General features: G+C 64.5%; 43 protein-coding genes and 1 tRNA gene (1 of these 44 only partly in view). 32 read left to right on the top strand and 12 right to left on the bottom strand.

Annotation, left to right across the window (positions count from 1 at the left end):
* The first annotated feature begins 222 nt into the window (after positions 1-222).
* Complete coding sequence (gene surE / locus Q0718_RS11090; RefSeq protein WP_298917738.1) at positions 223-993, top strand: 5'/3'-nucleotidase SurE; 771 nt, start codon at positions 223-225, stop codon at positions 991-993.
* A complete protein-coding gene (locus Q0718_RS11085; RefSeq protein WP_298917735.1) occupies positions 990-1,616 on the top strand; it encodes a protein-L-isoaspartate(D-aspartate) O-methyltransferase in 627 nt (208 codons plus the stop codon). Before surE ends, Q0718_RS11085 begins: the two co-directional genes overlap by 4 nt.
* A gap of 11 nt (positions 1,617-1,627) precedes the next feature.
* On the opposite strand, the gene Q0718_RS11080 is transcribed toward Q0718_RS11085, so the two are convergent.
* The 4 genes from Q0718_RS11080 to tsaD are packed head-to-tail and all read right to left on the bottom strand — an operon-like array spanning position 1,628 to position 4,570.
* Positions 1,628-1,882, bottom strand: coding sequence for a hypothetical protein (locus Q0718_RS11080; RefSeq protein WP_298917733.1), 255 nt, complete (start codon positions 1,880-1,882; stop codon positions 1,628-1,630).
* A 2-nt stretch (positions 1,883-1,884) separates the two neighbouring features.
* The gene (locus Q0718_RS11075) at positions 1,885-2,883 is read right to left on the bottom strand and encodes an NAD(P)H-dependent glycerol-3-phosphate dehydrogenase (protein WP_298917731.1); all 999 of its coding nucleotides are present in this window, start codon (positions 2,881-2,883) and stop codon (positions 1,885-1,887) included.
* Entirely contained in the window at positions 2,880-3,458 is a 579-nt protein-coding gene (locus Q0718_RS11070) for a glutathione S-transferase N-terminal domain-containing protein (RefSeq protein WP_298917728.1), read from the bottom strand. The genes Q0718_RS11075 and Q0718_RS11070 overlap by 4 nt, the downstream gene beginning before the upstream one ends.
* Positions 3,455-4,570, bottom strand: a complete 1,116-nt coding sequence (gene tsaD / locus Q0718_RS11065) for a tRNA (adenosine(37)-N6)-threonylcarbamoyltransferase complex transferase subunit TsaD (RefSeq protein ID WP_298917725.1) — start codon at positions 4,568-4,570, stop codon at positions 3,455-3,457. Before tsaD ends, Q0718_RS11070 begins: the two co-directional genes overlap by 4 nt.
* Before the next feature lie 30 nt (positions 4,571-4,600).
* Here tsaD and hemC point away from each other — a divergent pair, with 30 nt between their 5' ends.
* From hemC to Q0718_RS11040, 5 genes are all read left to right on the top strand, one after another.
* The gene (gene hemC / locus Q0718_RS11060) at positions 4,601-5,539 is read left to right on the top strand and encodes a hydroxymethylbilane synthase (RefSeq protein ID WP_298917724.1); all 939 of its coding nucleotides are present in this window, start codon (positions 4,601-4,603) and stop codon (positions 5,537-5,539) included.
* Positions 5,514-6,185 carry a uroporphyrinogen-III synthase gene (locus Q0718_RS11055; RefSeq protein ID WP_298917722.1) on the top strand — a complete coding sequence of 224 codons (672 nt, stop codon included), beginning with the start codon at positions 5,514-5,516 and terminating at the stop codon, positions 6,183-6,185. Before hemC ends, Q0718_RS11055 begins: the two co-directional genes overlap by 26 nt.
* A 9-nt stretch (positions 6,186-6,194) precedes the next feature.
* Positions 6,195-6,989: a hypothetical protein gene (locus tag Q0718_RS11050; RefSeq protein ID WP_298917720.1), complete on the top strand. Its 795-nt coding sequence runs from the start codon at positions 6,195-6,197 to the stop codon at positions 6,987-6,989.
* Entirely contained in the window at positions 6,986-8,458 is a 1,473-nt protein-coding gene (locus Q0718_RS11045; RefSeq protein WP_298917718.1) for a heme biosynthesis HemY N-terminal domain-containing protein, read from the top strand. The genes Q0718_RS11050 and Q0718_RS11045 overlap by 4 nt, the downstream gene beginning before the upstream one ends.
* A 61-nt stretch (positions 8,459-8,519) precedes the next feature.
* Positions 8,520-8,595: transfer RNA gene (locus tag Q0718_RS11040), tRNA-Thr, on the top strand.
* A 182-nt stretch (positions 8,596-8,777) separates the two neighbouring features.
* Here the strand turns inward: Q0718_RS11040 and Q0718_RS11035 are convergent.
* Positions 8,778-9,080: a YggT family protein gene (locus Q0718_RS11035; protein WP_298917716.1), complete on the bottom strand. Its 303-nt coding sequence runs from the start codon at positions 9,078-9,080 to the stop codon at positions 8,778-8,780.
* Positions 9,081-9,120: 40 nt separating this feature from the next.
* Entirely contained in the window at positions 9,121-10,521 is a 1,401-nt protein-coding gene (gene rimK, locus Q0718_RS11030) for a 30S ribosomal protein S6--L-glutamate ligase (RefSeq protein ID WP_298917714.1), read from the bottom strand.
* A 108-nt stretch (positions 10,522-10,629) separates the two neighbouring features.
* On the opposite strand from rimK, the gene Q0718_RS11025 reads away from it, so the two are divergent.
* The 4 genes from Q0718_RS11025 to Q0718_RS11010 are packed head-to-tail and all read left to right on the top strand — an operon-like array spanning position 10,630 to position 15,969.
* Positions 10,630-12,312, top strand: coding sequence for an electron transfer flavoprotein-ubiquinone oxidoreductase (locus Q0718_RS11025; RefSeq protein ID WP_298917712.1), 1,683 nt, complete (start codon positions 10,630-10,632; stop codon positions 12,310-12,312).
* A 28-nt stretch (positions 12,313-12,340) separates the two neighbouring features.
* The gene (locus Q0718_RS11020) at positions 12,341-14,095 is read left to right on the top strand and encodes a tetratricopeptide repeat protein (protein ID WP_298917710.1); all 1,755 of its coding nucleotides are present in this window, start codon (positions 12,341-12,343) and stop codon (positions 14,093-14,095) included.
* Positions 14,096-14,104: 9 nt separating this feature from the next.
* A complete protein-coding gene (locus Q0718_RS11015; RefSeq protein WP_298917708.1) occupies positions 14,105-14,923 on the top strand; it encodes a 4-(cytidine 5'-diphospho)-2-C-methyl-D-erythritol kinase in 819 nt (272 codons plus the stop codon).
* Complete coding sequence (locus tag Q0718_RS11010; protein WP_298917706.1) at positions 14,914-15,969, top strand: hypothetical protein; 1,056 nt, start codon at positions 14,914-14,916, stop codon at positions 15,967-15,969. Before Q0718_RS11015 ends, Q0718_RS11010 begins: the two co-directional genes overlap by 10 nt.
* Here Q0718_RS11010 and Q0718_RS11005 read toward each other — a convergent pair.
* On the bottom strand, positions 15,966-16,979 hold the full coding sequence (locus Q0718_RS11005; protein ID WP_298917704.1) for a polyprenyl synthetase family protein: 1,014 nt from the start codon (positions 16,977-16,979) through the stop codon (positions 15,966-15,968). The genes Q0718_RS11010 and Q0718_RS11005 overlap by 4 nt on opposite strands.
* A gap of 117 nt (positions 16,980-17,096) precedes the next feature.
* On the opposite strand from Q0718_RS11005, the gene Q0718_RS11000 reads away from it, so the two are divergent.
* The 8 genes from Q0718_RS11000 to Q0718_RS10965 all read left to right on the top strand — a co-directional run bounded on the left by Q0718_RS11000 (position 17,097) and on the right by Q0718_RS10965 (position 27,467).
* Positions 17,097-17,315: a DUF2007 domain-containing protein gene (locus Q0718_RS11000; RefSeq protein ID WP_298917702.1), complete on the top strand. Its 219-nt coding sequence runs from the start codon at positions 17,097-17,099 to the stop codon at positions 17,313-17,315.
* A 70-nt stretch (positions 17,316-17,385) separates the two neighbouring features.
* Entirely contained in the window at positions 17,386-18,285 is a 900-nt protein-coding gene (locus Q0718_RS10995; RefSeq protein WP_298917701.1) for a glycine--tRNA ligase subunit alpha, read from the top strand.
* The gene (locus tag Q0718_RS10990) at positions 18,282-18,716 is read left to right on the top strand and encodes a hypothetical protein (RefSeq protein ID WP_298917699.1); all 435 of its coding nucleotides are present in this window, start codon (positions 18,282-18,284) and stop codon (positions 18,714-18,716) included. Before Q0718_RS10995 ends, Q0718_RS10990 begins: the two co-directional genes overlap by 4 nt.
* A complete protein-coding gene (gene glyS / locus Q0718_RS10985; RefSeq protein WP_298917697.1) occupies positions 18,716-21,148 on the top strand; it encodes a glycine--tRNA ligase subunit beta in 2,433 nt (810 codons plus the stop codon). Before Q0718_RS10990 ends, glyS begins: the two co-directional genes overlap by 1 nt.
* Before the next feature lie 126 nt (positions 21,149-21,274).
* The gene (gene ppdK, locus Q0718_RS10980; protein ID WP_298917695.1) at positions 21,275-23,929 is read left to right on the top strand and encodes a pyruvate, phosphate dikinase; all 2,655 of its coding nucleotides are present in this window, start codon (positions 21,275-21,277) and stop codon (positions 23,927-23,929) included.
* 278 nt (positions 23,930-24,207) lie between these two features.
* Complete coding sequence (locus tag Q0718_RS10975; protein WP_298917693.1) at positions 24,208-24,969, top strand: cell wall hydrolase; 762 nt, start codon at positions 24,208-24,210, stop codon at positions 24,967-24,969.
* 168 nt (positions 24,970-25,137) lie between these two features.
* The gene (locus Q0718_RS10970; RefSeq protein ID WP_298917691.1) at positions 25,138-26,595 is read left to right on the top strand and encodes an NAD(P)/FAD-dependent oxidoreductase; all 1,458 of its coding nucleotides are present in this window, start codon (positions 25,138-25,140) and stop codon (positions 26,593-26,595) included.
* Entirely contained in the window at positions 26,595-27,467 is an 873-nt protein-coding gene (locus tag Q0718_RS10965) for an alpha/beta hydrolase (RefSeq protein ID WP_298917688.1), read from the top strand. The genes Q0718_RS10970 and Q0718_RS10965 overlap by 1 nt, the downstream gene beginning before the upstream one ends.
* 508 nt (positions 27,468-27,975) lie before the next feature.
* On the opposite strand, the gene Q0718_RS10960 is transcribed toward Q0718_RS10965, so the two are convergent.
* A complete protein-coding gene (locus Q0718_RS10960; RefSeq protein WP_298917686.1) occupies positions 27,976-30,330 on the bottom strand; it encodes a 3-hydroxyacyl-CoA dehydrogenase NAD-binding domain-containing protein in 2,355 nt (784 codons plus the stop codon).
* A gap of 19 nt (positions 30,331-30,349) precedes the next feature.
* Positions 30,350-31,558, bottom strand: coding sequence for an acetyl-CoA C-acetyltransferase (locus Q0718_RS10955; RefSeq protein ID WP_298917684.1), 1,209 nt, complete (start codon positions 31,556-31,558; stop codon positions 30,350-30,352).
* Between the two features lie 315 nt (positions 31,559-31,873).
* Here Q0718_RS10955 and Q0718_RS10950 point away from each other — a divergent pair, with 315 nt between their 5' ends.
* From Q0718_RS10950 to Q0718_RS10940, 3 genes are all read left to right on the top strand, one after another.
* Positions 31,874-34,525, top strand: a complete 2,652-nt coding sequence (locus Q0718_RS10950) for a TonB-dependent receptor (RefSeq protein ID WP_298917682.1) — start codon at positions 31,874-31,876, stop codon at positions 34,523-34,525.
* 327 nt (positions 34,526-34,852) lie between these two features.
* A complete protein-coding gene (locus tag Q0718_RS10945) occupies positions 34,853-35,995 on the top strand; it encodes an acyl-CoA dehydrogenase family protein (RefSeq protein WP_366523879.1) in 1,143 nt (380 codons plus the stop codon).
* Entirely contained in the window at positions 35,995-37,560 is a 1,566-nt protein-coding gene (locus Q0718_RS10940; protein ID WP_298917678.1) for a long-chain fatty acid--CoA ligase, read from the top strand. Before Q0718_RS10945 ends, Q0718_RS10940 begins: the two co-directional genes overlap by 1 nt.
* Before the next feature lies 1 nt (position 37,561).
* Here the strand turns inward: Q0718_RS10940 and Q0718_RS10935 are convergent, their stop codons facing one another.
* The gene (locus Q0718_RS10935) at positions 37,562-37,900 is read right to left on the bottom strand and encodes a hypothetical protein (protein ID WP_298917676.1); all 339 of its coding nucleotides are present in this window, start codon (positions 37,898-37,900) and stop codon (positions 37,562-37,564) included.
* Between the two features lie 277 nt (positions 37,901-38,177).
* Here Q0718_RS10935 and tolQ point away from each other — a divergent pair, with 277 nt between their 5' ends.
* The 8 genes from tolQ (at position 38,178) to ftsH (ending at position 46,339) form a co-directional block, all read left to right on the top strand.
* Complete coding sequence (tolQ, locus tag Q0718_RS10930; RefSeq protein ID WP_298917674.1) at positions 38,178-38,906, top strand: protein TolQ; 729 nt, start codon at positions 38,178-38,180, stop codon at positions 38,904-38,906.
* Positions 38,907-38,909: 3 nt separating this feature from the next.
* Positions 38,910-39,356 (top strand): biopolymer transporter ExbD, encoded by a 447-nt coding sequence (locus Q0718_RS10925; protein WP_298917671.1) that lies wholly within the window; start codon positions 38,910-38,912, stop codon positions 39,354-39,356.
* Positions 39,357-39,379: 23 nt separating this feature from the next.
* Positions 39,380-40,183 (top strand): hypothetical protein, encoded by an 804-nt coding sequence (locus Q0718_RS10920; protein ID WP_298917669.1) that lies wholly within the window; start codon positions 39,380-39,382, stop codon positions 40,181-40,183.
* Positions 40,184-40,195: 12 nt separating this feature from the next.
* A complete protein-coding gene (tolB, locus tag Q0718_RS10915) occupies positions 40,196-41,506 on the top strand; it encodes a Tol-Pal system beta propeller repeat protein TolB (RefSeq protein WP_298917667.1) in 1,311 nt (436 codons plus the stop codon).
* A gap of 145 nt (positions 41,507-41,651) precedes the next feature.
* Positions 41,652-42,224, top strand: coding sequence for a peptidoglycan-associated lipoprotein Pal (gene pal, locus Q0718_RS10910; RefSeq protein ID WP_298917665.1), 573 nt, complete (start codon positions 41,652-41,654; stop codon positions 42,222-42,224).
* Positions 42,225-42,251: 27 nt separating this feature from the next.
* Positions 42,252-43,097, top strand: coding sequence for a tol-pal system protein YbgF (ybgF, locus tag Q0718_RS10905; protein ID WP_298917662.1), 846 nt, complete (start codon positions 42,252-42,254; stop codon positions 43,095-43,097).
* A complete protein-coding gene (gene tilS, locus Q0718_RS10900) occupies positions 43,094-44,245 on the top strand; it encodes a tRNA lysidine(34) synthetase TilS (RefSeq protein ID WP_298917660.1) in 1,152 nt (383 codons plus the stop codon). The genes ybgF and tilS overlap by 4 nt, the downstream gene beginning before the upstream one ends.
* A gap of 117 nt (positions 44,246-44,362) precedes the next feature.
* Entirely contained in the window at positions 44,363-46,339 is a 1,977-nt protein-coding gene (gene ftsH / locus Q0718_RS10895; RefSeq protein ID WP_298917658.1) for an ATP-dependent zinc metalloprotease FtsH, read from the top strand.
* 16 nt (positions 46,340-46,355) lie between these two features.
* On the opposite strand, the gene Q0718_RS10890 is transcribed toward ftsH, so the two are convergent.
* Positions 46,356-47,258 (bottom strand): hypothetical protein, encoded by a 903-nt coding sequence (locus Q0718_RS10890; protein WP_298917656.1) that lies wholly within the window; start codon positions 47,256-47,258, stop codon positions 46,356-46,358.
* Positions 47,259-47,354: 96 nt separating this feature from the next.
* Here Q0718_RS10890 and folP point away from each other — a divergent pair, with 96 nt between their 5' ends.
* Together folP and thiD are read left to right on the top strand one after the other, a co-directional pair.
* A complete protein-coding gene (gene folP / locus Q0718_RS10885) occupies positions 47,355-48,167 on the top strand; it encodes a dihydropteroate synthase (RefSeq protein ID WP_298917654.1) in 813 nt (270 codons plus the stop codon).
* Complete coding sequence (gene thiD / locus Q0718_RS10880; RefSeq protein ID WP_298917652.1) at positions 48,160-49,035, top strand: bifunctional hydroxymethylpyrimidine kinase/phosphomethylpyrimidine kinase; 876 nt, start codon at positions 48,160-48,162, stop codon at positions 49,033-49,035. The genes folP and thiD overlap by 8 nt, the downstream gene beginning before the upstream one ends.
* Here thiD and Q0718_RS10875 read toward each other — a convergent pair.
* Positions 48,932-49,190, bottom strand: partial view of an EamA family transporter gene (locus tag Q0718_RS10875; RefSeq protein ID WP_298917646.1) — the 3' portion only. Its footprint extends 710 nt past the window's final position; the window shows 259 of its 969 coding nt (coding positions 711-969); its start codon lies beyond the right edge, outside the window — the gene reads right to left on this strand; the stop codon is at positions 48,932-48,934. The two genes, thiD and Q0718_RS10875, sit on opposite strands and share 104 nt — an antisense overlap.

Raw genomic sequence — 49,190 nt, 5'->3', positions numbered from 1 at the left:
CGCGCGGGCCCTGCCTTCGTGAAAATGGTTCTTGTTTTCCCTTCCCCGTCACGGGGCAGGGCCCGCGCCTCGTGTCACCCGACACGAACCAGGACGCGACACACACCCCGCCGGGGCCCCGATGCCCGGTCGCACCTATCCACATGCCATATTCCCACCCAAAACCGCGATCATCCGTCCGGCGGCATTCCAAAACCCGCCCAACCGCCTTAGAGCCGACCCATGCGAATACTTCTGACCAATGATGACGGCGTGCGCGCCACGGGGTTGCAGGTGCTGCGCCGGATCGCGGCGCAGCTCTCGGACGATGTCTGGGTCTGCGCGCCGGATACGGAGCAATCGGCGGCCTCGCGCGGCGTGTCGCTGCACAATCCGGTCCGGCTGAGGCATCTGGACGACCGGATCTATTCGGTCACGGGCACGCCCACGGACAGCGTCATCGTCGCCATGCGCGACCTGCTGGAGGACCATCCGCCGGACCTGGTCCTGTCGGGCGTCAATCGCGGGCAGAACCTGGCCGAGGACGTGACGTTCTCGGGCACGGTCGCGGGCGCCTTGCAGGGCATGCAGATGGGCGTGCCGTCCATCGCGATGAGCCTGGCGCGCGGCTTCCAGGGTGCGACCTCGCTGCCGTGGGAGACGGCGGAAGCGCACGGGGCCTCGGTCGTGCGCCGCTTGCTGGATAACGGTTGGCCAACCGACGTCGTGCTGAACGTCAATTTTCCGGACGCGGCGCCCGAAGACGTCCGCGGGGTGCAGTTCACGCGCCAGGGCCGGCGCGACTTCCAGATGAGCCATATCGACAAACGCGACCATCCGCGCGGCGGCGACTATTACTGGCTGACCTACGGGGCGAAGAAGTCGGACCCGGATGCGGGCACGGACCTGCGCGCCATCTATGACGGCTTCATCTCGGTCACGCCGCTGCATACGGACCTGACCCACGCGGACACGTTGGCGTCGCTGGGGGCGGCGGAGCTGTCGAAACCGTGAGTTTCGATCCGCGCCTGATCGACATGGTCATGCGGCTGCGGTCGCGCGGAATCAGCGACGCGAACGTGCTGCGCGCCATGGAGGAAGTGCCGCGCAAACGTTTCGTCGCGCTGGCGCTGCATGAGCGCGCCTATGAGGAGATCACCTTGCCCATCGCCTGTGGGCAGACGGTCAGCCCCCCCCTCACTGCGGCGCTGCTGGTCCAGATGTTGGCGCTGACGGACCGCTCCAAGGTGCTGGAGGTCGGCGGCGGGTCGGGCTGGATGTCGGGCGTCATGGCGCGGCGGGCGCGGCGCGTCTATGCCGTCGAACGCTATGCCGGGCTGGTCGAAGCGGCGGAGGCGACGCTGGCGGAACTGGGCCTGCGCAATGTCGAGATCCGCCACGGCGACGGGCGTTACGGCTGGCCGGGCCAGGCGCCGTTCGACCGGATCGTGCTGGGCTGCGCCGTGCGGGCCGTGCCGGGCAAGGTGATGGATCAGCTGGCGCCGAACGGGCGGCTGGTCGCGGTCGTGGACGGCAGGCTGACGCTGATCGAAAAAGCGCGCAAGCACACGACCGAGACGGAGTTCATGCCGCTCGACCTGCCCATGATCGAGGCGGGAAAGTCCAAGACGCTCTAGCGAAAGCCGCGCTAGCGCGCGAGCAGGCCGACGAGGTTGACGAGGACGGTCAGCGCGACCGAGCCGATCAGCATCGCTTTCCACGGGAAGAACAGCTTGACGCGCGGCGTGTTCGGGTCGGTCCGGTCGGCATGCTGCGATTGCACGGCTTCCATGAGCTTGCGCTCGGCGCGGGCGGCGGCGTCGGGAAACAGGGCGGGGAGGAGATTGAGCGCGACGGTCAGCCCGATAGACCCGACAAGCGACCAGATCAGGAACTGGCCCATACCTATTCCCCTTCGGCCCTGTGCTCGCGCGACATGAGCTGCACCATCGCGTCGTCCACGGACAGCTCGCCTGCGAGAATGTCGGCCATTGCGAAGCTGATCGGCATTTCCACGCCGTGCTGCTGCGCCAGGGTCTTGAGGGCAGGCGCTGTGGCGACGCCTTCGGTGACGGCGAGACGGCCCTGCAGGATGTCTTCGAGCCGTTCGCCGCGCCCCAAGGCGAGGCCGCAACTCATATTGCGGCTCATTTCGCTGCTGCAGGTCAGGACCAGATCGCCGAGCCCGCACAGTCCGGTGAGCGTTTCGGGCCGGGCGCCGAGCGCCTTGCCCAGGCGGGTCATCTCCGCGAAACCGCGGGCCATGACCGCGGCGTGGGCCGAGCGGCCCAGGCCCTTGCCGAGCACGATGCCGCACACGATGGCCAGCACGTTCTTCACCGCGCCACCGATTTCCGCCCCGATCACGTCGTCGGTGAGATAGGGCCGGAAAGTCGGCGCGGCCGTGGCTTCGACCAGGGCGGCGCCGATATCCGCATCGGCACAGGCCAGCGTGACCGCCGTCGGCAGGCCGCGCGCCACGTCGGCGGCGAAGGACGGGCCCGACAGCACGGCCGGAACGGTGTTGGGCAGCACGTCGCGCAGCACGTCGGCCATGAAGGACCGCGTGCTGATCTCGATCCCCTTGGAGCAGAGCAGCACCGGCGTGCCGTCCGCGATATGCGGGACGAAGGCTTGCAAGGTCGTGCGCGTATGCTGCGCCGGGGCGACGGACAGGACCGCGTCCGACCCGGCCAGATCGGCGGGATCCGAGGTGGCGCGCAGGCGCGGGTCGAGCAGCACGCCGTCCAGATAGCAGTCGTTGACGTGGTCGCGGTTGATGGCGTCGGCGCAGTCGGGCTCGAAGCTCCAGAGCGTCACGTCACGCCCGGAGGTCGCCAGGGTCTGTGCCAGCGCCGTGCCCCAGGCGCCCGCACCGATCACGCCGATGGTCTGGTAGGTCATGCGGGCGGCTCCGTTTCGGCGACGCTGAGGCGTTGCGCGCGTGCGGCGAACCAGTCGGCCATCGCCGCATGTCCGCTGCGCCAGTCCAGATCGTCATGCCGAAGGTCGAGATAGCCCAGCGCGCAGACCAGCGCGATGGCGCCGGGCGTGAAATCCACGGGCAGGCGCCGTTCGAGTTCCGGCAAGGTGTTGCGAATGGCGTTGATGCGGCGGAATTGCCAGTCCTCCGACTGGCGGCTTTCCGGGCGGCGTTGTTCGAGTGCGACGGCGACGGCGCGGTCCATCAACCCGTCCGCCATGGCGGCCAGCGTCCGGTCTTCCCACGCCGCGCCGTCGGCCAGGGCATCGTTGCGTCCCTGGGCGGCGAGATAGTCGCAGATGACGCGGCTATCGAGGATGAGCTCACCCTCGTCCGTCTCCAGCGACGGGACGAGGTTGAGCGGATTGGGATGATCGCCCGCATCGTCCATCACCACGGTCAGGACGAAGTCGAGCCGGTCGGCGAGGCCGGCTTCCATGGCCGTGATCCGGCATTTGCGCACGAAGGGCGAGGTGAGGGAGCCGTAGAGCATCATGATTTCGGTCCTTTACGTCCGGAGCCCGAAGCGGGCGCGGCATGTGCCGCTTCGGTGTCGAGCGGCCAGCGCGGGCGGGCGGGCGCGCTCAGCGGATCGCTCGACCCGGCCTGGAGGCGTTCCAGCCCGGCGCGGGCGATCATGGCGGCGTTGTCGCCGCAAAATTGAAGGGGTGGAAAGATCGGCGTGAACCCCATTCTTTCCGCCGTCCGGACGAGGCGTTCGCGCAAGGTCCGGTTGGCCGCCACGCCGCCGGCCACGACGAAGCGGTGCGGACCGTCATGGTCCGCCTTGAAGCGGGCCATGGCCCGTTCCGTCCGGTCCGCCAGGCAATCCGCGACGGCGCGCTGGAAAGAGGCGGCCAGATCGGCCTTCGCGATATCGGATCGGTCCGACGCCGCGAAGGCGCGGGTGACGGCCGTCTTGAGCCCGGCGAAGGAGAAGTCGCAGCTATCGCGGTCGAGCAGGGGGCGAGGCAGGGGTATAGCCTGCGGGTCGCCTAGCTCGGCCCAGCGTTCCACATTCGGCCCGCCGGGAAAGCCGAGCCCCATCACCTTGGCCGTCTTGTCGAAGGCTTCGCCGGCGGCGTCGTCGATGGTCGAGCCGAGCCGTTCGTAATCGCCCAGCCCGGTGACGGACAAAAGCTGCGAATGGCCGCCGGAGACGAGCAGCAGAAGATAGGGGAAGGGACAGTCCTCGGTCAGGCGCGGCGACAGGGCATGGCCTTCCAGATGATTGACCGCGACCAGCGGGACGCCGAGGCTCGATGAGAGGCCCTTGGCCGCCATCAACCCGGTGATGACGCCGCCGATCAGGCCGGGGCCGGATGTGGCGGCGACGGCGGACAGGTCGTCATAGGCGATCCCGGCGTCGGTCACGGCGCGGTCGATGACGGTATCGATCCTGGACATGTGGGCGCGGGCGGCGATCTCCGGCACCACGCCGCCATAGGGGCGGTGGGCCTCGTCCTGCGACGCGACGATGTTCGAGAGCAATCCCCGGTCCGCGCACAGCACGGCGGCGGCGGTCTCGTCGCAGCTGCTTTCGATGCCCAGGACCAGCGCGGGCGCGACATTCGATTGCCTCGGTTGATCTGTCGCGGCTAAAGGCATCCCGGACCACGTAAGGAAGGCCCGCGACAGTTGCAACAGACCCGACATTCCGGCCCGCGCCATATCGGCACGCGCGGCAGCCCGCTGGCGCTCTACCAGGCCAACTGGGTGCGGGACCTGCTGGCCGAGCACGACCCGGAGACGGACTGGCGGATCCGGATCCTCAAGACCTCCGGCGACCGCATCCAGGGCGAGCTGAAGGATTTCGGCGGCAAGGGACTGTTCACGCGCGAACTGGAAGAGGCGCTGCTGGACGGCCGGATCGACGTGGCGGTCCATTCCATGAAGGACGTGCCGACCGTCGGCCACGACCGGTTGGTCATCCCGGCGCTTCTGCCGCGCGAGGATCCGCGCGATGCGTTCATCTCGGTCAAGCACGACTCCATCGACGCCTTGCCGGACGGCGCGCTGGTCGGCTCCGCCTCCCTGCGCCGCCGCGCGCAGCTTGCCGCGTTGCGGCCCGACATACGCTTCTGCCTGCTGCGAGGAAACGTCCATACGCGTTTGAAAAAGCTGGAATCCGAAGTCTGCGATGCGACCTTTCTGGCCGTGGCGGGGCTGAACCGGTTGGGCGAAGGCGCGCGCATCACTCAAGCCGTGCCGACGGACCTCATGTTGCCCGCTCCGGCCCAGGGCGTGGTCGGAATCGAGACGCGCCGCGACGAAGACGGTCTGCGCGAGACGATGAAACGGCTGAACGATCCCGTGTCGGAAATGGCGATCACATGCGAACGGGCCTTCCTGCGCGCGCTGGACGGTTCCTGCCGCACGCCTATCGCCGCGCTGGCGGACCCGGTCGGGACGCAATTGGGTTTCCGGGGCGAAGTTCTGGCCAAGGATGGCAGTCTGCGTTTCTCCAGCGTGGAAACGGGGGATGTCGAAACGGTCGGCGAGGCCTATGATTTCGGGTACACGCTGGGCGAAGCGCTGCGCGTGGAAATCGATGGGCGGATCACGTTTGACGATTAGGGTCTGGATCACGCGGACGCAGCCCGCCGCCGCGCGCAGCGCGCGCGTCTGGGCCGAGGCGGGTTTCAAACCGGTCGTTGCGCCGCTGCTGCGGGTCGAGCCATTGGGCGCCGTGTCGGACCTGCCGAACCGGGCGCCGCTGATTTTCACCTCGGCTCACGGTGTCCGGCATTCGGGTCTAGTCGGCGACGAACGGCGCGTCTACGCAATCGGCCGGGCGACGGCCGACGAAGCGGCGGCGCAAGGGTTCTCGGATATCGTGTCCGCGAACGGGAACTGGACGTCCCTTGTCCATAGGGTCGAGAAGACCAGGGAACAGATCTTTCATATTTCCGGAGAAACCGTCCGTGGCCGGATCGTGGAAACGCTGCGCGACCGTGGACTGTCCGCCGAACGACGCGTCGTCTATCGCACGCGGCCGGTCTGCAACGCGCCGATCGATGTCGCCTCCGTGCAGGCTGTCGCACTCTATTCGCCGCTGGCCTCTGAGACGCTCATGGCCCTGCCGGAGACGGATCTTTCGCACCTGACCGCCCATTGCCTGTCCGCCAACGTCGCGGCGCCCTTGTCCGGCATGACCGTCCGGATCGCGAAGTCCCCGGACGAGAGCGCGCTGATCGCTTGCAGCCGGGAGCCGTTGCCTTAGGATGGTCGCATGACCGACCCCGATGAAATCGTCATCCTGCCGCATCCGGATGACGACGAACCTTATTATGCGGACGACATCGCCGTCGAACGGCGGCCACGCTGGCCGCTGATCCTCGGTGCGGGCCTCGTCGTCGCGCTGAGCCTCGGCGCCGTCGCGGCTTGGATGATGCGGCCTTTGCCGTACGATCCGGGGCCGCTGGAGGCGCGGATCGAGGCGTTGCAGCAGGAGGTGGCGACGCTGCGCGAGCGTCCGGAGCCCGTCATCCCGACCGTCGATCTGGCGCCGCTGGAACGCCGCATCGCGGCGCTGGAAGCGCGCCCGACCGTCGACCCGCTCAGCGAGGAGATCGTGACCCGGCTGGAAACCTTGCAGGCGGACGGATTCGAAATCCCGGAAATGCCAGACATTCCGGATGTCGAAGCGCTCGAAGCCAGGATCGCCGATCTCGAAGCCGGGATGCAACGTCGCGCGGTCGACGCTCCGTCTCCGTCGGGTCTGGCGGACACGCCGCCGGTTCGCCGCGAAACGGCCGTCGATCCGAAGTCCCTGCCGCGCTTCCCAGCGCAGACCCTGCGCGACGGCGCGGCGGAATTGTCGGGAAGCGGCCTTATTCGGCGCACATTCGCCCGCCACGTGCGCGTACGCGGCGCCGACAATCCGGATCGTCTGATCGATCTGATCGAACAGGACATGATGGCGGGCCGGCCGCGTGCGGCGATCGACAAGTTCGACCGTCTGCCCGCGCAACTACAGACTCTGGCTCGCGCCTGGCGCGCGGATATGGAAGACGCCCTGCCATGACGAAATACATTATCACCCTGCTCCTCTTCCTCGCGCTGCTGGCCGGCGTGTTGCTCTATATCGGGGACGACGCGCTGCTGACGATCAGTTCGACCGGGACGAAGTGGCCCATCGCCTTTCCCGATCTGGAAATGAGCTGGCAGGCCGCCATCGTGATGGGCACGGTGCTGATGATCGGCACGATCACGCTCTGGTCGGTCCTGCTGTGGATCTGGCGTCTGCCGCGCCGCCTGAAATCCGGCGTCGGCATGCGCCGCCGCAACCGCGCCATCGACGCGATGGAAGAAGCGCTGATCGCCGGGGCGGAAGGCGATTCGGAGCGTGCGCGCAAGGCGTCCGCGAAAGTGCGCGACCTGGCCGGGTCGAGCGATCTCGGCCGGATCATCAGCGCGACGGCGGCCGAAGCCTCCGGCGACTATGACGAGGCCGTGGAACATTACGAAGCGATGCTGGACAGCCCCAAGACCCGTCCGACCGGGCAGCGCGGATTGGCCCAGGCGAAACTGGCGACGGGTGACCTGCCCGGCGCCGTCGAAGCCGCGCGCGAGGCGTTCGACCAGAATGTCCAGGCCCGCTGGGCGTTCGAGACCTTGTTCAAGGCCCTGGTCGCGGACTTCCGCTGGACCGAAGCGCGCGAAGTGCTGGAGAAGGGTCGCGCCGCCGGGCACATGGACGTGGGCATGTTCGCCCGCCGCCGCGCCGTGCTGCTCAGCGCCGAAGCCGATTACTGGATGGATCACGGCCAGCACGACAAGGCCTTGGAGCTGTCGCAGGCCGCGTTGAAGGACGCCCCTGACTTCGCTCCGGCCGCAGCGATCGCGGCCTACGAACTCACCACCATGGGCGCGCAGAAAAAGGCGGCCGATTTGCTGGAACGCACGTGGAAGGCCACGCCCCACCCGGCGCTCTCCATCGCCTATTTCGAGCTCTACCCGGGCGAGAGCGTTTCGACGCAAGGCGCGCGGCTGGAGCGGTTCATCGCTCACGATCCGAACGCGCGCGAAGCGCGATTGCTGATGGTCTCGCACCATCTCGGGGCCGGTCGCCCGGTCGAGGCGCTATCGATCCTGACGGAGTTGATCGAAGAGGAAGAGCCGACGACGCGGCTTTGCCTGCTGGCCGCCGAAGCCGAACGGGCGCTGGACAACCGCATGGACGCCCAGATGTGGACGGAGCGCGCCACGACCGCGCCGACGGAGCGCGACTGGTCCGATCTGGATCCGGAAGGGCCGGGGTTCGGCTACGAGGCGCAGGACTGGCGCCGGCTGGTCTTCTCCTTCGGCGATACGGGCGAACTGGTGCATCCGCGCGCCGAGCGCCGCGGCGCGATCCGCCGCCCCACGCCCGAAGCCAAGCCCGATCTGCCGCGCCTCGCCGCGCCGGAAGAGGACGATGCCGATCTCGCCCGCCGTTTCGACGATTTGCTGGATGATGGTTCGGCGGACGACGTGGTGCCGGGCAAGGACTGACAAATCCCGCTTGCGAGGGGTTTGCGCCGGCGTTATAGCGCCGCCTCGCCAAGGCTGGCGTGCCGCTATAGCTCAGCTGGTAGAGCATCGCATTCGTAATGCGGGGGTCGGGTGTTCAAGTCACCCTAGCGGCACCAGCCTGTCGATTCCGCGTTTCCCGCAGAATTTCCGACGCAGGGCGGCCGAAAGATCAGCCACGCTCAATGATGCGGAACGCTGGCCGTCTTCACACTTTGGATGCGCCGCACAGTGCCTTCTTGCAATCAATGCCGGGGACGCTTTTGGTTGCGGCAAGGTTCGCCCGACCTAACGGGTGCGACTACCCCACCATCTGCAGCAGAAGGCCGCCGACCAGATAGCGTTCCACCCAAAGCAGCAGCAGGATCGCTACGATGGGGGACAGGTCCAAACCGCCCATGGGCGGAATGACGCGGCGGAACGGATCCAGGATCGGATCGGTGAAGCGCGACAGGCCGTGGGCGATCTGCGAGACCATGCCGCCGCGCTGCACGACGCCAAAAGCGATGAGCCAGGTCAGCACGATCTCGATGATGATCAGCCAGCGTATCACGCTGAGGACCGGCATGATGAAGAACACGATGATGGATTGGGCGAAGCTCATGCGCACGCCCTAGCCAGACGGCCCGGTCGGGACAAGAGGCTTAGCTCTTATGGCCGACGCGGTAGATGGTCGGCACGTTGGCCTCGATGCATTCGATGATGGCCCCGGCGATGTCCTTGCCCGTCGCGGTCTCGATGCCTTGCAGGCCGGGCGACGAATTGACTTCGAGGATCTTCGGCCCCGACTCGGCGCGCAATATGTCCACGCCGGACACGTCGAGCTTCAGGATCTTCGCCGCGCGGATGGCGGCGCGGCGTTCGTCCTTGCTCAGGCGGATCTTCTTGACCGATCCGCCCTGATGCACGTTGGACCGGAAATCCCCAGGTGCAGCCGTCCGCATCATCGACCCGACCACCTTGCCGTTGACGACGAAGGCGCGGATGTCGGACCCGCCCGCTTCGCGAACGAACTCCTGCACCAGGAAGTGCGCGTCGAGCCCGCGGAAGGCATCGATCAGGGCCGAGGCCGTCTTGCGCGTCTCCGCCAGCACGACGCCGCGCCCTTGGGTCGACTCCAGCAGTTTCACCACGACCGGGCTGCCGCCGACCAGATCGAGAATGCCTTTCGTGTCGCGCGCGCTCTTAGCGAAGGCGGTGGTCGGCATGCCGAGCCCGTGCTGGCCGAGCAGTTGATGCGCCAGCAGCTTGTCGCGCGACTTGCCGATGCTGTCCGCCATATTCAAGACATAGACGCCCATCGCTTCGAACTGGCGCACGACCGCCATGCCGTAGAAGGTGATCGACGACCCGATGCGCGGAATGATCGCGTCGTAACGCTCAAGCGGCTTGCCGTCGTAATGGACTTCGGGTTTGTGGGCGTTGATCGCCATGTAGCAGCGCGACGTGTAGATCGTCTCGATCGTGTGGCCGCGCGCTTCGGCCGCCTCGATCATGCGGCGATTGGAATAGTTTTTCGGGCTCTGCGTCAGGATGCCGATGCGCAAGGGCCGTTGCTTGACCGAGGATTTGCGGCGCTTTCTGTAGACATCGTAGGAGAGCGTGTCTTGCAGGAAGCTCTCCGTCGGACGAACGCTCATATCGCCCTGGATGGCCGAGCGACCCAGCAGCATGCGGTAACCCATCGTCTCCCGGTTCGTCAGGCTGATGTCGATGGGGAGCGTTTTGCCCCCGATCGTCGCCTCGGTCTGGATGACGTAGCGCAGTTCGGACTGGCCGTTGGACGAGGTGACCATGCGCTTGTCCTTGACCCGGGCGGAGCAGACGACCTCGATCGACGGATCGTCGGGATCGGGATGCATGATGAAGCGGACCTGCGGCTTGGCTTCGGAGCCGAACGGTTCCACCCGCACGGCGTGCAGCGCCGAAGTTCTGGCGCCCGTATCGACCTTGGCCTTGATGGCGGGCAGGCCGAGATCGGGCATGGCGACCCATTCCTCCCAACCGAGCGGGAATTTGGGAGGCGCAATGGGTTCGATCGACATGAATTTCCTTTTTCCGCTGCGCGCATAGCGCCGCTTGTCGCGAGCGGCTTAACGCAGTAGTCCTCGCGGCGTAACGCAAATAAAGACTTTTCTGGAACACGCCCGCCCATGGATAACACCGAAGCCGTCCAACGTGAAAGCATGGACTATGACGTCGTCATCGTCGGCGCCGGTCCGGCCGGCCTGTCGGCAGCGATCCGTCTGAAACAGCTCAATCCGGAAACCTCCGTCGTGCTGTTGGAGAAGGGCTCCGAAGTCGGCGCGCATATCCTGTCCGGTGCGGTGCTGGACGCGGTCGGGCTGGAGAAGCTGTTCCCCGACTTCCGCACCGATGCGTCCTGCCCGGTCAAGCAGGAGGTCACCTCCGACCATCTCGCCGTCCTGGGCAAGTCCGGCGGCCTGCAACTGCCCAACGCCATCATGCCGCCGCTGATGAGCAATCACGGCAAGTATGTCGTCTCCATGGGGGCGGTCACGCGGTGGATGGGCGACGAGGCGGAAAAGCTCGGCGTGGAAATCTTCCCCGGCATGGCGTGCTCGGAATTGATCTACCGCGAGGACGGCAGCCTGAAAGGCGTGGTCGCGGGCGAATTCGGCTATGAAAAGGATGCCTCCTCTCAAGACGGCGTCAAGGGTCCGAATTACGAGCCGGGCATGGAGCTGCACGGCAAGTATGTCTTCCTCGCCGAAGGCGCGCGCGGATCTCTGTCCCAGGTCGCGATGAAGGCCTACGGCCTGCGCGACGGGGTGGATCCTCAAAAGTTCGGCCTCGGCATGAAGGAAGTGTGGGAGATCGATCCGGCGCACCACGAGCCCGGCAAGGTCTATCACTCCACCGGTTGGCCGCTGGGCCTGAAACGCGGGGGTGGCTCGTTCCTCTATCATGCGGAAAACAACCAGGTCTATCTGGGCATGATCGTGGACCTCAATTATGAGAACCCGCACGTCTACCCCTACATGGACTTCCAGCGCTGGAAGCACCATCCGGACATCGCCAAGGTGCTGAAGGGCGGCAAACGCATCTCCTACGGGGCGCGTGTCGTGACGAAAGGCGGCTACCAGTCCCTGCCGCAGGCCGCCTTTCCGGGCGGGGCGTTGCTCGGCTGTTCGGTCGGGCTGGTCAACCTGCCGCGCATCAAGGGCAATCACAACGCGATGCTGTCGGGCATCGCGGCTGCCGAAGCGGCGGACCGCGCATTGCGCGCCGGTCGCTCCGCCGACACCTTGTCCGACTATGACCGCGAGATCCATGACGGGGAGATCGGCGCGGACCTCCGCCCGGTGCGCAACGTCGCCGCGCTGAACGGCCGTTTCGGCCCGTTCCTGGGCGGCATGTTGCTCGGCGGCATGGATATGTGGCTGCAGACCCTGTTCGGATTCAGCCCCTTCGGCACGCTCTCTCACAAGAAGAACGACGCCAAGGCGACCGAAAAGGCCAAGAAGCACAAAGTCATCGAATATTCGAAACCGGACGGTGTCCTCTCCTTCGACCGGCTGACCAATGTCAGCTTCACCAACACCTATCACGGCGAAAACCAGCCGAGCCACCTCAAGCTGATCGATCCGAGCATCCCCGTGGATGTCAATCTGCCGGTCTATAACGAACCGGCGCAGCGCTATTGCCCGGCCGGGGTCTACGAGATCGTCGTGGAGGAAGGCGAAGGGCCGAAATTCGTCATCAACGCGCAGAACTGCATCCATTGCAAGACCTGCGACATCAAGGATCCGAGCGAGAACATCGTCTGGACCGTGCCCGAAGGTGGCGGCGGCCCGAACTATGCCGGCATGTGATCCACGCCTCCGGCCCTTGGAAACCGTAATGACCCGCACCTGTCGCATGGCGGCCGACCCTGCTAGGACATATGTCATGATGTTCCGCGCCTTCTGCCTGACCGCCTTGATCGGTGTGCTGCCCGCCTGCGCAACCCTGGCAGCGGGCCCGGCCGCTGACGACCCGCGTGCGCGCATGCTGGGCGATTACCTGTCGGGCAGCTATGCGCGCTATCTCAACGACCCGCGCGCGCAGTCGCGCTATTTCCAGGATGCCTATTCGCTCGCGCCCGACGATGCGCGTCTGGGGCGTCTGGCGCTCTACTCCGCGCTGTTTTCCGACGACCGTAAACTGGCGGTCGATACGGCGGAACAGCTTTACGGCAAGGACCGGACGGAAAGCATGGCGCGCGCCGTGCTGGCCGTCGATGCCTTTGCCAAGGGCCGGCCCGCGCGCGTGCGCAAATATGCGACGGAGCCGACGTCCGATTTCACCATGGGGCTTGTGCTGAAGCTATTGCTCGGCTGGACCCAGGTCGATGAAGGCCAGTACGAAGCGGCGCGGCAGACCTTCTCCGATCTGAGCGATACGAGCTATTTCGATGCGCTCGGCATGCTGCAATTGGCCAAGCTGGAAGCCCGGCTGGGGAACGTCGCGGCGGCGGTCGCTGCGTTCGACCAAGTCGGCGATAGCGGCGTCGCGCCGCTGGAATACGGTCTGGCGCGAGCGCGGTTCGAGGCGGCGAACGGCATGGAGGCGGCCGCCACCGAACGGCTGGATGCCATGATCGAAGCGAACGCCGCAGCCGAGATCGGACCCGCCGGAGACTATCTGGCACGCATCCGCGATGGTCGCCGTTTACCGCGCCTGTCCGAGCGCGCAGAGGCCGCGCGCGCCCTGACCGATCCGTCCTTCGCCTTCTTCGTGCGCAACCAGTCGCTGGACGGGGCGGAAACCATGCTGCGTTTCGCGCGGTGGATCGACCCGGACTTCGACCGTTCCGCAATCTGGCTGGCGGGCCTGTTGGAAGAAACCCATCCGGACATGGACGCCGTGACGCGCGCCGAGATCATTGCGCTATACGAAACGGTCGAGCGTCAGAGTGCATACTACGTCAATGCGCGCATGGGTCTGGCCAACCAGCTGTTCGATCAGGACCGAGACGAAGATGCGCTCGGCATGCTGGCCGGTCTGGCGGAGACACACCCGTCCTACTACACGCGCGAAGCCCTAGGCCGCGCGCGTTTTTTCCGGGAGAAATGGGCCGAGGCGTTGCCCTTCTACACCCAGCTGGTCGATACGTTGTCGGCGGAAGAGCTGGCTGAGAATCCCGAGCCGCTGCGCCTGCGCGGCATCATATACGAGCGGCTGGGACGCTGGCCAGACGCGGAAGCCGATTTCCTGCGCGTCCTGTCTTACAATCCGGACGACGCCGATACGCTGAACTATCTGGGTTATACATGGGTGGACCGGGGCGAGAATCTGACGCGCGCCTTCGAGATGATCGAAAAAGCCGTCACGCTGCAACCCGATTCAGGCGCCATTGTCGATAGCCTCGGCTGGGCGCACTACAAGCTGGGCCAGTATGACGATGCCAGGACCCATCTGGAGCGCGCGGTCGTGCTGACACCCTATTCGGCAACGATCATCGACCATCTGGGCGACGTCTATTGGCGTCTGGGGCGCAAGCGCGAAGCGACCTATCAATGGCGGCGGGCGCTGGAATACGATCCCACGGAAGAGGAGATCGCCGCCATTCAGGCCAAGCTGGACGCCGGACCCAACGCCGTTCCCGCGTCCTGAACGCCGCTCATGTTCTGCGGGGCCAAGGTCAATCTGACGCTGCATGTCGGCGCGCCGATCCGCAAAGGCCGTTGGCGCGGCTATCATCCGGTCGACAGCTTGGTCGTATTCGCCGATGTGGGCGACCATATCGCAGCGCAACCGGCGACCGAGACGTCGCTGACGATCGACGGACCCTTTTCGCAGGAGCTGTCGGTCGGCCCGGACAATCTTATCCTCAAAGCCATGCGGATGTGCGATGCGCCGCCCCACGCGCTGGTCCTGACGAAGACCTTGCCGGTCGCGGCGGGCATTGGCGGAGGGTCGGCCAACGCGGCGGCGATCCTGCGGCGCTTCGATCCCGACGGGGAAGTCGACGCGACTTCGCTCGGCGCGGACGTCCCGGTCTGCCGCCTGTCGCGCACGGCCATGATGGAAGGCATCGGGGAGCGGATCACGCCATTGCCGGGACTGGAGCGTGTCGCAGCCGTGCTGGTCAATCCGGGCGTCCCGGTCCCGACAAGCCGCATCTTCGCCAATTATGATGCCACGGGTCCGGCCGAAGTGCCGGAGCGGACTGTCCGAGCGGGGACGTTGCTCGACAGGGCGCGAGCTGGGCGCAACGATCTGCAGGAAACGGCCTGCGCCGTCGCGCCGGTCATCGGCGAGGTCATTGCAGCCTTGCAGTCCCGACCAGGTTGCCGTCTCGCCCGGATGAGCGGGTCTGGGGCGACCTGTTTCGGGCTGTTCGACGACAAGCCGTCAGCAGATGCGGCGGCAGCCATGCTCGCACGGACTGGATGGTGGGTCGCACCGACCTGGCTGGGGGATGACGATCGATGCCGATGATGTCGATGGACATGCTGATCGGATTGCAGGTCGCCGGCATGGCGCTATTCGTCTCGCTGGCCGTGACCGGGTTTGCGCGTCTGGGCGGGCTGGGCGACATACCCGATCATCGGTCCAGCCATTCGCGCATGACCCCGACGGCAGGCGGGCTCGGCATCATGGCGGGGGTCGGGTCGGCCATCCTGATCGCCGCCGTCTTTCATCAGGACCGCATTTTCGCCCAGCCCGGCACGGCGGAGAAGCTCGCTTCATTCCTCTCCGTGACGTTTGCCGTGTCCTTTCTCGGCCTGGTGGACGACCGCTACATATTGCGGGCGCGGTTCAAGTTCGGTCTGATCCTGGCGCTTTCGGCGCTGGGTGTCGGCACGATCGGATCGGTCACGATGCTGCCGTTCCGGACCGACCATCTCTATCTGCTCTGGTGGTCCGGGCTAGGGGGAACGATCCTGTGGCTGTTCACCGTGACCAATGCCGTCAACTTCGTGGATGGGATCAACGGGCTTTTCGCGAGCTCGCTTGGCATCGCCAGCGCCGGACTGTGCGCGCTGGCGCTCAGTGTCGGCGCGCCCGTCACGGCATTGATGACCGGATCGCTGGCGGGCGCCCTGTTCGGTTTCCTGCCCTATAATTTCAGGCCGCGCGCGGCCGTTTTCGCAGGCGATTGCGGAGCGCTTGGCGCGGCGTTCCTGTATGCCGGGTCGGTCCTGTTCCTGGTCCACGAACAGCCGGAACTGCGGTTGCTCTATGCCGGACCGCTGCTGATCATGCCGCTTCTGGCCGATGTGCTCATCACTTTATTGCGCAAACCTTTCAAACGGATCGGCTTCCTGGCGCCGCATCGCAGCCATCTCTACCAGCGCTGGGCGCGAAAGCGCGGCGGACACATCGGGGTCAGCATCATCTATGCCCTGTTGTCCCTGCTGATGGTGGCTCTGGTGCATCAGGCGCATATGCGTGGCACACTCGGCTCGATGTCAGGGCTGGGGCTGGTCGCGGGGCTTTTCGTGGCCGCTTATCTGGCGCGGGCGGCGACACTGCCGAACTAGGACGCGCGCGACACCACGTAGGCGGCCAGGTCCTGAAGGCAGTCGCGAAGGGGCGAGCGCTCGAACGGGTCCAGCGTCTCGATCGCCTCGACCGAGAAGCGTCGCGCCATCTGCAGCGTCTCATCCAACGCGCCGGTGCGGCGCAGGATCGACACGGCACGCTGCAGGTCCAGATCGTCCTGCTCGCGCGCGACGATGACCTTGCGCCAGAATTCGGTCTCGGAGGCATCGGCCTTGGCCAAAGCGCGGATGACGGGCAGGGTCATCTTGCCTTCGCGGAAATCGTCGCCGACCGACTTGCCCAGCGCGCTCTGCTGCCCGCCATAATCGAGTGCGTCGTCAACCAGCTGGAAGGCCAGGCCAAGCTTCATGCCGTAATCGCGCAAGGCCGTCCGCTTCGCCGCGTCCAGCCCGGTGATGACCGGTGCGACTTCCGTGGCCGCCGCGAACAAGGCCGCCGTCTTGGCCTCGATGACGGTCATGTAGTCGTCTTCCGTCATGTCGATGTTGCGCAGCGCGGCCAGCTGATGAACTTCACCTTCGGCGATGACGGAAGACGCGTTGGACAAGATGCCGAGCGCTTCCATGGAGCCTGCTTCGACCATCAGGTTGAAAGCGCGGGCGAAGAGGAAATCGCCGACCAGGATCGACGCACTGTTGCCCCAGATCAGATTGGCGGGCTTCCTGCCGCGCCGGAGGTCCGATTCGTCCACGACGTCGTCGTGCAGCAATGTGGCGGAGTGGATGAACTCGACCGCCGCCGCCAGCTTGTGATGCGCATCCCCCGAATAGTCGCAGAGACGCGCCGTCGCGACCGTCAGCAACGGGCGCAGACGCTTGCCGCCCGCGCCGACCAGATGTTGCGCTAGGTCCGGGATCATGCCGATGGGCGAATGCATCCGCTCCACGATCAGCGCGTCCACGGCCGCCATGTCGTCCCGGCACAGCGTCCAGAGGTGCTGGACCGGAGAGAGCGCGTCGTCGCGCTGTATCTGTACCGGAGCGTTCAAGGTCGGGGTCCTTCGTTTCGTATCGTTAGTTAAGGATGCGGACCCCGGCACACAAGTGACAATGACGTGCGCGACACCCCGCTTGCATCCGCGCTCCGCTTGGGGAAGGACGCCCTGATGATCCCGCTCATCGTCACCACCGATCCGGCCACCATCGCCTTTGCCCAGGCGATCCTGAAGGATGCCGGGATCGAACATTTCGTGATGGACGAAAACATGAGCGTGCTGGAGCCGGGAATCATGATTCCGAAACGGTTGATGGTGCTGGGCGAGGATGCGGCGGAAGCGCGCGAAGCCTTGATCGATGCGGGTATCGGCCACGAACTGAAGGTCTGACTGACAATCGCGCATCGGTGATCGCCCGTGCGCGCTTGAACTTTCGGCCCATGCGCGTAAAGCCGCCGCCATGACGGACAGCCCCGCCAAACCCGCTTCATTCCAGGAGCTGATCCTGCGCCTGCAGACCTACTGGTCGGCCCAGGGTTGCGCGATCCTGCAGCCTTTCGACACGGAAGTCGGGGCCGGGACCCTGCACCCGGCGACCGTGCTGCGCTCGCTGGGGCCGAAGCCGTGGAACGTCGCCTACGTGCAGCCGTCGCGCCGCCCGGCCGACGGACGTTACGGGGAGAACCCGAACCGGCTGCAGCATTACTACCAGTTCCAGGTGCTGATGAAGCCCAACCCGGTCGATCTGCAGGACCGCTATCTCGGCAGCTTGGACGCCATCGGCATCGACAGGACGGTTCACGATATCCGCTTCGTCGAGGATGACTGGGAGAACCCGACCGTTGGAGCTTGGGGTCTGGGATGGGAAGTCTGGTGCGACGGCATGGAAGTCAGCCAGTACACCTATTTCCAGCAGGTCGGCGGCATGGATGTCGACCTGGTTTCCGGCGAGCTGACCTACGGGCTGGAACGGCTGGCCATGTATGTGTTCGGCGTGGACAATGTGTACGACCTGCCGTTCAACGCGCCCGGCCTGCCGACAAGCTTGAGCTATGGCGACGTGTTCCGCCGCAACGAGGTCGAGCAGAGCGAGTATAATTTCGAGCATGCCGACACGGACAACATTCTCGAACGGTTCCGAATGGCGGAAGCCGAATGCAAAGCCTTGCTGGCTTTGGAAAAGCCGCTTCCGCTGCCCGCCTACGAACATGCGTTGAAAGCCTCGCATCTGTTCAACCTGTTGGATGCGCGCGGGGTCGTCTCGGCGACGCAGCGCCCCGAATACGTCAAGCGCGTGCGCGATCTGGCCCGTGGCTGTGCGTCCGCCTGGGTCAAAGGCGAAAAGGCGCGCGCGGCATGAGACTTTTCAAACTCGGTCTATTGGCGGCGGCCCTCACAGCCTGTCAGCCGCCGATCGATGCGACCGTCGGCGAGCTGGAACCTTTCGACGTCACCCGTGTCGGACAGACCCATTGCGTTTTCGACGGCGAAAACGCGAACGGAGACGGCGCGCTCTTCGCCACGCGGATGGCGGACGAGAACGACATGGCGCACGTCCAGTTCAAGGGGGAGTTCCTGAAGCTGGTGCCCCGGACCAGACCCGACTTCGACGGCGGGCCGCTGGATATCACTTACGATGTCGTGGACTATCTGAAATGGCGCGTCAGGCTCGAAGCGACGCCGCTATCGTCCGGCGTGGAGCATACGCGCTACGAAGGCACTCTGACGCTTCTGCGCGAGGGATCGGACAGCCTCGCCACGGCGGCCATAATCGGCGATTGCGGCGTCTAATGGCCGAATTGCTGTTCGAAATCTTCTCGGAAGAGATTCCCGCGCGCATGCAGGTCAGGGCCGGGGGCGAGCTGGTTCGCCTGATGGATGCCGCACTCAAGGATGCAGGACTGTCACCCAATGACAGCCATGTCCTGACCGGGCCGCGCCGCCTGACCTACATCACCGACGTCGAGACCCGCTCGCCGGACGTATCCGAAGAGCGCAAGGGACCCCGCGTCGGCGCGCCGGACCGGGCCATCGAAGGCTTCATGCGCGGGGCGGGACTGGACGATATCGCCCAAGCGGAGACGCGCAGCGACAAGAAGGGCGACTATTACGTCGCCATGATCCACTCCGAAGGCCGCGACACGGCGGACATTCTGCGTGACGCCATACCAGCCGTCATGAACGATTTTCCTTGGCCGAAAAGCATGACGTCGGGCGAGAGCGATTTCCGCTGGGTGCGGCCACTGCGCGGACTGACCGTGCTGCTGGACGGACGCAGTCTGGACGGGATCGAAGTCGGCGGAATCGCGTCCGACAATCTCGTTCACGGCCATCGCCAGATGGGGCCGGGGCCGTTCGCGGTGGCGACGCTGGCGGATTACAAGGCTGCACTGGATGGTGATGGTCACGTCATGGCGGAGAGAAAGGCGCGTCAGGAACGGATATTGGATCAAGCGTGCACCGTCTGTTCCGAGGCTGGGCTGGAGCTGGTCGAGGACGAAGGGCTGCTGGACGAAGTCACCGGCTTGGTCGAATGGCCGGTCGCGCTGCTCGGCGACATGGACCCGGACTTTCTCGAATTGCCGGACGAGGTCATCCGCCTGACGCTGAAAAGCCATCAGAAGACGTTCACGGTAAGGAACGAGGGCGGCCAACTCGCCCCGCACTTCGTCATCATCGCCAATCTGGAAACGCCGGATGATGGGGCAACGATCAAGGCGGGCAACGCCAAGGTGATCAGCGCCCGCCTGTCCGATGCGCGCTTCTTCCAGGAGGAAGACCGGAAGCGGAAGCTGCAGGACTATCATGACGATCTGAAAGACCTCGTCTTCCACAAGAAACTCGGTTCGATGCACGACAAGGCGGAACGCGTCGCCGCGCTTGCCAGGGAGATCGCACCCCACGTCGGCGCCAATCCGATCCTCGCCGAAAAAGCCGCCCGCCTCGCCAAATGCGACCTCGTCACCCAGACCGTGATCGAGATGACCTCGCTCCAGGGGAAGGTGGGGCGATGGATATACGAACATGACGTGACGCTGGGGCGGGCGGATTCTCTACCTTCCGCTCATCCCGACGAAAGTCGGGATCCAGCCGACGCGGAAGCCAGCGACCTGGACCCCGGCGTCCGCCGGGGTGAGCGGGAGTGGGGGGAGGCCGACCACCACGCAATCGCCGTCGCCATCGAGGATCACTACAAGCCACAAGGCCCAAGCGACGCCGTCCCGACCGAACCGGTCGCGGTGGCCGTGGCGCTGGCGGACAAAATCGACACGCTAGTTGGGTTCTGGGCGATCGACGAGAAACCGACAGGAAGCAAGGATCCGTATGCGTTAAGGCGGGCGGCATTGGGAGTGATCCGATTAATTGCTTCCAACAGCATAAATTATGGAATTGATCTCTCTAGTTTGAAGTTACCGCTACGAAGAGTTTTTCGGGATGCTGATAACGCGATCCGTAGATTTACAAGGGAAAGCCTTCCTAAAGCAACGCTTACAGATAACACTGTAAACATCATTAATGAGTGGGAAAGGCGCCTTAACTTATACGGCGATATTGGGCGATCATCGATCTCTGATATCGAAGCTGAAATCAGACTGTCTGATCCTGAGCCGATGAAAATCGAAGCTGATGTTCACGCAGATGTATCGGCCTTCCTCAAAGATCGCCTCCACGTCTACCTCCGCGGCCAAGGCCACCGCCATGACGTGATTGACGCGGTGATTGCGCAGGGTGGGGACGATCTGCTGGCGATTTCGCGGAGGGTGGAGGCGCTTGGCATGTTCCTGTTGGAGGAAGACGGGGAAGACCTTGTGCAGGGCTACAAGCGGGCGGCGAACATCTTGCGGGCGGAGGAGAAGAAAACCTCCAAACCTTCCGCTCGTCCCGACGGAAGTCGGTATCCAGCTGACGGCTCCGCCGAAAGCGGGGCTGGATCCCAAATCGAATTCGGGATGAGCGGAGTGGAGTATAGCGCCGATGAGGCTCGTTTGCTCGCAGAGGCTCTGACGAAAACCCGTCCCGCCATCGACGCCGCGCTCGAGGCCGCCGATTATCCAGCCGCCTTGTCTGCGCTCGCCGATCTGCGCGAGCCGATCGATGAGTTCTTCGAAGCGGTCGTGGTCAACTCCGACGATCCGGACGAGCGCGCGCGGCGGCTCGGGCTGCTTTCGGCCGTGGTGGAGACCTTCCATCGCATTGCCGACTTCTCCCGGCTGGACGGCTGAGGCGTAACCGGACGTGAGCGGACCGGGCATCGCCGAGGGCTTGCGGTCGGGGCTGCATGGCCTATTGAGCGTCAACCACCGTTGCGGCCCCGGGCCGGACGCGGATCGACAAGGGACGACATCTGAATGAGCCAGTGGGTCTACAAGTTCGGCGGCGGATCGTCGGAAGGCGACACGTCGATGCGGAACCTGCTGGGCGGCAAGGGCGCCAACCTGGCCGAAATGGCGAGCCTGGGCCTGCCAGTCCCGCCGGGCTTCACGCTGACGACCGAGGTCTGCACCTGGTATTACGACCATGACGAAACCTATCCATCCGACATGGACGCGCAGGTCGAGGCCGGGCTGAAACATATCGAAGGCTTGACCGGCAAGACGTTCGGCGATCCGCAGAACCCGCTTCTCGTCTCCGTGCGCTCCGGCGCGCGCGCGTCCATGCCGGGCATGATGGACACTGTCCTGAACCTGGGTCTGAACGACGAGACGGTCGACGGGTTGGCCGCGCTGTCGGGCGACCGGCGCTTCGCGCTCGACAGCTACCGGCGATTCATCACCATGTATTCCGATGTGGTCATGGGCGTGCATCACCACACGTTTGAAGACATTCTCGAAGACACGAAACTGAGCCGTGGCTACGCGCTCGACACGGAACTGACGGCCGCTGATTGGGAAGGCGTCATCGGACAGTACAAAAAGGCCGTGCGCAACGCGCTGGGCCGCGACTTCCCGCAGGATGCACGCGAACAGCTCAAGGGCGCCATCGACGCCGTCTTCGGCAGCTGGATGAACGACCGCGCCGTGGTCTACCGCAATCTCAACGACATCCCGGCCGAATGGGGCACGGCGGTCAATGTGCAGGCCATGGTGTTCGGCAATATGGGCGACACGTCCGCGACCGGCGTGGCCTTCACGCGCGATCCCAGCACGGGCGCGAACGAATATTACGGCGAGTTTCTCATCAACGCGCAGGGCGAGGACGTCGTGGCGGGCATCCGCACGCCGCAAACGCTGACGAAGATCGCGCGGGAGAACATGGGCGAAGAGGCCCCGTCCATGGAAGAAGCGCTGCCCGACGTCTACGCGCAGCTGGCCGCGACCTTCGAGACGCTGGAATCTCACTATCGCGACATGCAGGACATCGAGTTCACCGTGGAACGCGGCAAGCTCTGGATGCTGCAGACCCGCACGGGCAAACGCACCGCACGAGCCGCCTTGAAGATCGCCGTGGACATGGCCGATGACGGTTCGATCACGACAGACGAAGCCTTGCTGCGCGTCGATCCACTCGCGCTCGACCAGCTACTGCACCCCACGCTCGATCCCGACGGCGAGCGCGACGTGATCGCCACCGGCCTGCCGGCCTCGCCCGGCGCGGCCATCGGAGAAGTGGTGTTTTCATCCGACGAAGCCGAAGCGCTGTCCAAGGCCGGACACAAGGTCATCCTGGTGCGTGTGGAAACTTCGCCCGAAGACATTCACGGCATGCACGCGGCCGAAGCCATCGTCACGGCGCGCGGCGGCATGACCTCCCACGCTGCGGTCGTGGCGCGGGGCATGGGCACGCCTTGCGTGTCGGGCGCGGGCGACATCCGCATCGATTACGAGGCGCAGTCTTTCACCTGTGCCGGCCGGACGGTCGGAAAAGGCGACATCGTGACGGTGGACGGTGCGACCGGACAGGTCTTCGCCGGCGAAGTGGCGATGATCCAGCCGGAGCTGTCCGGCGATTTCGCCAAGGTCATGGGCTGGGCGGACGATGCGCGCACGATGCAGGTGCGGGCCAATGCCGAAACGCCGCTCGACGTTCAGACGGCGCGCGATTTCGGCGCCGAGGGCATCGGGCTCTGCCGGACGGAACACATGTTCTTCGAAGCGGACCGACTGGCCCATTTCCGCGAAATGATCCTGGCCGACAGCGAAGCCGCGCGGCGGGCGGCGCTCGACAAGATCCTGCCCGTCCAGCGCGAGGACTTCGCCGCCATTTTCCGCATCATGGAAGGCCGTCCCTGTACGATCCGGCTGCTGGACCCGCCGCTGCACGAATTCCTGCCGCACAGTGAGGCCGATATCGAAACGGTCGCCCAATCGATCGGCGTGCCAACGCGAGAATTGATGGCGCGGGCAGCGGAACTGCAGGAGACGAACCCGATGTTGGGCCATCGGGGTTGCCGCCTCGGCATTTCCTATCCGGAGATCTACGAGATGCAGGCGCGCGCCATTTTGGAAGCGCAGGCGGTCGTTGCCGAAGAAACAGGCGTCACGCCCATCGCCGAAATCATGATCCCGCTGGTCAGCAGCGAAAAGGAAGTGGAGATCCTCAAAGCGCGCATCGACGCGGTTGCCGCCGATATCGGGGTGACGGACTATACGGTCGGGACGATGATCGAACTGCCGCGGGCCGCCCTCCGGGCGGACCGGATCGCGGTGCAGGCGGAATTCTTCAGTTTCGGGACCAACGATCTCACCCAGACGACGTTCGGCCTGTCGCGCGACGATGCAGGCAAATTCCTGCCGGATTATGTCAGGGCAGGGATCATGGACAAGGATCCGTTCGTGACGCTGGACCAGGGCGGGGTCGGCGATTTGATCCGTCTCGCAACGGAACGCGGGCGCGCGACGAATCCCGATCTGAAACTGGGAATCTGCGGCGAGCACGGCGGCGATCCGGCCTCGATCGACTTTTGCCAGCGCGTGAACCTTAACTATGTGTCATGTTCGCCCTACCGCGTTCCGATCGCGCGATTGGCGGCCGCACTAGCGGCGATTCGGATGAAATCCACTTAAAACGCGTTAAGAAATCCGAATTAGTCATGACTTTCTAATGACTTGGCCCTGGGTTGAACTCCGGGAACCTTTTCCTATATTATGTGCATCAGACAACAACACACCGTTTACAAGTTTTGACGGTCGTCGCCCTCCGGGCGGCATAACGAAGCTTTAACCTTACATCTCAATGCATCGCAGCTATTCGCTGTTCCGGGCATTTACCCGTGAGCTGTGCCGGTCCGAAACGGCGCGCCTCTTGCATGACGATGAAGGCAAGACTGGGGAACAACGAATTCATGAAGCCGAAGCAACAGATGATTACAGGATGGGCCGTCGGTCTGGCAGTCGCATCCGCAGGCGCCGTCGCGCTGCCAGCCGCTGCCGAAAAGGCCGCGGATCAGCGGACGGAATTCGTCACGACGAATATCGCCAAGGATTTCCGCCGCATGCCGGAACCCAAGACGGACTTGGCCTCCGTCAGCCGTCTGGCTGAACTTTACGGCCCCGATTCTCTGGCCCGGACACCACTTGAACGGGTCCGCCTTGATAACGGTTCCTTCGGGACTGACATTTCCACACTGCGTAAGCAGAGCGAAGCGTCGATGCGCGAAGCCAATTGCCTGGCCGAAGCGGTTTACTACGAAGCTCGCGGTGAATCCCGCAAAGGCCAGATCGCCGTCGCGCAGGTCGTTCAGAACCGGGTTCTGTCCAAGCACTATCCGGACACGATCTGCGGTGTCGTCTATCAGGGCTCCGAACGCACGACTGGCTGCCAGTTCAGCTTCACCTGCGACGGGTCCATGAAAAAGGCGCCCAAGGGCCGATCCTGGACCCTCGCCAAGGACGTGGCACGCTACGTCTCGACCGAAACGCCGCGCAGCCTGGTCGGCGTCTCGACCCACTATCACACGGACTATGTGGATCCGCGCTGGAACCGCACCCTTCGCAAGACCAAGCAGGTCGGCAGCCATATCTTCTACCGCTTCCCATTCACGGAAGTCCCGCGCGCCGACAAGCCGACCGTCGTCGCCTCGCTGCGCATCGCGCCGCCAAGCTGATTCGAACGACATGCCGTTACGAAAGGCGCGCCCTCGGGCGCGTTTTTTTGTGGCTGGAGCGTGCCTCATCCATGATTTCGCTCATGCATGATGGCGGGGCCTGCCCTTTGACAGCCCGCTCGCCGCTGCCTAGCCCGAAAGGGAGACGCCATTCGGGAGACAGGGTCTATGGGGCCGCAGCGGTTCGAGACGATCATCGTCGGCACGGGGTTCGCCGGGCTCGGCCTGGCCGCGAAACTGCGCGGAGCCGGGCGCGCCGATTTCGTCCTGCTGGAAAAGGCGGAGGCCATCGGCGGCACCTGGCGGGACAACAGCTATCCCGGCGCCGAATGCGATGTTCCAAGCGCGCTCTATTCCTATTCCTTCGCCCCCAACCCGACCTGGGACTTCAAATGGGCCAAGCAGGACCAGATCCTGCGATACATCGATGATTTTGCCGACGATTTCGGTTTGCGACCGCATATCCGCCACGGGGCGAAGGTGGTCCGGGCCGAATGGCTGGACGCAAGCGGCGAATGGCTCGTGTCGCTGGAAAGCGGCGAGCAGATGCGCGCGCGGTTCCTCGTTTCGGCCATCGGCCAGCTGCATCATCCAAAAATACCGGGTTTCGAGGGGCTTGATGCGTTCGACGCTCCGGCCTTCCATACGGCGCGCTGGGACCACTCGCTCGACTTGATCGGCGCGGATATGGCCTGCATCGGCAATGCGGCGTCTGCAGTCCAGCTGATCCCCGAATTGGCCAAGACGGTGCGCACGCTGACGGTCTATCATCGCAGCCCCAACTGGATCATCGACAAAAGCGACCGGCCCTATAGCGCGCTGGAGAAACGCATCGGGAAGGCGGTCCCGGCTTTTGCCAAGCTCTACCGCGCCGCCATCTGGGCCCAGGGCGAATACGGCCTATGGCCCGCCATTCGGGGCAAGCCGTTGCAGAGCCGGATATTGCGGAAGGAGCATGAGACAAAGCTCGCCGACGCCTTTCCGGACGACCCCGCCATGCGCGAGAAACTCACGCCGGATTACCCCATCGGCGCGCGGCGGATACTCCTGTCCGACACCTACATCCCGGCGTTGGCGCGCGACAATGTGAAAGTCGTGTTCGACCCAATCGAGCGGTTCACGCAAGGCGGTATCGTGGCGGGCGGCGTCGAGCGGCCGCATGATGTCGTCGCCTTTGCGACGGGGTTCGTGACCAACCCGTTCCTGATGGAGATCGAGGTCGTCGGGAACGGCGGCCTTGCGCTATCCGAGCGCTGGGCCGACGGGGCAGAAGCCTATCTCGGCACGATGACGGCAGGCTTTCCGAACCTGTTCATCCTCTACGGTCCCAACACCAACACCGGACATACGTCCGTCATCTTCAAGCTGGAGCAGCAATTCTCCCTTGTGCTGAAACTGATAGACAGGGCGGGACGGGGTCGCGTCTCCGTGCGGGCCGACGCCGAAGCCGCCTACAATGCGCAAGTGCAGCGCCGCTTGCGCGACACGGCCTGGGACAAGGTTGGGGCGTCCTGGTACAAGGATGGGGAGAAGATCACCAATAACTGGCCCGGGTCAAGCCGCGAATTCAAGCGCCGGCTGAGGCGTCCCGTCTACGATCATTTCGATTTCGAGGGAGCCGCCTGATGGGAGCTTCGCTGGGCTACAAAGCGTTGCAGGGCATCTTGCGCGCGACGGGTTTCCGCCACCGCATGCCGAAGGATGCCGCGCGCGGCCGGCAACGCAACATGCGGCCCAGGGGCAGGCAGGCCGAACGGTGGGCACGGTCCGAATTCGACGGCCGGGCCGTCTGGACCTGCCATCCCCCCGGCGGCGCGACCGACCGGATCTATGTCCATGAACATGGCGGCGGCTATGTCTACGGGTTGCAATCGATCCATTACAGGGCGTTGCAGGAACTGGCAGACCATGCCGGGATGACGGTCGTTGTGCCGGACTATCCGCTTCCGCCCCAAGCGCGCGCGCCGGAGATCATGGGCTGGGCGGACCGGCATTTCGCCGCCGTCGTGGAGCATCATGGCGTTGAGACCGTCGCGCTGGGCGGGTGCAGCGCTGGCGGCAATCTTGCATTGGCAATCCTGCAGCGACGGGCCGCGCGCGACGAAGCGAACCCCGGAACCGTCATTCTCTGGTCGCCCTGGGTGGACCTGACCGAGGCCGAGGCGCCGCCGACCAAGGCCGACGACTACGAGGCGCTCATCACGCCTTTCGGCCTGGAACCGGCCGTCGGCGCCTATCTGGGCGAGAGCGGCGTGGACCGGTCCGATCCGCATGTCAGCCCGCTTTGCGCCGATCTTTCCGACCTGCCGACGATGCACATCGTGACGGGGCAGAAGGACATTCTCCATCCGAGCATCGCGGCATTCGCTGAAAAGGCGGACGCGGCGGGCAAGCTCGGCGACTATTTGGTGGAGCCTGATTACGGTCATTACTGGATGTTCTATCCCGTGAAGGACCGGCATCCGACCTTGCGACGGATTGCGGATTGGCTGGGGTGACGGCAGCCTGACGGGTCCCGACATTCGCGCAGCCGCCTATGTGCGACCGCGTGTCCTGCGGCGGAGGAGATGAGCGCGGAGGGCGCCCGCGGGGTCTGGCTCGTCCAGCGACCGGCCAGGGTGGCTGTTGGCGGTGGCTGTTGCTGCCGCCGGTAAACGGGTGACCCCGCGGCGCGATGGTGACGGTCCGGCCCACCCTCTTTCTCCAAAGGTGTGTCTAGCGGTCCAGACTGGTCCGGACTGGGGTGCTACCCCCGGACCGGACACATCGCGATCTTCGGCTCAAAAGGTCAGGATAGCGCGCCTGTCCCGCCCTCCGCATGACCGAAGATACGAGACTCAAGATAGGGGCGAAGGGGGTCAGTGCGGATTAGATTGCGTGTTTTTCTTGCAAGCGACTGAAACACCGACTCTTTCCAGGAGAATTCACACGGATGGATTCGGCTGGCCGTTCGATCCGGTCGGCATCGCCCCTATCCGCCGGCGCGGATAGGGGCAAAGAGCGGCTTCAAGCCGCCTTTTTGCTTTGCTGAGCCTGCAGGATCTTGCGAACGGTTTCGGCCTTCCGGTCGTCCAGGCTGGCGGCGATGCCCAGGCCGTTGGCGATCTTGACCACATCGGCTTCGAGCATTCGGTCGAGCGCGCCCTGAGTGTGGGCTCTTGGCGCCCCGCCGTAAATCGTTTCGCCGCGCTCGGCCATGTCGCGCAGGCGTTGGGGCGGCGTGAAACGAGCCCCGTGGCGCTGGGCCAGCATGTCGGCGTTCGCCACGAAAGCGCCCACGCCGATCGTATCGATGTAGCTCATCGGGCCGCCCGTCCAGGGCGGGAAGCCGAGACCGAAGATGGCGCCTAGGTCGGCACTTTGCGGATCCGGGACGACGCCGTCCGCGTAAGTCCGCGCGCTCGGTACGAGCAGGGCATACATCAGTCGCTGCTGCACCTCTTCCTGGCTCGGCTGGTCGTCGCGCAGGGGATAATGGTCCGCCATGCCCTTCCACAGGCCGAGGCGTTTGCCGCTCTCGTCATAATCGTAGAAACCGGCGCCGAAGCGGCGGCCCGCCCGGTCCCATTTCGTGACCATGTTTTCCATGAACTCTTCCGTGCCGGAGGGGACATAGGCCTCGCCCATTTCTTCCTGGGTGGAGCGCATGATGTCGTAGCCGAGCTTCAGCGTGGTATCGTCCGTCACGGCCAGCGGACCGATCGGCAGACCCATGTTCAGCGCGCTGTTCTCGATCAGGGCGGGCGAGACGCCTTCCGTGACCATCAGCGAGGCTTCGTTGACATAGGGCGGAAAAACCTGGTTGGTGAAGAAGCCGCGCACGTCACGCACGACGATCGGGGTCTTCCGGATCTTGCGGTTATAGTCGAACGCCGCCGCCAACGCCCGCTCGCCCGTGCCCTCATGCGGGATGATTTCGAGCAGGGGCATGCGCTCGACGGGGCTGAAGAAATGCAGGCCGATGAAGTTTTCGGGCCGCTTGGAGTTTTCCGCCAGACCGCCGATCGGCAGGGTCGAGGTGTTGGACGCGAAGATCACGTCTTCGCCGATGACCGCTTCGGTCTTCCTGATGACGTCCGCCTTCACGTCGGGACGCTCGAACACGGCCTCGATGATCAGGTCCACGTCCTTCAGGTCGTCATAGTTGGAGGTCGGCGTGATGCGGGCGAGAAAGGCGTCGGCCTTTTCCTGCGTCATCTTTCCGCGCTTGACCCGCTTGTCGAGGATCTTCCTGGAATAGTCGATGGATTTCTGCGCGTCCTCGTCGGTGCGGTCAAGCGACACGACTTGCATGCCCGCCTTGGCGGTCACGTGGGCGATGCCGGATCCCATCAGGCCCGCGCCGAGCACGCCGACCTTTTTGATTTCGATCGGCTCGATGCCGTCGGGTCGGCCCGCGCCCTTCTCGGCCGCCTGCTTGTTGACGAACAGGGTGCGGATCATGTTCTGCGCGACCGGATCGGCGAAGAGGGAGAGGAAGTATTTCGTTTCCACCTCGACCGCCTTGGTCATGGTTAGCTGCGTGCCTTCATAGAGGCAGGACATGATCGCCTTGATGGCCGGGAAGTTGTCCTTGGACTTGGCCAGCGCCATGGCGTTGGCGGCGGCGAAGAACTGGACCGCCTTGGGGTTCATCGCCCCCGCGCCGCCGGGCACCTTGAAGCCCTTCACGTCCCAGGGCTGGAGCGTGCCTGTCTCGACATGGTCCTTCACCCAGGCCTTGGCCGCCTCGATGGTCCGTCCGGGCTCGACGATCTCGTCGATGATGTTCTGGGCTTTCGCCTTCTTCACGTCGAGATTGGCGCCCGAGGTGATCAGCTGCGCCGCATTCTGCAGGCCCGCGAGGCGGGGAACACGCTGCGTGCCACCGCCGCCCGGTAGAAGGCCGACCAGGACCTCGGGCAGGCCGAGCTTCACTTTGGGACTGTCGGCGGCGACGCGGTAGTGACCGGCCAGCGCGAGTTCTAGCCCGCCGCCCAGCGCGAGGCCTTCCAGCGCGACGGCGACCGGCTTGGCCTTTTTGCCTTCGCGCTGGATCTCGCGGTCCGTGTGGCCGCCCGTTTCCAGTTTTCGGAAGGCGCGGTTGAGCGTCATGCCCGCTTCGAACGCGTCGCGGTCCAGCACGCCAGATTGTTGTTCCAGCATGCGCAGATCCGCCCCCGCCATGAAGGCGTTGTCGCGGCCCGATGCGATGACCAGGCCCTTATATCTGTCGTCGGAGACGAATTCGTCGATGAAGGCCGGCAGGTCTTTCATCAGGGCTTCGTCGATGACGTTCATGCCCTGATCCGGCACGTCGATCTTGAGAAGCGCGATGCCGTCGCCGTCCACATCGACGGAGAACGTTGTATAGTCGGTCATTGTTTTCGGTCCTGTCGTCTTAAACGCGCTCGATGATGGTAGCGATGCCCATGCCGCCGCCGATGCACAGGGTGACGAGGGCGGTTTCCTTGTCGGCCCGCTCCAACTCGTCCACCATGGTGCCGAGGATCATGGCCCCGGTGGCCCCGAGCGGGTGACCCATGGCGATGGCACCGCCATTGACGTTCATGATGCCGTGATCGACGTCCATCGCCTGCATGAAACGCAAGACGACCGCCGCGAAAGCCTCGTTCAGCTCATACAGGTCGATGTCGGTGCTTGCCATGCCCGCCGTCTTGAGCGCTTTTTGCGCCGCGACCTCCGGGCCGGTCAGCATGATGGTCGGCTCCGAGCCGATGGATGCCATAGAGACGATCCGCGCGCGCGGCTTGATGTCGAGCCGCTCTCCGGCCGATTTCGAGCCCAGCAGCACGGCGGCTGCGCCGTCCACGATGCCGGAGCTGTTCCCGGCATGGTGGATGTGGTTGATCTCTTCCACTTCGGGGTATTTCAGCTTTGCCACGTCGTTGAAGCCGAAATTCTGGCCGAGCATGGCGAAGGACGGGTTGAGCGCGCCGAGCGCCTGCATGTCCGTCTTGGGGCGGATCGTTTCATCCTTGGCAAGGATTTCCACGCCCATCACGTCCTTGACCGGCAGGATCGATTTATCGAACCGGCCCTCGTCCCAGGCCTGGGTCGCCCGTTTGTGGCTTTCAACCGCATAGGCGTCGACATCGTCGCGGGAGAAGCCGTATTTGGTCGCGATCAGGTCGGCGGAGATGCCCTGCGGCACGAAATAGGCGTCGAACGCCGCTTCCGGGTCGGAGATCATGGCGCCGCCGTCGCTGCCCATCGGCACGCGGCTCATGCTTTCGACGCCGCCGCCCATGGCCATCTCGCATTCGCCGGACATGACCTTGGCGGCGGCGATGTTGGTGGCTTCCAGCCCGGAGCCGCAGAAACGGTTGACCTGGATTCCGGCGGTCTCGATCGGATAGCCGGCCTCCAGAATGGCCGTGCGGGTGATGACGGCGCCTTGTTCGCCGACCGGGGAGACGCAACCGAAGGCCACGTCCTCGACCTCGGCCTTGTCGATGTCGAGCCGTTCCGGAACGGCCTTCAGGACCTGCGCGGCCAGTTGCAGCGGCGTGATCTCGTGCAGGCTCCCGTCTTTCTTGCCTTTGCCGCGCGGCGTGCGCACCGCATCGTAGATGAAGGCCTCGGCCATGATCGGAACTCCTGTGTCGTGGAACGTCTGCAACTCAAGTCGCGCTGCCTCTAATACGCGCGCACCGCGCAAGGGAAGGGCGGGGGCTGCGATTTCGCGCTTCATCCGTGATGTGCTGGCGCGCAGAAACGCATGAGGCCGGACCCGTCGCCAAAACGATGATGCCGTTTTCTTGCCTGTGGCTAGAAAACAACAGCCGGGACATTTATGCCATCGAGGATGAAAAGGGTTCTTGCGCGGCTATCCCCGCCTTCCTATGCGCATGACAAAGCCGCAACAAAAGCGGCGGTAAACGCAACCGACCGGGACCCTTCAATGATCAAGACACGCTCGCTTCTCGCGACATCCACGGCCACTCTCGCGCTGCTCGCCACGCCAGCCTACGCCCAGGACAATATAGGCGACGAAGTCATCGTCACCGCCACGAAACGCCAGACCACGCTGCAGGACACGCCTGTCGCCGTCAGCGTGACGCCCGCGGAAGTGATCGAAAAGGCCCAGATCCTAGACATCAAGGATCTGCAATCCGTGGTCCCGACCTTCCGCGTGTCGCAACTGCAGAACTCCGCCAACTCGACGCTCATCATCCGCGGCTTCGGCAATGGCGGCAACAATATCGGCATCGAGCCGTCCGTCGGCCTGTTCGTCGACGGGGTCTACCGCTCCCGCGCCGCCGCCCAGATCGGCGACCTGCCCAATCTCGAGCGCATCGAGATCCTGTCGGGCCCGCAATCTACCCTGTTCGGCAAGAACGCATCCGCCGGCGTGGTCAGCGTCGTCACGGCCGAGCCCGATTTCGAGAGCAACGGCTATATCGAAGGCGGCGTCGGCAACTACGATCTCGTTTACGGCAAGGCCTATATCACCGGCGCGGTCGGCGAAGACGTGGCCGTCAGCCTCGGCGGCGGTTTCCAGAAGCGCGACGGTTACTTCAAGCCGGCGGCGGGCACGGCCGGAGGCGACTTCAACGATCTCAACCGCTTCAACATCCGCGGCCAGGCCCTCTGGACGCCGACCGACGACCTGTCGCTGCGCCTGATCGCCGACCTGTCGACGATCGACGAGAATTGCTGCGGCACCAACACGCCGATCGTCGGTCCGACGGCCGGGATCATCGCCGCACTGGGCGGCGCCGTGCCGGGCGTGCCGAATCCGTTCGGCTATTTCACGTCCGTCAACCGCGCGACCGACAACGAAATCGACGATCAGGGCATTTCGCTGCAGATCGACAAGGATGCCGAATGGTTGGGCGGCGTGAACTTCACCTCGATCACCGCATTCCGCAACAACAAGTCGGCCTTCGACAGCGATAGCGATTTCACCTCGCTGGAATTGCTCGAAAACGTGTTCCAGGACGTCCGCATCGATACGTTCACGCAGGAATTCCGATTGGCGTCGACAGGGGCCGGCCGGTTGGGTTGGCTCGTCGGCGGGTTCTACTTCAACGAAGACATCAGCCAGTTCTCGGGTCTGGACTATGGGTCGCAATTGCGCGGCTATATCGACGCGCTGGCCTCACAGGGCGCGTCGCTGCGCGCCGGCCCGACCGCTTCGCCGCTATTCGGCATCGAGCAATCGCTGGGATTCGCACCGGGCACGTTCTTCGGCGACCAGGTCGTGGTGGACGAAAACTTCAACCAGGACAACGAATCCTTCTCGATCTTCGCCAATGTGGATTACGAACTGACCGACCGCTTCACGCTGACGCTCGGCGGTTCCTACGTCGAGGACGAGAAAAACGTTTCGGTCACGAACCGCAACAACGACGTGTTCAGCAATCTCAGCCTAACCGGCGCTGACGGAACGCGCGTCGTCGCGACCAATATCTTCGTCAACGGGGCGCCGGGCGTGCCGTCCTTCTCCGCCGCCTTGGGCGGTCTGCCCTTTACGGCTGCGAACCTGCAGACGGCGGCCACCGGCGGTTTCGGTGCCGCCGCCGCCGCTTATGTCGCACAGGTTCAAGCGGGGGCGGCCGCTCGGGTTGCAGGCCCCGACAATCCGTTCCTGGGTCTCATTCCATTGCAGTTCCAGCCGCAATTCCTGTCTTTCCCGAACTCCGTCGAAGACGGCCGGACGAAGGATGACGACTTCACCTACACCGTCAAAGGCGCTTACGAGGTCAACGACAATTTCAACGTCTATGCATCGACATCCACGGGTTTCAAGGCATCGTCTTGGAACCTAACGCGCGATTCGCGGCCGTTCCTGGCCAACGGTCCGGCGCTTCAGGCGGCCGGACTGCTGCCCAACAACTACAATGTCGCGACGGGCCGCAATTTCGGCACGCGTTTCGCCGGTCCCGAAGAGGCGACCGTCTACGAAGCGGGTCTCAAGGCGCGCTTCGAATGGGGCGCATTCAACATCGCCGTCTTCGATCAAACGATCGAAGGTTTCCAGTCGACCATCTTCCAAGGCACGGGTTTCGTTCTGGCCAATGCGGGCGAACAGTCCACGCAAGGCATCGAATTCGACTCGACCTTCACGCCGATCGACGGCGTGACACTGGGCGTGGCCGGCCTGATCCAGGATCCGGTCTATGACGAGTACACCAGTGCGCCCGTCATCCGGGGCAGCGCCCAGGACCTGACCGACGGCGTGGTCGACGGCATCGGCGATCTGTCCGGCGAAGCGCCGGCCGGCATCAACGAAGTGTCCTTGTCCTTCGCGGCGCAGTACGAATTCGACCTGACCGATGCGGTCGGCATGTTCCTGCGCGCCGATTACCAGTATGAGGACGAGATCCAGGTCGTCGACAACATTCCGGGACTGACGCGCGATACGCGGAACCTGAACGCATCGTTCGGTTTCGAATTCGAAGACGGTCTAGACCTGCGTTTCTGGGGCCGCAACATCACCGGCCATGAAACCTTCACCAGCGGTTTCCCGGGCGTGGTGCAGGCCGGCACGGTCAGTTCCTATCCGAACCAGCCCGCCACTTACGGCGTGAGCCTGCGCAAGAACTTCTAGGGGCAACCACGGGGGGAGACGGGCCGGAAGCGCGATCACTCGCGCCCGGTCCGTGCCGAGGGGAGAAGGGCCGTCCGAACGGGGCGGCCCTTTTTGTTTTCGCGTTCCGAAAGGGCGCGACATGACGGATGCGGCCCGAGCCCACACAGTCCGTCAGATGGCAAGCATCATCATCGGACCCTCCTGTTCCGCCTGTGCTTTAGCGCCCTCCCAATCGTGGGTGACGCGTCTCGACCCGTCATCCCATCGGCCTGCCGATGCAGGAGGCCCTTCCGTTGCGGGCGTACCGCCGCTTCGCTACGCCAAACCCTGATGGAACTGCAGACCCTGCCCAACCCGTTCGACACGGAGGAACGCCGCGCCTTCCGCGAAACCCTGCGCGCCTTCATGGCCAAGGAAATCGCTCCCCACGCTTTCGATTGGGACGAAGCGGGCTATGTGCCGTGGGAAATACACGAAAAGTTCGGTGCGCTCGGCTTGTGGGGTTTCGGCATCGACGAACGCTATGGCGGCCACGGCTTCGACGATCCGTTCATGCGCATGGACGCGGCCGTCGAGATCGCGCGTTGCGGCGTCGGCGGGATCGGGGCCGCGATCGGCGGACGCGGTATTTCCCTCGATCCGATCCAGCGATTGGCCAATGAGCGCATCCGCACGGACGTCCTGCCGGAGATCATCTCAGGCCGCGTCGGCTCCTCGCTGGCCATCACCGAGCCGGGCGGTGGGTCCGATGTTGCGCGGTTGACGACGACGGCGCGACGCGACGGCGACGATTGGGTTCTGAACGGATCGAAGACCTTCATCACCGGCGGCATGGAGAGCGACTATTTCGTCGTCGGGGCGCGAACGGGCGGAGAGGGGCTGACCGGCCTCACGCTCTTTTTCGTGGAGGCCGATCGTCCCGGTTTCTCCCGCAGCGCGTTGGGCAAGAAGATGGGCTGGTGGGCGTCCAATCAGGCGACACTCTATTTCGACGATCTGCGCGTTCCGGCTGACAATCTGATGGGGCAGGAGAATTACGGCTTTCTGCAGATCATGAACAATTTCAACTACGAACGCTTGAGTCTTGCCGCGATTTCTCTGGGCATGATGGAGGCGGCACTGGAAGACAGCATCGCCTGGGCAAAGCAGCGCGAAACCTTTGGCAAACCCCTGATCAAGCATCAGATCATCCGTCACAAGATCGCCGACATGAGCGCGAAGATCGACGCGTTGCGCAGCCATCTCTGGATCCTCTGCGCAACGATCGAGAACGGCACCATGCCGGTCGCCGAGCTTAGCAAGACGAAATTCTTCGCCACCAAGGCGCTTGAATTCGTCGCCAGCGAAGCGATGCAGATCCTGGGTGGAGCCGGTTATCTGCGCGGCAACCGGGTGGAGTCGATCTATCGGGACGTGAAGGTCATCGCCATTGGCGGCGGTTCGGAAGAAATCATGCGGGATCTGGCCGTCCGGCAAATGGGATTATGATGATGCAGGCAACACATGACGAGCTCCACCACGTGATCGACTGGGTCGAATACCATTGCGCCACCAAGCCTGGCGCCCGCGCCATGGTCGATCTGGCCAGCGGTCGCACCTACACATATGCCGAAATGCACGACCGCGTTGCCCGGGCCGCAGGAATGCTGAGAGCGCGCGGCATCAAGCCGGGCGACCGGGTTGCCTTCCTGTGCCTGAACACGACCGACGTCATGGAGCTGATCTTGGGTTGCTGGCGGATCGGCGCGGTCTGTCTGGCTCTGAACTTCCGGCTGACGCCGCCGGAACTGACCTACATCCTCAACGACAGCGAAGCGTCGCTGGTCCTGGTCGACGACCCGTTTGCCGGCGTCGCCGAGGCGACCAAGGCGGACTGTCCGAGCGTGAAGCATTGGGTCGTCACAAGCGGAGTGGGAAAGGACAGCGATTACGAAACCGGTCTGGCGGAGGCCGATCCGGTCTATGGCTTCCATCCGCAAACCTATGACGATCAATGTCTTCTGATGTATTCCTCAGGCACGACAGGCCATCCGAAGGGTGTGATCATCACGCACGGCATGGTTGAGTTCACCAATGCGGGCGCCGTGCGTGTCGGCGATGCCAGCCCCGACCGGGTCTGCTTGAACAACATGCCGCTCTTCCACATTGGCGGCCTTGGGGTGACGGCCTTGCCGGCGACCTGGATCGGCGGGACCATCGTGATGATGCGCCTGTTCGACGTGGACGCGACGCTGAAGTCGATCGACGACGAAGCGCTGAACATCGACACGCTGTTCATGGTTCCGGCGGCTTATAACGCCATGCGCCAGCATCCCGACATCGCGAATATCGATTTCTCCCGCATCCAGGTCGCCTTGTGCGGCGGCGAAACCGTGCCGGAACCCTTGAGCCGCTACTGGCTGGAAAAGGGTCTCGTCATCCAGGAGGGCTACGGCATGACCGAAACCTGCGCCGCCGGGACGACGCTGCGCAAGGACGATATCCCCCACCGGATCGGCAGTGCCGGACGTCCGCTATCCCACTCCCGCATCAAGGTCGTGGACGAAGAGGGCCGCGAAATGCCGCGCGGAGAGGCGGGCGAGATCCTGTTCAAGGGCGCGTCCGTCACGCCGGGTTACTGGCGCAACCCCAAAGCGAATGCGCAGAGCTTCACGGCGGATGGCTGGTTCCGCTCCGGCGATATCGGTCGGATGGATGCGGACGGTTACGTCTATATCGAGGACCGCGTGAAGGACATGTACATTTCCGGCGGAGAGAACGTCTATCCGGCGGAAGTGGAAGGCCTGCTCTACGAGATGCCGCACTTCGCCGAACTCTCCGTGATCGGCGTGCCGCATGACAGATGGGGCGAGACCGGATGCGTCGTCGCCGTGTTCAAGGATGATCAATCGTGCGAAATCAAAGATGTACTCGCTCATCTTGAGGGACGGTTGGCGCGCTACAAGCTGCCGAGCCATCTGCATGTCGTCGATGAGCTGCCGCGCGGCGGCTCGGGCAAGGTGCTGAAATACCAGTTGCGGCAGACCGTTCCGGCGCAGATCGCTCCGCAATGACCTAGCGTTCGGACACCATCCCGCCGGGGTTCACCTTCATGTCGCAGATATCGGTGATTTCGCGGCCTTGGCTGTCGACGAAAATCGTTTTCGCCTCCTCGACGACGCGCGTCACTTTCTGCGTCTGCTGGATCGGCTCGTAAGGCGGATTGTCGATCTCGGTTATGGCCGTGAAGGTCTTCGTCTTTTCCGGGACATAGACGCGCGTCAGGGCGCTGACGGGCATGCATGTGCGCAAGGGGTCGATGTCGATGGCCATGGGGCCGGGCACGGGATCCGGCACGGTGTTGCAGGCGGCGAGCGCGGGCAGGGCGAAGGCTGTGGCAAGCAGGATACGCATAATGTCTCCGCAGCGGAACAGTGGTTTCGATTATCCCGCCATCTGGTCAGGATTATGACATAATCGCGCCGCACGGCGCGACCCCCGGATGCAGGTAAAGAGGAATGCAGGCCGGGGACGCTTGGTTAACGCTTTCTTTCTTAAACAGTGGTGAATGGATATGCGAAACCCTCATCTGCAGCCTTACGGGCCTTTAATTTGGCGCGGCGTTCCGTCCGCACCAAGACACCGGCAACCCAAGCGGCCCTTTGCGGTCACATCATAGGAAGCGACCATCGTGAGCCTGATACAGCCACTTCTGACGACATCGTTCGTGACATCCCCCATGGTGACCGGGGACTATTCCTTCTGGTCGCTCTTCATGATGTCCGACTGGGTCATCAAGGCGGTCATGCTGATCCTGGTCCTGGCGTCCGTCTGGAGCTGGGTCGTGGCGATCGACAAGTTCATCATGGTGCGCATGCTGCGCCGCCGCGCCACCCAGTTCGAGGACACGTTCTGGTCGGGCCGCACGCTGGACGAGCTGAACGCGGCGCTGGGCAAGGACATGCGCGATCCCATGGCGCGGGTCTTTTCCGCCGCCATGCGGGAATACAATGAAAGCGGCACGGTGAAGCGTGTCGGCAGCCAGTCCGCCACGCATGAACGCATCGATTCGGTCATGAACCTTGTCATCAACCGGGAACTGGCCAAGGCCGAGAAGGGGTTGCCCGTGCTGGGCACGGTCGCGTCCATTTCGGTCTTCATCGGCCTGTTCGGCACGGTCTGGGGGATCATGAACTCCTTCCGCGCCATTGCGGCGTCGGAAAACACCAACCTGGCCGTGGTCGCCCCGGGTATCGCCGAGGCCCTGTTCGCGACCGCGCTGGGTCTGATCGCCGCCATTCCGGCCAAGGTCTTCTACGACATGTACCTGACCGACATCGACAAGTATGGCGGGCGACTGGAAGGCTATGCCGATGAATTGTCGGCCATTCTGGGCCGCAAGCTGAGCAATGGCGGCTAGACGGTGGCGGTAACGGCACAGCGCGGCGTGGGCCGCAATGGCGGGCGCAGGCGGCATCGCCGCTCGCGCGTCAGTTCCGAAATCAACGTCACGCCCCTGGTGGACGTGATGCTCGTGCTGCTGATCGTCTTCATGGTGGCCGCGCCGCTGCTCTCCGTCGGTGTGCCGATCGATCTGCCCAAGACGGACGCCAAGGCCCTGCCGTCGCAGCAGGAACCGTTGACGATCACGGTCGATTCCGAAGGCCGCGTCTTCCTCCAAGAAGAAGAGGTGCCGATCGACGGTCTGATCGCGAAGCTCGTCGCCGTGTCGGAAACGGGCTATGACGAACGCATCTTCCTGCGCGGGGACGAAAATTCGGATTACGGCGCCGTCATGAAGGTCATGGCGCGCATCAATGCGGCCGGGTTCTCGAATCTCAACCTCGTCACCGATCCCGTGAGTCAGTGATCCGCGCGGGCCTGCCCATATCCTTGCTCCTCCATGCAGGCGCGATGTTCGGGGCGGGGTTCGCCTTTTCCACGACCGACACGTTCGAGGAAAGCCGGGTCGTTCCGGTCGAACTCATCACCGTCGCCGAGCTGACGGACATCCGCGCCTCGCTCGAACGCGACCGCCCAGAGCCGGAACCCGTCGTGGAGCCTGAACCGATGGAGGTCGAGGAGTCGGCGGAAAACGCGCCCGAGGAGGCCGATGCAGTCGACATCGCGCCGGACGAGGAATCATCCGCCGAGCCGGAAGCGGAGCCGCTGACCGTGCCGGAAGAGACCGAGCCGGAAGCGGAGCCCGAGCCCGAACGCGTCGCCGAGGCCAAACCCAGTTTCGATCTGGACCGCATCTCGACCTTGATCGACAAGTCGCAGGATACGTCCACAGCCGCTGATACCCAGGTCGCGCAAGAAGGCGCCGAGGACAAGCTCGTCTATGCCGACCAGGCGCGTGAGGGCATCGGCACGGGCACGCAGATGACCTTGTCCGAGCTCGATGCGCTCAACAGCGCCATGTATCGCTGCTGGCGCAAGCCGATCGATGCGACGGATCTCGAAAAGCTGGTCGTGCGCCTGCGCGTCGATATGGAGCCAGGCGGCTTCGTGAAGGATGTGCGCGTGATCGACCGCGCCGCCTCGCGCCGCGCTGCGCCGGGAAATCCGTTCTGGGACGTGGCCGAAATGCGCGCCGTCCAAGCCGTCAGCAAATGCGCGCCCTATGATTTCCTGCCCTCCGACAAGTTCGACCAGTGGCAGTCCCTTATATTGAACTTCCGTCCACAATCGTGAATTGAGACGACCATGATCCGACTACTCAGCTTGTTCCTGGCCCTCTTCGGGCTTTGTCTGCCCTTGGCGGCCTCCGCCCAGATCGAAGTGGACATCACGCAAGGCAATGTCGATCCCGTGCCGATCGCCGTGCCGGACTTTCTCGGCGACGATCCGGAAACCCGCGAGCTCGGTGCACAGATCGCGGGCGTGATTCGCGACAATCTGGAAAGCAGCGCCGTCTTCCGCGCGCTCGATCCGGCGAGCTTCCTGGAAACGCAGACCGACATCGATTACGAGCCGACCTTCGCCGATTGGCGCGTGATCCGCGCCGATGCGCTGGTGTCGGGCCGTGTCGTGCGCGACAGTCCCGGACGGGTCCGCGTCGAGTTCCGCCTCTGGGACGTATTTGCCGGGCAGCAGCTGGAAGGCATCCGCTTTTCCACGACCGCCGCGAACTGGCGCCGGACCGCGCACAAATCGGCCGATGCGATCTACAAGGCGCTGACGGGCGAGGAAGGCTATTTCGACTCGCGAATCGTCTTCGTGGACCAGCGCGGCCCCAAGGTTAACCGCGAGAAGCGTCTGGCCATTATGGATCAGGACGGTCACGACCCGCAATATCTGCTGGGGGGATCCGATCTCGTCGTCAGCCCGCAATTCGATCCGGGCAGCCAGACCATCGTGTTCATGAGCTACGAGACTCTGCCGCCGCAGGTCTACATGCTCGACATCGAAACGGGTCGGCGCGAATTGCTTGGCAGCTTTCCGGGCATGACTTTCGCGCCGCGCTTTTCGCCGTCGGGCGACGCGCTCGTCATGTCGATGGAACAGCGCGGCAATATCGACATCTACCGCATGGATCTGCAGACCCGCTCGACCGAACGGCTGACGACGGATCCGGGCATCGACGTCTCGGCCAGCTACTCGCCGGACGGCCGCCGCATCGTCTTCCAGAGCGACCGGGGCGGTCCGCCGCAGCTCTACACGATGAATGCGGACGGCTCTTCGCCCAAGCGGATCAGCTTTGGCGACGGCCGCTACAACCAGCCGGTCTGGAGCCCGCGCGGCGACAAGATCGCCTTCGTGCGCCAGAACCGCGGCAAGTTCTCCATCGGCGTGATGGATCCGGACGGCAGCAACGAACGCATCCTGACCGACGACTACCTGCTCGACATGCCGAGCTGGTCGCCCAACGGCCGGATCATCCTGTTCACCAAGGAAACGCGCGGCCGCGATGCGCGTGCCGAGCTCTGGTCCGTCGATCTGACGGGCCGCAATCTCAAGCGCGTCGACACGCCGGGGCAGGCAACCGATCCGGCCTGGTCGCCCTTGCTCGATTGATCGGTCGAAACGTTTGGAAAACGGATCTGAAAACGGGTTCGCGGCCTTATTTCGGCCACACCCTGTTCAAAGATTCACGTTTCCGGCTTTGACCTGACGCGTAAGACGATGTTCAAAGCCTTGAACCGATAGAAGTGGACGGACCATGACATACTCGACACGCTCCCTTGCCCTCCTTGCCACGGCTGCGCTCGCCCTTTCGGCCTGTGCGTCCAAACCAGATCCGGTGGCCGAACCCGTACCGGTCGTCCAGCGCCCGGCGCCTGCGCCTGTCGCCGACCCGGGGCCGCGCGTCATCACGCCGGCAGCGCCCGTCACGGCCGAACCGGGCCGGCCCGTGCCCGGCTCGATCGACGATTTCGCCTACACGGTCGGCGGCGATCCGCGCGTCTATTTCGCCTATGACCAGTACACGCTGTCGCCGGAAGCGCGCGACACGCTGCGCCGCCAAGCCGAATGGCTGAAGCGCTACGGCAACTATACTGCCGTCGTCGAAGGCCATGCCGACGAACGCGGCACCCGCCAGTACAACATCGCGCTGGGCGCGCGGCGCGCCAACAGCGTGCAATCCTTCCTGGTCAGCCAGGGGGTCAACCCGTCCCGCTTGACGACCGTGTCCTACGGCAAGGAACGCCCCGTCGATCCCCGCAGCAACGAAGAGGGCTGGGCGCGCAACCGCAACGGCCACACCAATCTGCGTCCGCTCGGCGAGAGTTAAGCCGTCTCCGCGTCGATGAAATCCGCCATGCGACTTCTTCTGCCGGTCGGGCTCGCGCTCGCCGTCGCGGCTCCGTCCTTCGCCCAGAGCCGGGCGGAGCTGGCGGCGCAGAACGAGCAGTTGCGCCAGCGCGTGGACCGGCTGGAGGCCCGTCTGCTGACCGGCGATCCGGCCGCGGAACGGCTCATGGCGCGCGTGGACACGCTGGAAACGACGATCCGCACATTGCGCGGCGAGATCGAGCGTCTTTCCTATGAACGCGAATTGGTGGACGGCGAAGTCGACGGGATGAAAACCGATATCCGCACGCTGCAGGATCTGGCGACGCGCATGAAGATCCACCTCGACGCCGTCGATCTGGTGGCCGCGCAGAATGCGCCTCAAGTCGATGACAGCTATGTCGCCGGTCCCGGCACGGTCGCCCAGATCCAGGGGCCGCCGACCGTCCGCACCGCACCGTTCACGATCCCTGGCGGTGAGACGGCCCCCGCGGATGTCACAGCGCTGGCGGAGCGCGGCAAATCCTTGCTGGCCGAAGGCGATTATGAGGGCGCGGAAGCCGCGCTGACCCGGTATATCCAGGGCAGTCCCGACGCCGCCGATCTGGGTGAAGCCCATTTCTGGCTCGGCGAAAGCCATTTCGTGCGCGGCCAGTTCAATACGGCGGCCGAAAGCTACATCGCAGCCATGCGCGCGTCGCCCGGCGGCGAAAAGGCACCGGACGCCCTCGTCAAGCTCGGCGCGTCCTTGCGCGAGCTGGGACAGACGGGCGAAGCCTGTACGGCCCTGCAGAGCTTCGGCGACCAGTTCCCGAATGCGCCGCAGGCCGCGCGCGACAAGGCGGCCCGGGAAGTGTCCCGAACGGGCTGTTGAACCCTGACGCCGCCGAGACCGTCGCGGCGGTGTTGCCGCCCGACGCTCCCCCATTCGCCTTCGCGTTCTCCGGCGGTGGCGACAGCCTCGCCCTTCTGGGTATCCTCAAGGCCCACAGTGGCTTGCGCGCGGTTCTTCATGTCGATCACGGCCTTCGCGACACATCGCAGGCCGAAGCGGCCCAGGCGGCCGATCTCGCAGCCGGACATGGCCATGACCTCGTAATTCTACGCTGGAGCGCTGACGGCCCGACGTCGGGTCTTCAGGAGAAAGCCCGACGCGCCCGTTACGGCCTGATGGGCGATTATTGCCGCTTGCATAGGATCCCGGCGCTGGTCACGGCGCACCATGCCGACGATCAAGCCGAAACGGTGTTGATGCGCGTCAAGCGCGCCTCCGGCTGGCGCGGCGCGGCCGGAATGCGGACGCAACGCTACGGTCCGGTCTGGCCGGAACTGGCGGGTGTGACGCTCGTCCGGCCCGCGCTCTGCCTGCGGCGCGCCGCGCTGAGGTCCGGCCTGGAAGCCGGGCGGGCGATCGAAGATCCGTCCAATGGCGATCTGTCGTTCGAGCGCGTCAGGACGCGCCGGGAGCTGCAAGCGCATCCTGAACTCATATCCGACATGCTCGCTTTGGCCGCGGACATGGCGGACGGGCTGTCCGCCGATATGGCGCGTATCCGGGCGGCGCTGAACGGCTACCACCTGACGCATGAAGGGCAGTTCAGCGTGCCGCGCCTGATCGGCGAACCAGCCCTGTCTCTGGTCGCGCCGATCGTCGGCGGGCAGGGCGGCCCGGCCGACCGGGCGCGCATCGCGGCCAGACTGCCGGACCTCGCATCCGGCGACCCTGTCGCCATCGGCGAAGGCTGCATGGGCCGCTGGGACGGCGAGATCCTCACCTTGTCACGCGACCCGGTCGCGATGACCGGTCGCAAGGACCGGCGGCTGGCGCCGACGGCCGTGCCGATCGCGGTCACGCCGGAACCCGCCGTCTGGGACGGACGATTCCTGGTCAGCGGCGAGGGCGGGCAACTTCATCCGGAGCGCCGCGGTCTGCATGTCGGCTACCGCGTGCATTACGGTCGAACGGTGAAGGTGAGAAACCTCGTGGAAGAGCGCCTGTCGGCTGCCCTGACGCTTTCGTGATGGTCGCGGCGCATACCGATCGCAAAAAGACGATGGCCGTGTCACATCGCCTGCTTTCATTATGGCGCCGGGCCCCTATGTTAGGGTCTGAATAAAGCCTTTCAGTCTGGACATTACATGGCCGAGAAAAAGACCCCGCCTCCCAACAAGAACAATCCGCGGCAAATGGCCGTCTGGGGCATCATCGCCTTGCTGCTGATGATCGTGTTCGCCGTGTCGCAAGGCAATGCGACGCGGACGTCGGCGGATGAGACGTTCACCTTCTCCGACTTCCGCGAACGCGTCGAGGCCGGTGAAGTCCGGAGCGCCAAGATCGACATTCCTGGCGGCACCGTCACGGGCGAGCTGGGCAGCGGCGAAGCCTATGTCGTCAACGTCCCGCCCGTATCCGCCGATCCGGCCGGCGACATTCTGGCGGAAACGGACGTGCCTTACCAGTACGCCGAGAAGAGCGAGCCATCCCTGCTCGGCAATCTGCTCATCTCGCTCCTGCCGTTGCTGATCATCATCGGCCTGTTCTTCCTCGTCTTCCGCAACATGCAGGGCGCGGGACGCGGCGGGGCGATGAGCTTCGGCAAGTCCAAGGCCAAGCTGCTGACGGAGAACACCAAGCGCGTGACGTTCGAAGACGTGGCGGGCGTGGAATCGGCCAAGGAAGACCTCAAAGAGGTCGTCGAATTCCTCAAAGATCCCAGCAAGTTCACGCGGCTCGGCGCGCGCATTCCAACCGGTGCGTTGCTCGTTGGGCCTCCGGGCACGGGTAAGACCTTGTTGGCCCGCGCCGTGGCCGGCGAGGCGGAAGTGCCTTTCTTCACCATTTCAGGCTCCGATTTCGTGGAGATGTTCGTCGGGGTCGGCGCGTCGCGCGTGCGCGAAATGTTCGCCGAAGCGCGCAAGCATGCGCCCTGCATCATCTTCATCGACGAGATCGACGCGGTCGGTCGCCACCGGGGCGTCGGCACGTCCGGCGGTCACGAGGAACGCGAGCAGACGCTCAACCAGCTGCTGGTGGAAATGGACGGCTTCGAGGGTCAGGAAGGCGTGATCATCATCGCGGCGACCAACCGTCCCGACGTGCTCGACAAGGCGCTGCTGCGCCCGGGCCGGTTCGACCGTCAGATCGAGGTGCCCTATCCGGACATCATGGGGCGCGAGAAAATCCTCGAAGTGCATATGCGCGGCAAGCCCATGGCGGCGGACGTCGACGTGAAATACATTGCGCGAGGCACGCCCGGTTTTTCCGGCGCGGACCTGGCGAACCTCGTCAACGAAGCGGCCTTGCTGTCCGCGCGGCGCAACAAGCTGAAGATCACGATGCGCGAATTCGAGGATGCGCGCGACAAGGTGATGATGGGCGCGGAGCGTCGCACCCTGGCCATGACCGACGAGGAAAAGGCGATGACGGCCTACCACGAAGCCGGTCACGCCGTGGTCGGCCTCAACATGCCGGGTAGCCTGCCGATCCACAAGGCGACCATCATTCCGCGCGGCCGTGCGCTGGGCATGGTGCAATACATGCCCGAACGGGACCAGATCAGCCAGAGCCGCGAGGAGATGATCGCGCGCATGGCGATGGCCATGGGCGGTCGCGCGGCCGAGGAAATCCATTTCGGCTATGAAAAAGTAACATCCGGAGCCAGTTCAGACATCGAACAGGTCACCCGCATCGCGACCGCCATGGTCACGGAGTGGGGCCTGTCCGACGTCGTCGGCCCGATCGCCTACAAGGATACGGACCAGCAGAGCTTCATGCCCGGAATCGGTCGCGGCTCGTCCATTTCACCGGAAACGGCGAAGATCATCGAGCAGGAAATCAAACGCTTCGTGACCGAGGCTCACGACAAGGCCAAGGACATCCTGACCGAGAAGAAGGACGACTGGGTCGCGCTGGCCGAAGCGTTGCTGGAATACGAAACCCTGTCCGGGGACGAGATCAAGGCGCTGCTGGAAGACGGCACCAAACCCAAGCGCCCCGACGGATCGGGTGGCGGACGGCCTTCCGTCAGCGCGGTTCCAACGACGACGAAGCCGCGGCCCAAGCCCAAGCCGATCGGCGGGGCCAGTCCGGCGCGGGATATCGATCCCGGCGAGTAGTACAGAAAGCCCGGCGTCAGCCGGGCTTTTTCTTTTTGGCCCAATCGGCGGGATCGGGATCCGCGCCGCCGGGTTCCCACTCGCGCCGCCAGGACGGCAGGTCGCCTTGTGCCTTGCGAAGCGCGGGGCAGTCTTGAACCATTTCCGTTTCGCCAAGTTTGTTTTCGAAGGGGTTTTTACCCACGACAGCGCGGCAGCGTTTGTTCACACCATAGAGAGGATCGGTCCAGTAACTGCTGATCCCGACCGGACTGAACGGGATGTACCAGCCATTTTCACCGGCGATGGCCACACCCAGCTCTCCGCGGATCTCACGTTCGCTCATCCCGACGAAGCGGGGATCGGACAGACCGGAATGGGCGAAGGTCGGCATCCACACCTTGTCGGTCTCGCTCAGTTGCTGTTCCGCGAAGACCTGCCGTCTTTGGTCGGAACAGTCTTCCTCGAACCCCTTGAGACAATCCAAAGCCGGTCCAAGACCTCCGACGAGGGGGGCTCCCGTCCCGCCAGCTTGCGGATCGACGCGCCAAGCCGGGTCAATGTCGAGACGTCCGGACGTATAGGGCGTGGCTTCCTCGCCTTCCGCGACGTTGGTGTCCGGTTCGTCCGGTAAACTCGCACGATCAGTCTGGCTGCCACCGACTTCCGGCACCGATGGCGGCATGCGTTCCAGCGGCGGGGACGGCTCCACAGGGTCTGCTTCGGGGATCTGCTCCTGCGCCTCGGGGAGCGTCGTCACGATCGGATCCGGTTCCGGCTCGGCCGTATCGTCCTCCAGAACCGAGACTGGAATGATCACGACGTCGTTCAGCTTTCGGGGCGAAGAAGCCAAAACGGCCAGATAGACAAGCCCGGCATGAAGACCCGCCGAGCCCGCCAAGGCCCAGAGCCGCCGCCTCGAAATATCGTTACGTACCACTCAACCTGCTCTGGCACAGTCTGGAAAGGACAAGAACTTAACAAGCGGAAGGGTGCGCGCTTGTCCGCGCGGGACCAACCGAGCTAGAGGCGCCTCATGTTCCGCCGACCGCAGATCATGGGCATCCTCAACGTCACGCCGGACAGTTTCTCCGATGGCGGGCGGTATGGCGATCTCGAAGCGGCCGTGCGCCAAGCGCGGCGGATGGTCGACGACGGTGCGGACAGTCTCGACATCGGCGGGGAAAGCACGCGGCCTGGTGCGCGGACGGTGCCGTGGCAGGTCGAGCGCGACCGGGTCGTGCCGGTGATCCGGGCCATCCGAGAAGCAACACGGGATGACGATCCGGAACCGGTCCTCAGCGTCGATACGCGCAAACCCGAAGTGGCCGAAGCGGCGATCCTGGCCGGGGCGGACATCTGGAACGATGTCACCGCCCTGACCTACTCCGAAGATAGCCTGCCGCTTGCGGCCGATCTGGGCTGCCCGGTCATCCTGATGCACGCGCAAGGTCCGCCCGAGACCATGCAGGACCGGCCGACCTACGACGATCCGGTCGAAGAGGTGCTGGCCTACTTGCGCCGTCGTCTTGCGGCCTGCGAGGCGGCGGGCGTGGAGCGCGAGAGGGTCACCATCGATCCGGGCATCGGTTTCGGCAAACGGCTGGAGGACAATCTGGCGATCCTGCGCGGCACGGCGCGCTTCGCCGACCTTGCGCCGACCCTGATCGGGACATCGCGCAAGAGCTTCATCCAGACGATCGACGGCAGCCCGGTCGAGAAGCGGCTGGCCGGATCCCTGGCTAGCGGGCTGTTCGCGGCAAGCAACGGGGCGGCCATCTTGCGCGTTCACGACGTGGCGGAAACGCGCCAAGCCATCCGTATCTGGGAGTCCATCGCCAATGTCTGAAACGAAAACCGGTCGCGTCCTGATCATCGCGGGCTCCGACTCGTCCGGCGGGGCGGGGATCCAGGCGGACATCAAGGCTTGCGCGGCGTTCGGTGCCTATTCGATGACGGCGGTGACCGCGATCACGGCGCAGAACACGCAAGGGGTGAAGCGCGTCGATCTGGTCGATCCGGACATGGTGCGCGCGCAGATCGACGCCTGCGTTGCGGATATCGGCGTGGATGTCGTCAAGATCGGCATGCTGGGATCGGAGGCGATCATCCGCACCGTCTTCGAGGCGGTCGAACCGTTGGAGGCGAGTCTCGTGCTGGACCCGGTCATGGTCGCGACCAGCGGCGACCGATTGCTCGAAGAAGGCGCGGTCAAAGCCTTGAAAGAGCTGCTGATTCCCATCGCCGATCTGGTCACGCCCAACGTGCCGGAGGCGGAAATCCTGACCGGCCTCGAGATCAGGGACACGGACGAGCTCTCCAAGGCGGGCGAAGCGATCTTGGAAAAGGGTGCCTATGCGGCCCTGATGAAAGGCGCCCATCTCGACATGAAGTCGGTCGTCGATGTGCTAGTCTCGGAAGAGGGCGCCAGCGTCATGACGGGGCCGCGCCTGCATACGCGCCATACGCATGGCACGGGCTGCACGCTGGCCAGCGCCGTCGCGGCGGCCCTGTCGCTTGGTACGACCCTGGAGGAGGCGGTGACGACGGCGCGCGACTATGTGTTCGAAGCCATCCGCACCGCGCCGAAGCTAGGGCAGGGCAACGGGCCGCTCAATCACGGTTTGGCCTTACAGCCGGGATCGGAGGACGCGGACGTCCCCGATCCGGCAAATCCGTTCGCTGCGTTGAAAGGGATGGGCGGCCTACCCGACTGATCATCACGCCGACGATGATGACGGCGAAGGCGACGACCAGTTTCCAGGTGAAGGGTTCTGAGAGAAACCAGACGCCGATGATCACGCTGACGACGGGCGGGAAGTAGTTCAGCCTTGCCATCGCGCTCGGCCCGGCCCGGTCGATGAAGACCAGA

It is taken from the genome of uncultured Algimonas sp. (assembly GCF_947498175.1).
Taxonomy (GTDB): domain Bacteria; phylum Pseudomonadota; class Alphaproteobacteria; order Caulobacterales; family Maricaulaceae; genus Litorimonas.
Note: the sequence above shows the minus strand (reverse complement) of the source record. Positions and strands in the feature narration are given on the sequence as shown.

Bases quoted from the DNA above. Each gene is read 5' to 3' on its own strand.
- surE (WP_298917738.1), top strand. From the start codon at position 223: ATGCGAATACTTCTGACCAATGATGACGGCGTGCGCGCCACGGGGTTG.
- Q0718_RS11080 (WP_298917733.1), bottom strand. From the start codon at position 1,882: ATGGGCCAGTTCCTGATCTGGTCGCTTGTCGGGTCTATCGGGCTGACC.
- Q0718_RS11075 (WP_298917731.1), bottom strand. From the start codon at position 2,883: ATGACCTACCAGACCATCGGCGTGATCGGTGCGGGCGCCTGGGGCACG.
- Q0718_RS11070 (WP_298917728.1), bottom strand. From the start codon at position 3,458: ATGATGCTCTACGGCTCCCTCACCTCGCCCTTCGTGCGCAAATGCCGG.
- tsaD (WP_298917725.1), bottom strand. From the start codon at position 4,570: ATGCCTTTAGCCGCGACAGATCAACCGAGGCAATCGAATGTCGCGCCC.
- Q0718_RS11055 (WP_298917722.1), top strand. From the start codon at position 5,514: ATGGGCGGATCACGTTTGACGATTAGGGTCTGGATCACGCGGACGCAG.
- Q0718_RS11050 (WP_298917720.1), top strand. From the start codon at position 6,195: ATGACCGACCCCGATGAAATCGTCATCCTGCCGCATCCGGATGACGAC.
- Q0718_RS11045 (WP_298917718.1), top strand. From the start codon at position 6,986: ATGACGAAATACATTATCACCCTGCTCCTCTTCCTCGCGCTGCTGGCC.
- Q0718_RS11035 (WP_298917716.1), bottom strand. From the start codon at position 9,080: ATGAGCTTCGCCCAATCCATCATCGTGTTCTTCATCATGCCGGTCCTC.
- rimK (WP_298917714.1), bottom strand. From the start codon at position 10,521: ATGTCGATCGAACCCATTGCGCCTCCCAAATTCCCGCTCGGTTGGGAG.
- Q0718_RS11025 (WP_298917712.1), top strand. From the start codon at position 10,630: ATGGATAACACCGAAGCCGTCCAACGTGAAAGCATGGACTATGACGTC.
- Q0718_RS11020 (WP_298917710.1), top strand. From the start codon at position 12,341: ATGACCCGCACCTGTCGCATGGCGGCCGACCCTGCTAGGACATATGTC.
- Q0718_RS11015 (WP_298917708.1), top strand. From the start codon at position 14,105: ATGTTCTGCGGGGCCAAGGTCAATCTGACGCTGCATGTCGGCGCGCCG.
- Q0718_RS11010 (WP_298917706.1), top strand. From the start codon at position 14,914: ATGCCGATGATGTCGATGGACATGCTGATCGGATTGCAGGTCGCCGGC.
- Q0718_RS11000 (WP_298917702.1), top strand. From the start codon at position 17,097: ATGATCCCGCTCATCGTCACCACCGATCCGGCCACCATCGCCTTTGCC.
- Q0718_RS10995 (WP_298917701.1), top strand. From the start codon at position 17,386: ATGACGGACAGCCCCGCCAAACCCGCTTCATTCCAGGAGCTGATCCTG.
- Q0718_RS10990 (WP_298917699.1), top strand. From the start codon at position 18,282: ATGAGACTTTTCAAACTCGGTCTATTGGCGGCGGCCCTCACAGCCTGT.
- glyS (WP_298917697.1), top strand. From the start codon at position 18,716: ATGGCCGAATTGCTGTTCGAAATCTTCTCGGAAGAGATTCCCGCGCGC.
- ppdK (WP_298917695.1), top strand. From the start codon at position 21,275: ATGAGCCAGTGGGTCTACAAGTTCGGCGGCGGATCGTCGGAAGGCGAC.
- Q0718_RS10975 (WP_298917693.1), top strand. From the start codon at position 24,208: ATGAAGCCGAAGCAACAGATGATTACAGGATGGGCCGTCGGTCTGGCA.
- Q0718_RS10970 (WP_298917691.1), top strand. From the start codon at position 25,138: ATGGGGCCGCAGCGGTTCGAGACGATCATCGTCGGCACGGGGTTCGCC.
- Q0718_RS10965 (WP_298917688.1), top strand. From the start codon at position 26,595: ATGGGAGCTTCGCTGGGCTACAAAGCGTTGCAGGGCATCTTGCGCGCG.
- Q0718_RS10960 (WP_298917686.1), bottom strand. From the start codon at position 30,330: ATGACCGACTATACAACGTTCTCCGTCGATGTGGACGGCGACGGCATC.
- Q0718_RS10955 (WP_298917684.1), bottom strand. From the start codon at position 31,558: ATGGCCGAGGCCTTCATCTACGATGCGGTGCGCACGCCGCGCGGCAAA.
- Q0718_RS10950 (WP_298917682.1), top strand. From the start codon at position 31,874: ATGATCAAGACACGCTCGCTTCTCGCGACATCCACGGCCACTCTCGCG.
- Q0718_RS10940 (WP_298917678.1), top strand. From the start codon at position 35,995: ATGATGCAGGCAACACATGACGAGCTCCACCACGTGATCGACTGGGTC.
- Q0718_RS10935 (WP_298917676.1), bottom strand. From the start codon at position 37,900: ATGCGTATCCTGCTTGCCACAGCCTTCGCCCTGCCCGCGCTCGCCGCC.
- tolB (WP_298917667.1), top strand. From the start codon at position 40,196: ATGATCCGACTACTCAGCTTGTTCCTGGCCCTCTTCGGGCTTTGTCTG.
- pal (WP_298917665.1), top strand. From the start codon at position 41,652: ATGACATACTCGACACGCTCCCTTGCCCTCCTTGCCACGGCTGCGCTC.
- ybgF (WP_298917662.1), top strand. From the start codon at position 42,252: ATGCGACTTCTTCTGCCGGTCGGGCTCGCGCTCGCCGTCGCGGCTCCG.
- ftsH (WP_298917658.1), top strand. From the start codon at position 44,363: ATGGCCGAGAAAAAGACCCCGCCTCCCAACAAGAACAATCCGCGGCAA.
- folP (WP_298917654.1), top strand. From the start codon at position 47,355: ATGTTCCGCCGACCGCAGATCATGGGCATCCTCAACGTCACGCCGGAC.
- thiD (WP_298917652.1), top strand. From the start codon at position 48,160: ATGTCTGAAACGAAAACCGGTCGCGTCCTGATCATCGCGGGCTCCGAC.